Below are 55,551 nucleotides of genomic sequence, written 5' to 3' on the forward strand. Positions count from 1 at the left end.
CGTCGCGCAAGCGGTCCATCTGGCTGATGGGCACACCGTTCATGCGCTGCATGACCATGACCTCCGGGTGACAGAAGTCCCACAGGATCTCCGGGATCAGCACCAGGTCCAGCCCCTGCATGTTGCGGCGCAGTTGGGCGGCGTTGGCAGCCTCGCGCACCAGGTCCAGCTCGTCGTGCAGGTAGTTGTCAAACTCGGCGACCACTTCGCGGGGCTTGAGGCGCTTGCCATCGGCTGACAGGTTCTCCACCCACCCGGCCATCATGCGCATGAGGCCCAGGTCTTTCTCGATCACGGGCAGCATGCCCGGGCGCAGCACCTTGACCGCCACCTCGCGCTCGATGCCGTTGCGGTCGCGCAGCGTGGCGAAATGCACCTGTGCAATCGACGCGCTGGCCACCGGCACGCGTTCAAAGGAAGTGAAGACTTCATCCACCGGACGGCGGAATGCCCGCTCGATGGTGGCCATCGCAATTTCCGGGTCGAACGGGGGCACGCGGTCCTGCAGCCGGGCCAGCTCGTCGGCCACATCTGGTGGAAGGAGGTCGCGGCGCGTCGAAAGCACCTGGCCGAACTTGACGAAGATGGGCCCCAGGCGCTCCAGCGCCAGGCGCAGCCGCTGGCCGCGTGGTGCATCCAGGTTGCGCCCGAACGACAGGACCCGTGATGCCGAGCGCAGCCAGGGTTTCTGGAAGCTGTCCAGCACCATGGCATCCAGGCCGTACCGGAACACCACCCAAAGGATGGCGCCCCCCCGGAGGAACTGCTTCATGCCCCCGCCCGCTCGGATCCGCCGTTCGGCGCAGCTGGCGTGGCAGGCTCGGGGGGCACGGGCACCAAGGCCGACGACGATGGTGCCACGCGTGCGCCCACAAACTGGCGCAGCGCCTGCGCGGCGCGGCGCGCAACCTGCGCCACGGTATGGGCAGGGGCGTCGCCCATCACGCGTGCGAGGTCTTCCTCGACATCCCAACGCACATGGTCGACCAGCCAGTTGATCTCGGCGGCCAACTGCACATCGCCTTCGATGCGGATGGAGGGCTTGTCACCCCGCAGCGCGGTCTGGGCCAGCGCGAAGGGAGAGGTCTCGGTCACTTCCAGCCGCAGATCGGCCACGGCGGCCTCCGGCGCGAGATTGAACAGCCCGGCCGGTGTGATGGCCAGGGCCATCGAATAGGCGCGCCACTGTACGCGGGCGATGCTGCCCTTCTGGCGCACCAGACGGTCCATCGCCTCTTTTTCCTGCATCAGCACGTGGTTGAGGAACAGCACGATCCGCTGCTGCATCTCGTGCACGAGCCATTGGGGGGGCTGGGGGCCGGCGGCCACGCGCTCAAAGAGGCCGTCCAGAAACGAAAAAGGGGACTGTGGTGTTGCCATAGTCCCCGATTATTCCCTGAACTGGGATAGCCCCACTGCGGGGCATTTCCTTTATTACTGCAGGGCCTGCACACCCGCCACCAGCCAGCCGCTGCTGCCGGCCTTGGGTTTGGTCATGTTCCAGACCTCACGGAAGGGGCTCGGGCCCGCCGAAGGCTCTTCGCGGATCATGCCGGAGAACTCGACGCTGGCCATGTAGCCATCACCCAGGTCTTCAATGCCCAGCAACTGGGCTTCGATCATGACCACATCGGTGTGGTTGGGCTGCACGCCACGGTGGTCTTCGCGCTCTGTCAGCTGGGTGCGGATCTCGCCCAACATGCTGTCGGTCATCATGGACCGCAGCGTGTTGATGTCCGAACGGTCCCAGGCGGCTTGCAGAGTGACGAAATTGCGCTTGGCAGCAGACAGGAAGCCCTCGGTATCAAAGCCTTCCGGAATGCCCCAGTTCTGGGAACCCGACAGGCCCGAGCCAATGACCACACCCGTGCCCACCCCGCCCTGCGCAGCTCGCGAGGCGTCGAACGCCATGCTGCTGCGCTCCCAGGGGCGCGCCGAGGCGTCGTTGCCCACGTTGTTCGGGCTGTACTGTGGAGGCACCTGCGCGGCGGCAGGCGTTGCAGCACCCGCCCCCTGGAAAGCGAACGGAGCACCGCCGGCAGCAGCACCGCCATTGCCGCCACCACCACTGCGTGCACGCATCACCATCTTGAAGATGGCAAACGCGGCCAGCGCCAGCAGCGCGATCATCAGAATATTGCCGAACCCTGCGCCCAGCCCCAGGGAGTGGGCCAGCCACGCCAGGCCCAGACCGGCGGCCAGGCCACCCAGCATCGCACCCCAAGGCTTCTTGGCGGCTGCGGCCGCAGGGGCTGCCGCACCCGCAGCGGCGGGCTTGGCAGCCGCATTGGTAGCGCTCTGGGCCGGAGCACCTGGCGTCGCGGGCGGCGTTGCCGACTCGCGTTGCGTTACGTTGTTCGACTGCTGACCCGTCGATTTTCCACCACCCAGTCGCCGGGCGTCGGCATCGGCGTGCGCAAACGCCAGCATCGCGACCAACACCACAGACCACAGTTTCATCATGACTTCTCCGTCTCCGTTAATGACCAAGCGAAACGCTCAGCACTTGATTCCAACATGCAAGGCCACAATGCCCCCTGTCATGTTGTGATAGTCCACATGCCCAAAGCCATTTTTTTGCATGAGGCTTTTGAGTTCTTCCTGGCCCGGATGCATGCGGATCGATTCAGCCAGATACCGGTAACTCGCGTCGTCACCGGCCACCAGCTTGCCCAGCTGGGGCAGCACCTTGAACGAATACCAGTCGTACGCTTTCTCCAGCGGCTTGGCCACCTTGGAAAACTCGAGCACCAGCAGCTTGCCGCCGGGCTTGAGCACACGGCACATCTCGGCAATCGCCTGGTCCTTGTGCGTCATGTTGCGCAGGCCGAAGGCCACGCTCACCACATCGAAATGCCCGTCCGGGAACGGCAGCTTTTCGGCATCGCAAACCGTCGTCGGCAACACCACACCCGCATCGATCAGGCGGTCACGCCCCACGCGCAGCATGGCTTCGTTGATGTCGGTATGCACCACGCGGCCGGTGGCACCCACCTTCTTGGAGAACGCCAGCGCCAGGTCGCCCGTGCCGCCTGCAATGTCCAGCACCTGGCTGCCTTCGCGCAGGTTGGCCACCATCACTGTGTAGGCCTTCCAGGCGCGGTGCAGGCCCGCCGACATGAGGTCGTTCATCACGTCGTACTTGGAGGCCACGGAGTCGAACACACCCCGCACGCGGCGTGCCTTTTCCTGCTCGTCCACCGACTGAAAACCAAAATGCGTGGTACTCATAAGAATCATGCTAGGCGCGTGAACGCCAGAGGTACAGCGACAACCCCGCACTGAAATGGGGCATCTGTCGCAATTTGGACAACACCATTGAAGAAAAATCAGCCGCCAGCGCTTATCTATATTGCGCCAACAGCTATTACTTCAATAGCACCTTGACGGACAAGGGCTTCCGCCGCGTTCTGTGCTCCGCCAGAAAACCACCCGGCTTTGCGCCTCAATGGCTGCCACAGGCATGCCCCCCGGCACCACCTTTGGGCGCCATGGGCGCATCGCGGTCGGCCCCTGCGGCGGCCAGCCGCTCGGTGTATTGGGTCCACAGCGCGTCTTGCTGCTGGCCCAATTCGTAGAGGTAATCCCAGCTAAAGATGCCACTCTCGTGCCCGTCGGAAAACGTGGGCTTGACCGCGTAGTTGCCCACGGGCTCCAGGTGGACCAGCGTGACCTCCCGCTTGCCCGTCTGCAGCACTTCCTGGCCCGGGCCATGGCCCTGCACTTCGGCCGACGGTGAATACACGCGCATCAACTCAAACGGAATGCGGAACGTGGCGCCATCGGAGAACCCCACTTCGAGCACCCGCGATGCCTCGTGCACCGTGATTGCCTGCGGCGTGGGCGCGCCCGCTTTCAAACCTGCCATGGATTCACCTGTGAGAAAACTGTTGTCAGAAACGACGGCGGTGATTGTCCCACCCGCCGCAGACCCCACCACCCAGAGGGCCGGGAGACGCTCCATCACCTGGCAGAGCGCCAGTCACGCAGCAACCAGGGGCGCCAGCTGTAGACGCAAGGCGCTTTCCAGCGCTGGCAGCAGCGCCTGCACTGCAGCCTCTTGCGCCGCAGGGCTGGGCCGCTGCGCAGCCGCCCACACAGGCGAGGGGAAGTGGCTGTCCCAGTCAAACCGCGCAATCACATGCCAGTGCAGGTGCGGCACCATGTTGCCCAGTGCCGCAATGTTGACCTTGGTGGGCGACAGGTGCTGGCGCAGGGCCTGCTCCACCACCGTCACGGCCTCCATGCAGTGGGCGCGTTCGGTAGCAGCCAGGTCCGAGAACTCGGCCACATGCGCATTCCAGACCACGCGGTAGAAGGCAGGAAACCCCGCCTCCTGCGCACGGATGACACGCAGGCGCTCACCGCGCCAGACCAATGCGCCACCGTCTTCGGCGCACAAAGGGCAGACCATCAGACCAGCACCCGCTCAATGCCGCCCTGGTTGGCGCGCTGGACATAGTCGGGCATCCAGTTCTCGCCCAGGATTTCGCGCGCCATCTCGACCACGATGTAGTCGGCTTCGAGCAGACCGTTGTTCAGGTCGCCTTCGTAGCGGTTCAGGCCCTGCAGGCAGCTCGGGCAGCTGGTGAGGATCTTCACGTTGTCCTGCGCGCCCACTGCGCCGCTGGCACGCAGCTGGGCCTCGCCCTTCTTGATTTCTTCTTCCTTGCGAAAGCGCACTTGCGTGGACACATCCGGGCGCGTCACGCCCAGCGTGCCGGACTCTCCGCAGCAGCGTTCGCTCTTCAGGACCTGCTCGCCCACCAGCGCCTTCACGGTCTTCATCGAGTCCTGAAGCTTCATCGGGTTGTGGCAAGGCTCGTGGTACAGGTACGCCCCCTTGCCCTGCAGGCTGACACCCTTCTCCAGCAGGTACTCGTGGATGTCGATGATCCGGCTGCCCGGGAAGATCTTGTCGAATTCGTAGCCCTGCAGCTGGTCGTAGCAGGTGCCACAGCTCACCACCACGGTCTTGATGTCAAGGTAGTTGAGCGTGTTGGCCACGCGGTGGAAGAGCACCCGGTTGTCGGTGATCATCTTCTCGGCCTTGTCGAACTGGCCCGAGCCGCGCTGGGGGTAGCCGCAGCACAGGTAGCCCGGGGGCAGCACGGTTTGCACCCCGGTGTGCCACAGCATGGCCTGCGTGGCCAGGCCGACCTGGCTGAACAGGCGCTCCGAGCCACACCCCGGGAAATAGAACACCGCTTCCGTCTCGGCCGTGGTGGTGGCCGGGTTGCGGATGATGGGCACGTAGTCCTTGTCCTCGATATCGAGCAGTGCGCGCGCCGTCTTCTTGGGCAATCCCCCCGGCAGCTTCTTGTTGATGAAATGGATCACCTGCTCCTTGATCGGAGCGGTGCCCACCGTCGCAGGCGGCTTGGCCGTTTGCTTGCGGCCCACCTTGCGCAGCAGGTCCACGGCCAGGCGCTGAGCCTTGAAGCCCACATCCACCATGGCCGAACGCATGAACTTGATGGTGTCCGGGTTGGTGGCGTTGAGCATGGTCATCGCCAGCGCGTTGCCAGGCCGGAACGTCTTCTTGCCCATCTTGCGCAGCAGGTTGCGCATGTTCATGGTGACGTCGCCGAAGTCGATCTTCACCGGGCAGGGGCTTTCGCACTTGTGGCACACCGTGCAATGGTCGGCCACGTCCTCAAACTCCTGCCAGTGCTTGATGCTCACACCCCGGCGGGTCTGCTCTTCGTACAAAAACGCCTCGACCAGCAGCGAGGTGGCCAGGATCTTGTTGCGCGGGCTGTAGAGCAAATTGGCGCGTGGCACGTGCGTGGAGCACACGGGCTTGCACTTGCCGCAGCGCAGGCAGTCCTTGACGCTGTCGGCAATCGCGCCGATGTCGCTCTGCTGCATGATCAGCGACTCGTGGCCCATCAGCCCGAAGCTGGGCGTGTAGGCATTCGTCAAATCGGCGTGCATCAACGCAGCGTTTGAAGCGCTTTTGGCCTCTAGCGCTTGTCTATCAAGCGCTGGCAGCTCCTGATTTCGGAGCAACTTACCCTTGTTGAAGCGGCCCTCGGGGTCCACCCGCTGCTTGTACTGCGCAAACGGCAGCAGCTCTTCGTCGGTCAAGAACTCCAGCTTGGTGATGCCAATGCCGTGTTCGCCCGAGATCACGCCGTCCAGGCTGCGCGCCAGCACCATGATGCGCGCCACGGCCTCGTGCGCGGTCTGCAGCATCTCATAGTCGTCGCTGTTGACGGGCAGGTTGGTGTGCACATTGCCGTCGCCCGCATGCATGTGCAGCGCCACCCACACCCGGCCCTTGAGCACGCGCTTGTGGATGGCCACAGCCTCGTCCAGGATGGGCTTGAACGCCGCGCCGGTGAAGATGCCTTGCAGCGGCGCCCGCAGCTGGATCTTCCAGCTCGCGCGCAGCGTGTGGTCCTGCAGTTGGGGAAACAGGGTTTCCACACCGTGCAGCCAGCCTTGCCACAGCGCGCGGACCTCCTCCACCAAACCGATGGCCTGGGCCACGCGCTCCTGCAGCAGCTCCGGCGAGGGCACCTCGTCATCGGCGTCGTGTTTGCCCAAGGGCAGGTTGCCCCGCTCGAAGAACTCGGTCAGCGCGTCGCACAGCTTGATCTTGTTGCGCAGGGAGAGCTCGATGTTGATGCGCTCGATGCCGTCGGTGTACTCGGCCATGCGCGGCAGCGGGATCACCACGTCTTCGTTGATCTTGAAGGCGTTGGTGTGGCGGCTGATGGCGGCCGTCTTCTTGCGGTCGGCCCAGAACTTCTTGCGCGCTTCGGCCGTGATGGCCACAAAACCTTCGCCACTGCGGGTGTTGGCCAGGCGCACGACCTCGCTGGTCACGCGGGCCACGTCGTCGGCGTTGTCGCCCGCGATGTCTCCTATCAGCACCATCTTGGGCAGGCCACCGTTGCCCTTCTTGCTCTTGGTGGCGTAGCCCACGGCCTTCAGGTAGCGGTCGTCCAGGTGCTCCAGCCCCGCCAGCAGCACGCCACTGCGCTTTTGCTCGGCGAACATGAAGTCCTTGATCTCGACGATGGAAGGCACGGCGTCCTTGGCGTTGCCGAAGAACTCCATGCACACGGTGCGCGTGTGCTCGGGCATGCGGTGCACCACCCAGCGCGCGCTGGTGATGAGGCCATCGCAACCTTCTTTCTGGATACCGGGCAGGCCCGACAGAAACTTGTCCGTCACGTCCTTGCCCAGGCCTTCCTTGCGGAAGGTGCGACCGGGGATGGCCAGGCGCTCGGTGCGCACGGGCGTCTTGCCGTCGGCCTCGAAATACTGCAGATCGAAGGTGGCCGTCTCCGCGTCATGGATCTTGCCCATGTTGTGGTCCAGCCGCGTCACTTCGAGCCACTGGGCGTCGGGCGTCACCATGCGCCAGCTGGCCAGGTTGTCCAGCGCCGTGCCCCAGAGCACGGCCTTCTTGCCGCCCGCGTTCATGGCGATGTTGCCGCCGATGCAGCTGGCCTCGGCGCTGGTCGGGTCCACGGCAAACACAAAACCCGCACGCTCGGCCGCATCGGCCACGCGCTGGGTGACCACGCCGGCCTCGGTCCACACCGTGCCCACTTCGCGGTCCATGCCCGGCAGGCGGCGCATCTCCACCTCGGTCATGGCTTCGAGCTTTTCGGTGTTGATGACCACGCTCTTCCACGTCAGCGGAATCGCGCCGCCGGTGTAGCCGGTGCCGCCTCCGCGTGGAATGATGGTCAGGCCCAGCTCGATGCAGCCCTTGACCAGGCCTGCCATCTCGGTTTCCGTATCCGGCGTGAGCACCACAAACGGGTATTCAACGCGCCAATCGGTCGCGTCGGTCACATGGCTCACGCGCGAGAGGCCGTCAAACTTGATGTTGTCCTTGGCAGTCAGGCGGCCCAGGGTCTTCTGGATCTGGCGGCGCAGCTGCGCGGCCTGCTCGAAGGTGGCGTTGAATTCGGCCACGGCGCGGCGCGCAGCCACCACCAGTTCACCCACCAGACGGTCGCGCCCGGCGTCGTCGTCGGGTGTGCGGCGTTTTTCGATCTCGCCCAGCCGGTGCTGCAGGGCATCGACCAGGAGCTTGCGGCGGTTGGGGTTGTCCAGCAGGTCGTCCTGCAGGTAGGGGTTGCGCTGCACCACCCAGATATCGCCCAGCACTTCATACAACATGCGGGCAGATCGCCCGGTGCGGCGCTCTTTGCGCAGCTGGTCCAGCACATCCCAGGCCGGAGACCCCAGCAGGCGGATCACGATCTCCCGGTCGGAGAACGAGGTGTAGTTGTAAGGAATTTCGCGCAGACGCACAGGCTCGGCAGCCTGCGTCTGCAAGGCAGCCAACGCAATCGGAACATTCATGGGGTCAACCTGGGGCGGGCGCTGCGCGCCCATGAGCCTTGGGGGCGCGATTTTAAGCCACCGGCCCTCCTCTCGCCGGGCCGGGGCTACACGGATCGGCGCCAGGGACCGATGGACAGCGTCAGAAAAGCACGCGGCTGCGCAGTGTGCCGCCGACCTTGGCCAGCTTGTCCAGCGCCAGGTCGGACGAAGCCGCGTCGATGTCGATCACCACATAGCCGATCTTCTCGTTGGTCTGCAGGTACTGGGCCGAGATGTTGATCTGGTTGTCCGAGAAGATGCGGTTGATCTCCGACAACACGCCCGGCACGTTGCGGTGGATGTGCAGCAGGCGGTGCTTGCCAGGGTGTGCGGGCAGCGCCACCTCGGGGAAGTTGACCGACGAGGTGCTAGTGCCGTTGTCGCTGTACTTCACGAGCTTTTCTGCCACTTCGAGGCCAATGTTGGCTTGCGCTTCCATGGTGGAGCCACCGATGTGGGGGGTCAGGATCACGTTGTCCAGGCCGCGCAGGGGCGACTGGAACTCGTCCTTGTTGGTGCGCGGCTCCACCGGGAACACGTCGATGGCGGCGCCCAGCAGCTGCTTGGCTTTGAGCGCTTCTGCCAGCGCCTCAATATCCACCACCGTGCCACGCGCGGCGTTGATGAGGATGCCGCCGGGTTTCATCGCGGCGATCTCGGCGGCGCCGATCATGCCTTCGGTGGACGGCAGTTCGGGCACGTGCAGGCTCACGATGTCGCACTGCCCCAGCAGGTCGTGCAGATGCTGCACCTGGCGTGCATTGCCCAACGGCAGCTTGTTGACCACATCAAAAAACGCCACCTGCATGCCCAGGGCCTCGGCCAGCACCGACAGCTGTGTGCCGATGGAGCCGTAGCCCACGATGCCCAGGGTCTTGCCCCGGATTTCATAGGCGTTGTCGGCCGACTTGAGCCAGCCCCCCCGGTGCGCCACCGCGTTCTTCTCGGGGATGCCGCGCAGCAGCAGGATGGCCTCGGCCAGCACCAGCTCGGCCACAGAGCGGGTGTTGGAATACGGCGCGTTGAAAACGGCAATGCCGCGTTCGCGCGCGGCGTTCAGGTCCACCTGGTTGGTGCCAATACAAAAGCAGCCCACGGCCACCAGCTTGTGCGCCTGGGCAAACACCTCTTCGGTGAGCTGGGTGCGCGAGCGGATGCCCACGAAGTGCACATCCGCAATCTTGCGCTTGAGTTCCTCGTCCGGCAGCGCACCGGACACCGTCTCGATCTGGGTGTAGCCAGCAGCACGGATCACATCCACGGCGGAAGCGTGGATGCCCTCGAGCAGCAGGAATTTGATCTTGTTCTTGTCCAGCGAATTGGTAGCCATGGCGATAAGAAGAAAGGGTGTGGAGAAAAGAGACTCGGCGCGTTTGCAGCGCGAACGAACCGACGCGGAGGCGACTGGCACGCGACCCGCAGCATGGTGCATTGCACAAAACCTTGCAAGCCTCGGCAAATGCGCCACACCTTGTCACAAAAGAGTCACAATCGCTTCCCTCATGGGGACCCCAAGGGGTTTCCCCGGTTGTTGCAAGCGCAAGGCTCATGCGACAACGACATATCAATGTCACATCGGCTGCATAGCATCCAGCCCTTGTGCTTTTCGTCATCCTCGGAGGAAATATTCATGCAAACGAAGCATCTGGCGGTCTGCGCTGCCATTGCCTTGTCGGTCTGCGCACCAGCGCAGGCACAACAGGTGGAGATTCAGTGGTGGCATTCGATGAGCGCAGCGCTCGGCGACTGGGTCAACGATCTGGCCAAACAATACAACGCCAGCCAGACCAAATACAAGGTCGTGCCCACCTACAAGGGCACGTATGACGAATCGATGACGGGCGCCATCGCCGCCTTCCGTGCTGGCAACGCACCCCACATCCTGCAGGTGTTTGAAGTGGGCACCGCCACCATGATGTCCAGCAAGGGCGCCATCGTCCCCGCGGCCAAGGTGCTCAACGATGCAGGCTTCAAGTTCGACCCCACCCAATACGTGTCCGCTGTCGCCGGCTACTACACCGCGCCCAATGGCCAGATGCTGAGCTACCCACTCAACAGCTCCACCACCATCTTCTATTACAACAAGGACGCCTTCAAGAAGGCCGGCCTGGACGCCGACAAGCCGCCAAAGACCTGGCCCGAAGTGTTCGCAGCCGCCTCCAAGCTCAAGGCCAGCGGCCACAGCTGCCCGTTCACCACCAGCTGGATCAGCTGGACGCAGCTGGAGAGCTTCTCGCTGTGGCACAACACCCTGTTCGCCTCCAAGAACAACGGCTTTGACGGCAACGACGCCCAGCTGCAGGTCAACACCCCCCTGCACGTGCGCCACTTCGAGAACCTGGCCAAGGCCTCCAAGGACGGTAGCTTCGTCTACAAGGGCCGCGGCAATCTGCCGGACGCATCCTTCCCTTCGGGCGAATGCGCCATGATCACCGGCTCTTCCGGTCTGTACGCCCGCGTGGCCAAGGAAGCCAAGTTTGCCTACGGCATCTCTGCCCTGCCCTATTACGACGATGTGAAGGGCGCGCCCCAGAACACCGCGATCGGCGGCGCCAGCCTGTGGGTGATGGCTGGCAAGAAGGCTGAGGAATACAAGGGCGTGGCCGACTTCCTGAACTTCCTGAATGACACCAAGGTGCAGGCCGCCAGCCACCAGCGCACGGGCTACCTGCCCGTGACCATGGGCGCCTACCAGCTGACCGAGGCTTCGGGCTTCTACACCAAGAACCCCGGCACCGACGTGGCCGTGACGCAGATGATCAAGAAGGCCACTGAAAAGTCGCGGGGCATCCGCCTGGGCAACTTCGTGCAGATCCGCTCCATCATCGACGAGGAAACCGAACAGATCTGGTCGGGCAAGAAGTCGCCCAAGGAAGCCCTGGACACGGCCGTGACCCGTGGCAACGAGCAACTGGCCCGTTTCGCGCGCGCCAACAAGTAAGTTCTGACGAGCGTCTATTGATGCCACCGGGCCGTTGAGGCCCGGTGGCATCGAAAGCCCGCCGCCCCCGTAAACCCTGCGGTTTACTGGGCGGCGGGTTGTCTTTTTTTGCCGCCGGGCAGTCCCACGGCAAAAGCGGCCCGATGGCGGGCCCGCGCTCCCGCGCAGCAGCCAGCGCGGGGACATTTTTTGAGAGTCTGGACATGGAAAAACGCGTTCTCTTTCGCTCTGCATGGCTGCCGTGGGTGCTTCTGGCACCCCAGCTGGCCATCATCAGCGTCTTCTTCTTCTGGCCTGCCGGTCAGGCCCTGGTGCAATCGTTCCAGATGCAGGATTCCTTCGGCTTCTCGAAGGAATGGGTGGGTTTTGACAACTTCCGGGACCTGTTCCAGGACCCGGGCTACCTGGCGTCGTTCAAGACCACGGCCTTCTTCTCGATCCTGGTTGCAGTCAGCGGCATCACGCTGTCGCTGATCCTCGCGATCTTTGCCGACCGCATCATCAAGGGCGCGATGGTCTACAAGACCGCGCTGCTGCTGCCCTACGCCGTGGCCCCCGCCGTGGCGGGCGTGCTGTGGATGTTCATGTTTTCGCCCTCGCTGGGGGTGGTGGCCTACATGCTGCGCCAGTCCGGTTTCGACTGGAACCACATGCTCAACGCCGACCACGCCATGGCGCTGATCGTGATCGCGGCGGTGTGGAAGCAGATCTCCTACAACTTCCTGTTCTTCCTGGCAGGCCTGCAGTCCATACCGAAGTCGCTCATCGAGGCCGCCGCCATAGACGGTGCAGGCCCCTGGCGCCGGTTCTGGAGCATCCAGTTCCCGCTGCTGTCGCCCACCACGTTCTTCCTGCTGGTGATCAACGTGGTGTACGCGTTTTTCGACACCTTCGCCATCGTCGATGCCACCACACAAGGCGGCCCGGGCCGAGACACCGCCATCCTGGTCTACAAGGTCTACCACGATGGGTTCAAGGCCATGGACATGGGCGGATCGGCCGCGCAGTCGGTGGTGCTGATGGTGATCGTGGTGGTGCTCACCGTGATCCAGTTCCGCTACGTTGAAAAGAAAGTGCAGTACTAGATGACTCCCCCCCGAAGCGCCTTTGGCGCCTCCCCCTCGAGGGGGCGCCTCCAGCGGCCCGGCAAAGCCGGTTCCGCGGTGGCACGCGCAATGGCGCCCTTTGATTCACGCATGTCTTCTTCATCGCCCCTCTCTCCTGGAGCCCTCGCATGGTAGAGCGCAGTCCTTATTTCACCGCGTTCTCGCACCTCGTCATGGTGCTGGGCGTGGTCATCGTCGGTTTTCCGCTGTACCTGGCCTTTGTGGCCTCCACCCACACGGCGCAGGACATTGTCCAGGTGCCCATGCCCATGGTGCCCGGCGGCAACTTCTGGCAAACCTACCACGACGCCCTGTTCGGCGGCGGCTCCGGCGCGGGCTCCACCGCACCCGTGGCGCGCATGATGTGGGTGAGTTTTGTCACCGCCATCGTCATCACGCTGGGCAAGATCGCGATCTCGCTGCTGTCGGCATTCGCCATCGTGTACTTCCGCTTCCCGTTCAAGGGCATCTGCTTCTGGCTGATCTTCATCACGCTGATGCTGCCGGTGGAAGTGCGCATCGGCCCCACCTACCAGGTGGTGTCGGACCTCGGCATGCTCAACAGCTACGCGGGCCTCACGGTGCCGCTGATTGCCTCGGCCACGGCCACGTTCCTGTTCCGGCAGTTCTTCCTCACGGTGCCGGATGAACTGGTGGAAGCCGCCCGCGTGGACGGCGCCGGCCCGATGCGCTTCTTCAAGGACATCCTGGTGCCGCTGTCGCGCACGTCGATTGCCGCGCTGTTCGTGATCCAGTTCATCTATGGCTGGAACCAGTACCTGTGGCCGCTGCTGGTGACCACGTCCGAAGACATGTACCCCGTGGTGATCGGCATCAAGCGCATGCTGGCCGGCGGCGATGCGGGCAACGAGTGGAACATCGTGATGGCCACGGCCCTGCTGGCCATGCTGCCACCCGCCTTTGTGGTGGTGGTCATGCAGCGCTGGTTCGTCAAGGGCCTGGTGGACACCGAAAAATAAGACAAAACCCCTGCTAGCGCTTATCTATCAAGCACTTGTAGCTATCAAATTTATTGCATCATGGCATCCATATCTCTTCGCAACATCATCAAGCGCTACGGCCACGGCCCCAAGGCCAACCAGGTGATCCACGGCGTCAACGCCGAGGTCAAGGACGGCGAGTTCATCGTCATCGTGGGCCCCTCGGGCTGTGGCAAATCCACCCTGCTGCGCATGGTGGCGGGCCTGGAGGAAATCTCTGGCGGCGAGCTTCGCATCGGCGACCGTGTGGTCAATGACCTGGAACCCGCCCAGCGCGACATCGCGATGGTGTTCCAGAACTACGCGCTGTATCCGCACATGACGAACTTCGACAACATGGCCTATGGCCTGAAGATCGCCAAGGTCCCCAAGGAAGAAATCAAGGCGCGCGTCGACAAGGCCGCCAAGATCCTTGAATTGGGGCACCTGCTTGAGCGCAAGCCGCGCGAGCTGTCCGGCGGCCAGCGCCAGCGCGTGGCCATGGGCCGCGCCATCGTGCGCCAGCCCCAGGTGTTTTTGTTTGACGAGCCGCTGTCCAACCTGGACGCCAAGCTGCGCGCGCAAACCCGCCTCGAAATCCAGAAGCTGCACCGTGAACTCGGTATCACCAGCCTGTTCGTGACCCACGATCAGGTGGAAGCCATGACGCTGGCGCAGCGCATGATCGTGATGAACGCGGGCAACATGGAGCAGTTCGGCACGCCCGAAGAGGTCTACCACACGCCCGCCACCACCTTCGTGGCCAGTTTCATCGGCTCGCCGCCCATGAACCTGCTCAAGAACGCCCCCAGCGCCGCGCCCGGCACCATCCTGGGCATCCGCCCCGAGCACCTGGACGTGCGCAGCGAAGGCTGGGAAATCAAGGTCGAAACGGTCGAACTGCTGGGCGCCGAACGCCTGATCTACGGCCGCATCAATGGCGAGCAGATCATTGTGCGCGTGGAAGAAGGCACCCATGCACCAGCGCCTGACTCGGTGATCCACGTGGTGCCGCGCCCAGACCGCCTGCACGCATTCGACGCCACCACCGGCAAACGCATCGCTGCCTGAGCTGATGTTGCCCAAGCCGGCCGCCAGCAGCGGGAACGGGGTTCAGGCCACCGTTCCTGTGCTGGCGTCTCTGAACCTTGCAGAAACCCTGCGGTTCTACACCGAGCACCTGGGCTTTGCTCCGCTGCTGGAGATGGACAACTACCTGATCCTGCAGCGTGATGGTTGTGAACTGCATTTCTGGCCCTGCAACGAACCCCACATTGCAGAGAACACCTCGTGCTATGTGCGTGCAGACACAGAATCGCTGCACGCGGATTTCACGGCACGGGGCCTGCAAGTGGCACCCCCCATCGTCCAGCCCTGGGGCATGAAGGAGATGTACGTCATCGACCCCCACGGCAACCTGCTGAAGTTTGGTGAACCCGCATGAGCGCTCCCTCGCCCGCCCCTGTATCCACCTTGGCCCCCTGGCCCTACCCCCGCTGGATCGCGCACCGCGGCGCCGGCAAGCTGGCCCCTGAAAACACCCTGGCCGCCTTCCGGCTGGGCGCCCAGCATGGGTACCGCATGTTCGAGTGCGACGCCAAGCTGAGTGCCGACGGCGTGCCGTTTCTGATGCACGACGCCACGCTGGACCGCACCACCAACGCGGCGCAGGTGCTAGGCACCACCGCCAGCAACACCGGGGGCGACCACCCCTGGAGCGCGCTGGCCCAGCTGGACGCCGGCAGCTGGCATTCGCGCACCCATGCGGGCGAGCCGTTGCCCACTCTGGAGAACATGGCACGCTACTGCATCGCCAACGGGTTCTTCCTGAACATCGAAATCAAACCGACACCCGGGGCCGAGGAAAAAACGGGCCGGGTGGTGGGGGAACATGCGGCGCGGCTGTGGCAAGGCCAGGCCGTGCTGCCCCTGTTCTCGTCCTTCCAGCCCGAAGCGCTGGCAGGCGCCCGGGCCACGGCCCCCCACATTCCACGCGCCCTGCTGCTGGACACGTTGCGCAACGGCTGGCTGGACCTGGCACGCCAGCTGGGCTGTGTGGCCATCGTGTGCAACCACGCACTGTGGGATGCGGCACTGGTCGCACAGGTCCACGGCGCAGGCCTGCGTGCGCTGAGCTACACAGTGAACGACGACTGGGCCGCGCAGCGGCTCATTCACCTGGAAACCGACGGCATCATCACCGACCGCGTGGACTTTTTTTCGCCCGCCACGCCCTAGGGCGTGCCGTCACCCGAAGCCCGCTCCAAGGCCAGCGCCACCGCGGAACCGGCTTTGCCGGGCCTCCATTGGCGTCCCTCTCCGCGCGGACTTTTTTTGCCCGCCACGCCCTAGGGCATGCCGTCACCCCAACCCCGCACCAAGGCCAGCGCCACCGTGGAACCGGCTTTGCCGGGCCACCGGTGGCGTCCCCCTTCCAGGGGGAAGGCGCACAGCGCCTCAGGGGGTCAGTCCAATTTAGCGCCCGACTTCTTCACCGCGTCGGCCCAGCGCGGCAGCTCGGCCGCAAGGAATTTCGCAAAATCGTCCGATCCCAGAAACGCCGGGTCGGCCCCCTGGCTCACCATGCGATTGCGCACATCGGGCATCTGCAGCACCTGTCCAAAGGCATCGCTGAGCTTATTGACCACGTCTTTGGGTGTCCCGGCCGGGGCCAGAAAGCCGTAGAAGCCCACCACCTCAAAGCCCTTGATGCCGCTCTCGATCACCGTGGGCACATCGGGCAGCGCGGGGTTGCGCTCCTTGCTGGTCACGGCCAGGGCGCGCACCTTGCCCTGCTTGTGGTAGCTGGCCGCCTGCGGGATGCTCTCGGCCATGAATTGCACCTGCCCGCCCATGAGGTCGGTGAATGCCGGGGCGCTGCCCCGGTAGGGAATGTGCACCATGAACAGGCCCGTGGCGGTCTTGAACATCTCGGGCACCAGGTGGCTGATGCCGCCGTTGCCCGCCGAGCCAAAGTTGACCTGGCCCGGCCGCGACTTGGCATAGGCCATGAACTCCTGCAGGTTCTTGGCGGGCACGCTGGGGTTCACCAAAAGGGCCAGTGGCTGCATGGCGGTGCGCGCAATCGGCACAAAATCCTTGAGGGTCGAATACGGCAACCGGCTGTAGAGCCCCGGGTTGATGACCATCACGCCGGTGTTGGCCAGCATGAGGGTGTGGCCGTCGGGCGGCGCCTTCATCACGTCCTGCGCGCCCACGGTGCCACCCGCGCCAGCCTTGTAATCCACCACCACGGGCTGGCCCAGCACGGCCTGCAGCTTGTCGGTAAGCAAACGGGCATGCTGGTCCAGCGGGCCGCCCGCCGGAAACCCCACCACGATGCGAATGGGTTTGGAAGGGAAGGCCTGGGCCTGCGCGGCGGCAGACAGGGCAAGACCTGCGGCAAGGGCGATCCAGGTACGCATCAGCTTCATGGGGGGTGTCTCCAGCAGTCAGTGTTATGGGTGTGCGTCCTTCAGCGGCGGACCCTGGGGCGACGCCGCTGAAGAGGCACCAAGGCTAGCAGACACCAGGGCGCCAGAGCCCGTCCACCGGCCCTCGCAAACCCTCAGGAGGGCAGGCGCTCAGGCCTTCCAGCCCCGCACCAGAACCCACTGGCAGGTTGCACAGACCACGACCAGGGCAGCGTAGGTCAGCATCTTGCCGTCACGCCCCCACACCACAAGCCCTGCCAGCAGCGTGGCCAGCCCGACCCCAAAAACAACAGCGGCATGCAGCCACCCCGAGAGCGTTGCGGGCGCCTTGGAGTGGATGAAACGCCTTGAAAGCACCAGCAGCAGCGCCATGGCGGCAGCAGGTGCCGCAAAATTGAGCAGGTGGTTGAAAACGTCCAGAGGACCCATGGAATTGACCCAAATCAAGGCTTGAACAAGCAAGGCCGCCTGTTCGGGCCAACAATTTTATAATCGGTGACTATGGCAGTCTGGGCCCTCGGCATCAACCACACCACCGCGCCGCTCGATCTGCGTGGCCGGTTCGCGTTCGCGCTCGACCAGATCGCCCCCACATTACACGGTTTGCGCCAGTCGCTGGGCACCACCAGCCGCCACCCGGGAGTGGAAACCGCCATCATCTCCACCTGCAACCGCACCGAAATCTACTGCGCGGGCGAGCAGGCCGCCATGGACCATACGCTGGGCTGGCTGGCCCAGAGCGGCGGTGTGAGCCCCGCACTGCTGCGCTCGCACTCCTACACGCTCGAAGACAGTCTGGTCGCGCGCCATGCCTTCCGCGTGGCCAGCGGGCTCGACTCGATGGTGCTGGGCGAAGCCCAGATCCTGGGCCAGATGAAGGATGCCGTGCGCGCCGCCGAAACCGCTGGCGCCCTGGGCACCACGCTCAACCAGTTGTTCCAGCGCAGCTTTGCCGTGGCCAAGGAGGTGCGCACCAGCACCGAGATCGGCGCGCACAGCATCAGCATGGCCGCCGCCGCCGTGCGCCTGGCCAGCCAGCTGTTCGAAGACCTCGGCAAGATCCGCGTGCTGTTCGTCGGCGCGGGCGAAATGATCGAGCTGTGCGCCACGCACTTCGCGGCCAAGAACCCCAAGCAGATCGCCATTGCCAACCGCACGCTCGAGCGCGGCGAGAAGCTGGCCACCCGCTTTGGCGGCGAGGTGATGCGCCTGGCCGACCTGCCCGAGCGCCTGCACGAGTTCGACGCGGTGATCAGCTGCACCGCCAGCAGCCTGCCCATCATCGGCCTGGGCGCCGTGGAGCGCGCCCTCAAGAAGCGCCGCCACCGTCCCATGTTCATGGTCGACCTGGCCGTGCCGCGCGACATCGAGCCCGAGGTCAAGGCCCTGGGCGATGTCTACCTGTACACCGTGGACGACCTGGCCAGCGTGGTGCAGACCGCCCAGGCCAACCGCCAGGCCGCCGTGGCCCAGGCCGAGGCCATCATCGACGCCGGCGTACAGAGCTTCATGCACTGGATGGAGCTGCGCAGCCCCGTGGGCGAGACCGGTGGTGTCGTGCCGCTGATCCAGCAGCTCAACGCGCAGACCGACGAGTGGCGCGCGCTGGAGATCGCACGCGCCAAGAAGCTGCTGGCCAAGGGCGAGGATGTGGACGCCGTGCTGGAGGCGCTGTCGCGCGGCCTCACGCAAAAGATGCTGCACGGCACCCTGGCCGAGCTGCGCGCTGGCGATGCCGAAGTGCGCGCCCAGACGGCCCAGACCGTCTCGCGCCTGTTCCTGCGCTCGCAAAGCAAGACCCCCCACAACGGCCTGTAGCGGCGCTCGCCCGCTCCACAGCCCGCCCCGATTTCAATCCAAATCGGCCCCTAGCGCTTTATCCACAAGCGCCACAAGCTACAAAATCAGTAGCCCCTCCTTTTCCAGAATTCCATGAAACCATTTCTCCGAAGCCAGCTGGAGCGCTATGCGCAGCGCCTGGGCGAACTCGACTTTCTGCTCTCGCGCGAAGACATCATGAGCGACATGGCGCAGTACCGGCGCATCTCCGTCGAACATGCCGAGGTCACACAGGTGGCAGGGCGCTACGCCCGCTACCAGCAGCGCGAAGCCGACCTGGCCGGCGCCCGCGAAATGCTGGGCGACCCCGACATGGCCGAGATGGCGCAGGAAGAAATCACCAGTGCCGAAGCCGAACTGCTGCAGCTCGCAGACGAACTGCAGCGCCTGCTGTTGCCGAAGGACCCCGACGATGCGCGCAACGCGTTCGTCGAAATCCGCGCCGGCACGGGCGGCGACGAATCGGCCCTGTTCGCGGGCGATCTCACGCGCATGTACACCCGCTACGCCGACCGCGTGGGCTGGAAGGTGGAGATCGTGAGCGAGAACGCGGCCGAACTGGGCGGCTACAAGGAAATCGTGCTGCGCGTCGAAGGCCAGCCCGGAACGGGCCCCTCCGGTAGCGGTGTCTACGGCACCCTCAAGTTCGAATCCGGCGGCCACCGCGTGCAGCGCGTGCCCGCCACCGAAACACAAGGCCGCATCCACACCAGCGCCTGCACCGTGGCCGTGATGCCCGAGCCCGACGAGCACGAGGCCATCAAGCTCAACCCGGCCGACCTGCGCATCGACACCTTCCGCGCATCGGGCGCGGGCGGCCAGCACATCAACAAGACCGACTCCGCCGTGCGCGTGGTGCACTTGCCCACCGGCATCGTGGCCGAATGCCAGGACGGCCGCAGCCAGCACGCCAACAAGGCCAAGGCGCTACAGGTGCTGCAGGCGCGCATCCAGGAAAAGGACCGCAGCGAGCGCGCCGCCAAAGAGGCCGCGCTGCGCAAGGGCCTGATCGGCAGCGGCGACCGCAGCGACCGCATCCGCACGTACAACTTCCCGCAGGGCCGCTTGACGGACCACCGCATCAACCTCACCTTGTACAAGCTGCTGTATGTGATGGAAGGCGACCTGGCCGATGTGCTGCAGGCTTTGGCCCACGCGCGCGAAGCCGAGCAACTGGAAGAGCTGGAGATGGGCACCACGGGCTGATTTCTACCCAAAATTTGAACAAAATTGGCCTCTGGCGCTTGATGAGAAAGCGCCAGAAGCTATCAAAATAGTAGTGAACAACACCTCCCCCACCCTGGCCCAGGCACTGAACCAGGCCCGCACCCTGGGCCTGGACCGCATCGATGCGCAACTGCTGCTGCTGCACGCCCTGGCCCGCCCGGATGCAGGCCGCGCCTGGCTGCTGGCGCACGACACCGACACGATGGATGCGGTCGTGCACAGCCAGTTCATTGCGTTGTGCCAGCGCCGCGTGGCGGGCGAACCCGTGGCCTACCTCACCGGGCGCAAGGAGTTCTATGGCCTGCCGTTGCAGGTGGATGCACGCGTGCTGGACCCGCGCCCGGACACCGAGACGCTGGTGGACTGGGCGCTGGAGGTGATCGCCCCCCTGCCCGCACCGCAGGTGGTGGACCTGGGCACCGGCAGCGGCGCGATTGCGCTGGCCCTGCAGAGCCAGCGCCCCACCGCGCAGGTGATGGCCGTGGACGCCAGCGCCGATGCCCTGGCCGTGGCCCGGGCCAATGCCGACCGGCTGGGCCTGCCCGTTCGGTTTGCACAGGGCAACTGGCTCACCGAGGTGCCTGGGCGCTTCGACGCCATCGTCTCCAACCCGCCCTACATCGCCAGTGCCGACCCGCACCTGGCCGCTCTCACGCACGAACCGTTGCAGGCCCTTGCCAGTGGCGCCGATGGGCTCGACGACATCCGCACCATCGTCGCGCAGGCGCCCAGCTGCCTTGCGCCGGGCGGCTGGTTGCTGCTGGAACACGGCCATGACCAGGCACAGGCGGTGCGCGATCTGCTGCAGCGTGCAGGCTTCAGCACAGTGGCCAGCAGGCGCGATCTGGCAGGCATCGAGCGCTGCACAGGTGGTTGCTGGGCCTAGCAGGCTGCCGGACTTGGGAGTCGTCGGCTGCAAATCGGCCGCAGCGGAATGACTCTCTTCCCACCAACTGTTACAAACAAAGCCCGACGCAGCGGTGTGGGGAATTCAATAATCACCGGCACCCGCTGCGGGGCAACACCTTGCCGCCACCGCTTCGGACGGCGCCCGTGTGATCGATCGGTGCCGTGCCATCCGCACCAGGCACCATCAGACGCTCCAGCCGCCCGCACATTTCTTCCCCGTGGCCTGCGGCTTTGGACTGCCGCCATTTTTTTGCGAGACACCATGCTTCACATTGCTTCGCGCCGCACGGCGTTGACCCGCCTGAGCGCGCTTTCTCTGGGCGCCGCCCTGACCCTGAGTGGCTGCGGCTCGGAGCCCGGCGAGCGCAAGGCGTTCATCGAGTTCCTGCAGACCCGTGTGCTCAACACCCCGCGTGCCGCCGTGCCCAAGCTGAACGAGCAGCAGCGCAAGGCGTTCGGCGCGTATGCAGCGCACTACGACATCATTACGGGCTTCAACCAGGAAATGACCGATGCGCCCCTGACCCGCATGATGGCCGCCATGCAGAACATGCGCTCGCTGCCTCAGCTGCTGGCCAAGCGCACCGAGGTGGGCGAACTGCTGGCCCACGTGCCCCAGGCCCAGCAGGACGTGAAAGCGCGCATCGACCGTGCCACGGCCGCCAAGAACGCTTTGAGCCAACCCGCTGACCTGAAGACGGTCTACGACGCCGCCTTCGACAAACTGGTGACCCAGCTCGGCGGGATGATGCTGCAGTTGCTACCGCCCATGCAAGGCATGCTCGCAGCCGCCATGGACCTCGCGACCTACGTGGAGCAAAACCCCAAGGAGGTGCAGATCGTGGGTTCCAGCGTGCAGGCGACCACGCAGGCCAGCCTGGACAAGGTCAGTGTCCTGCTCAAGAAGCTGGAGACCGAAGCGGCTTCGGTCGCCAAGATGGAAACCGCACTGCGAAAGTTGACAGGCTGATATGCACACGCCAGCCCACTTGAAACAGGGATAATGCAGCCCCATCTGCGCACAAAACCCCTACGGAAGTCCCCATGAGCGATACCCAACAACGCATCGACGCCCTCGTGAAATCCAGCGAGATCCTGCTGTTCATGAAGGGCAACGCCAGTTTCCCCATGTGCGGCTTTTCGGGCCGCGCCATCCAGATCCTGAAGGCCTGCGGCGTGGACCCTAAGAGCGTGGTCACCGTGAACGTGCTGGAAGACGAAGAAATCCGCCAGGGCATCAAGGAATACAGCAACTGGCCCACGATTCCCCAGCTCTACGTGAAGGGCGAGTTCATTGGCGGCTCGGACATCATGATGGAGATGTACGAGTCGGGCGAACTCAAGCAGGTGCTGGGCACCGAGGCCTGATCTCTCCCGGAGACATCCCCTCAAAAAAAGGCCGCCATCGGGCGGCCTTTTTGCTTTTGGGCATTTGATTTTTGGGTGTTCCTGCAACAGGGGCACCAATCGGGGGCTTATCCGATATTGCCGCAGGCATGTTGTGTGCTTGAATGATTGCGTGACCTCACATCACAAAGGAGCATGCAATGACCAGCCATAGCCTTGTTCCCCAGCCCCCGGCCCTGCGCCTGCCGGTGGCCCAGATGCGCAATGTGTTCCACCCCGGCGATGTCGAGCGCAAGCTCGCACGGCTGCAGGAGTCCGGCAACCAGCGCGAATACGAAACCCTGCGCACCGTCTACGAACGCATGCTGGAGCGTGGCCCGGAGCGCTTTCAGGTCAAGCCCTCGGGCATCCCCGACATGGCCAGCCTGTACGAGCAGTTGCCCAACTTCACCGAGGTGTTGGACGACGTGAAGCGCCATGTGGCACTGGCACAAGACAGCAGCGACGGCCTGGAGGTCACGCCCATGCTGCTGCTGGGCCCGCCCGGCATCGGCAAGACCCACTTTGCGCGCCACCTGGCCGAGCTGCTGGGCACGGGCATGAACCTCTTGCCCATGAGCTCCATGACCGCGGGCTGGCTGCTGTCGGGCTCGTCCGCGCAGTGGAAGGGCGCCCGCCCCGGCAAGGTGTTCGAAGCGCTGGTGGAGGGCGAATACGCCAATCCTGTCATCGTGGTGGACGAAATTGACAAGGCCAGCACCGACGCCCAGTACGACCCGCTGGGCGCGCTGTACAGCCTGCTCGAACACGACACGGCGCAAAGCTTCACCGACGAATTTGCCGAGGTAGCCATCGATGCCAGCCAGGTGATCTGGATCACCACGGCCAATGACACACGCGGCATCCCCGACCCCATCCTGAACCGCATGAACGTCTTCGAGGTAGAGGCCCCCACGCTGGAGCAGGCGCGCACCATCGCCCGTATCTTGTACCAGGGCATCCGCGCGGGGCACGACTGGGGCCGCCTGCTGGACCCCGAGCCACTCGATGATGTGCTGGACCACCTCGCACAGATGCCCCCGCGCGAAATGCGGCGTGCACTGATGACGGGCTTTGGCAATGCGCGGCTGGACCGCCGGTCCACCGTGGAGATCACCGACCTGCCCAAGGCGGCGTCAGGGCGCGGCCGCATCGGCTTCGTGCAGTAGCCGCCACAAGGTGCGTGGGGGCCCGCTGCGCATGCGCGGCCCCGGTATCCGGGCGCGGGGCGCCCAGATACACTCAAGAGGCCGGTGAGCCACGGCCTGTGCTCTGTCGTCACCTTCCCATGACCCTGTCCCAAAGCCTCTTCGTCATCGGGCTGCTGATTGCAGCCAGCGCCTTCTTTTCCATGGCCGAGATATCACTCGCCGCAGCGCGCCGCCTGCGCCTGCGGCAGATGGCCGACGAAGGGGATGCCCGGGCGGACCAGGTGCTGCGCATGCAGGAGCAGCCAGGCGACTACTTCACGGTGGTGCAGGTGGGGCAGAATGCCGTCGCCATCCTGGGCGGTATCGTGGGCGAAGGCGCCCTGAGCCCGCACTTCAGCGCACTGTTCGGCCTGTGGCTGTCCGAGTCGAGTGCGCAGAAGGTGGGCTTTCTCGCCTCGTTCCTGGTCATCACCTCCCTGTTCATCCTGTTTGCGGACCTGTTCCCCAAGCGCCTGGGCATGGCCGAGCCCGAGCGGCTGGTGGTGCGGCTGGCACAGCCCATGGCCTGGTGCATGGCCTTGCTGCGCCCCGTGGTGTGGTTCTACAGCCGGGGGGCAGATGCGCTGTTCCGGGTGTTGGGCATGTCGTCGCTGCGAGACGACCGCATCACCTCGGACGACATCCTGGCGATGATGGAAGCAGGTGCGCGTGCCGGAGTGCTGGCCGCCCGCGAGCAGCAGGTCATCACCAACGTGTTTGAGCTGGACACGCGCATGGTGTCCAGCGCCATGTCGCCACGCGACCGCATTGCCTTCTTTCTGCGCGACGAGCCGGACTCCGTCATCCGCCTGCGCATCGCCGCCGAGCCGTTTTCAACCTACCCCGTGTGCGAGCGCGACATCGACCACGTGGTGGGCTACGTGGACGCAAAAGACCTGTTCCAGCGGGTGCTGAACAACCAGCCGATCTCGCTGGCCGACGACAGCCTGGTGCGCAAGGTGCTCATCGTGCCGGACCGGCTGACCCTCTCAGAGGTGCTGGAGCAGTTCCGCCAGGTGCACGAAGACTTTGCCGTGATCGTGAACGAGTACAGCCTGGTGGTGGGGGTGGTGACGCTGAACGACGTGATGAGCACCGTGATGGGCGACCTGGTGGGCCCGGCAGACGAAGAGCAGATCGTGCGGCGCGATGAAAACTCGTGGCTCATTGACGGCGTGACGCCGGTGGAGGACGTGCTGCACGCACTGTCGCTGGACGAACTGCCCCACGCCGAGGAATACGAAACCCTCGCGGGCTTCCTGATGGTGATGCTGCGCCGCGTGCCACGGCGCACCGACAGCGTGAGCTGGGGCGGCTACAAGTTCGAGGTGCTGGACGTGGACAGCTACCGCATCGACCAGGTGATGGTGTCCCGCCTGGGCGCCCCCCAATCAGAGGGCTCTACCCCGGTCATCCAGGTAGACAGCACCACGCCCGCTTCGAAATAGGCGTGCCTGCGAATTGGCCCCGCAGGCCCGGCGGAAGCTGATTGCCTCTGTTACCCGCTGAATACAAGCCAAATTGGCCCCTGGCGCTTGATAGATAAGCGCTGACAGCTATATAAATAGTAGCAATTCAAGCGGCAGGCAGTTGTGGTTTTTCGCCAAACAGCCAGTTGCGCTGTGCGCCAAACACGGCGTCCGGATAGGGCGAACGGCCTCGGCTGCCGTTGTAGCGACCCAGCGCCATGAACAGGTCGCCCCGCTCCCGGTCGATGTAGTGCCGCAGGATCACGCAGCCAAAGCGCAGATTGGTCTGCATCTGGAACAGCTTGCCGGCATCTCCGTCTCCGATCACCCGTGTCCAGAACGGCATGACCTGCATGTAGCCGCGCGCACCCACGCTGGAGACCGCGTATTTTCGGAATGCACTCTCCACCTGGATCAGGCCCAGCACCAGGGACACATCGAGCCCGGCGCGCTTGGACTCGTACCACGCGGTTTGCAGGAAATCGCGGCGGACCTCCCACTCGGGCTTGCGGCGGCGCAGGCGGTCGCTCATCGCGGCCAGCCAGCGCACATAGTGAATGCGGGCCTCGGTGGTAAAAAAATGCGGCTCCGGCGGGGCCTGGTTGGCGATGGCCGAACTCAGTGCCGTGCGCACGGAATCCATCAAGGGTTCCTCCAGTTGCCCGCCCGCATGCGCCAGCGAAGGCGCCGCCAGCCACGCCGCTGGCGCCGACAGGGCAGCCAGGCATGCGCGCCGGGACACGCCGCCCCCGTCCTCGAGGGGCGTACCTGCCGCAGAAACCAGCCGCGCCCCGTTCATACCGCCATGCGGCCCTTCACGTGGGCCAGGATGTCTGCCGTGGCCACCTTGGTGGCCGCTGAATCACGGCGGTGCTGGTACTCGACCACGCCGTCTTTGAGGCTCTTGTCGCCAATGGTCACGCGGTGCGGCACACCGATCAGCTCCCAATCGGCAAACATGGCACCGGGGCGCTCGCCCCGGTCGTCCAGGATCACGTCCACGCCCGCTGCCAGCAGGTCAACGTAGAGCTGCTCGGCCGTGGCCTTGACGGCCTCGCTGCGGTCCATGCCCACGGGGCAGACCACCACGGTGAATGGGGCAATGGCGTCGGGCCAGATGATGCCGCGCTCGTCGTGGTTTTGCTCGATGGCCGCAGCGGGCAGGCGCGTGACGCCAATGCCGTAGCAGCCCATTTCGAAAAATGCGGGCCGGCCATCGTCGCCGAGGAAGGTCGCGTTCATGTCCTTGCTGTACTTGGTGCCCAGGTAGAACACGTGGCCCACTTCGATGCCACGCTCGATCGCCAGTTCGCCCTTGCCGTCGGGCGAGCGGTCGCCCGCCACCACGTTGCGCAGGTCTGCCACCGCATCGGGCTCGGGCAGGTCGCGACCCCAGTTGACGCCCGTGATGTGGAAATCGACCTCATTGGCCCCACAGATCCAGTCGGCCATCAAGGCCACCTCGCGGTCCACCACGATCTTCAAAGGCTTCTTCAAACCGATCGGCCCCAGATAACCCGGCTTGCAGCCAAAGTGCTCCTCGATTTCGCCCAGCGTGGCAAAACGGAAACCCGCCAGGCCCGGTACCTTGGCCACCTTGATCTCGTTCATATCGTGGTCGCCACGCAGCAGCAGCAGCCACACCTGGGTCTTGACGATCTCGCCCGCCTCGTTGGTTTCGTCCGTGGCGAGCACCAGCGACTTCACGGTGGTCGCGAGCGGCACGCTGAGCAGCGCTGCAACGTCGGCACAGGTGCTCTTGCCCGGCGTGGCTGTCTTGGTCAGCGCCTGCGTGGCAGCGCCGCGTGGACCGGCGGGGGCCAGGGCTTCGGCCTTTTCCATGTTGGCGGCGTAATCGCTCTCTGGGCAATAGACGATGGCGTCCTCGCCCGTGGCGGCGATCACCTGGAACTCTTCGGAGAGGTCACCACCGATGGCACCGCTGTCGGCCGCCACGGCGCGGTAGGTCAGGCCAAAGCGGTCAAAAATGCGGCGATAGGCTTGCGCCATGACCTGGTAGCTGGCCTTGGCCGCCGCCTGGTCGCGGTCAAAGCTGTAGGCGTCCTTCATGATGAACTCGCGGCCACGCATCAGGCCAAAACGCGGACGGCGCTCGTCGCGGAACTTGGTCTGGATCTGGTAGAAATTCTTGGGCAGCTGCTTATAGCTCTTGAGCTCCTGGCGCGCGATGTCAGTGATCACTTCTTCGCTGGTGGGCTGCACCACGAAGTCGCGTCCGTGGCGGTCCTGGATGCGCAGCAACTCGGGGCCCATCTTGTCGAAACGGCCCGTTTCCTGCCACAGCTCAGCGGGTTGCACCACGGGCATGGTGAGCTCCACGGCACCTGCACGGTTCATTTCCTCACGCACGATGGCTTCCACCTTGCGGATCACCCGCAGCCCCATGGGCATGTAGTTATAGATGCCAGCGCCCAGCTTCTTGATCAGCCCCGCCCGCGTCATGAGTTTGTGACTGACCACTTCGGCATCCGCCGGAGCTTCCTTGAGGGTGGAAATAAAGAATTGGGAGGCTTTCATCGGAATCGATTGCAGGCAGAACGGGGCCGTCCACTTGCTGCGTGCTAGGCGCCGTGCATAATGGACACAGTTTAAAAATTTGGGGTTTGATTATGCTTGACCGGGACGGCTTTCGGCCGAACGTCGGCATCATCCTGCTCAACCAGAAAAACCAGGTGTTCTGGGGCAAACGCATACGCACCCACAGCTGGCAGTTTCCGCAGGGTGGCATTGACCGGGGCGAGACCCCCGAGCAGGCCATGTTCCGGGAATTGCATGAGGAAGTGGGCTTATTGCCCAACCACGTACGCGTGGTGGCCCGCACCCGGGACTGGTTGCGCTATGAGGTGCCTGACCGGTACATCCGCCGCGATGCACGCGGACACTACAAGGGCCAGAAACAAATCTGGTATCTGCTTCAACTGGTGGGCCACGACTGGGACCTGAACCTTCGTGCCACCAACCATCCAGAATTTGACGCGTGGCGCTGGAACGACTACTGGGTTCCGCTGGACGTGGTGGTCGAGTTCAAACGTGGCGTGTATGAAATGGCGCTGACGGAACTGGCCCGCTTTCTGCCTCGGCACGAACAGCGCAACCGCTATCTGCGCAGTGGCATGCGCACGCGCGAGGGTGAACACGCGGGCACCATGTTCCGGACGGGGTCCATGCTGATCAATCCGGGCATGGAGCTTCCCCCAGGGGCCAGTTTCGATCCCGACCCGCAGAACAGTGTGCCCGGGGAACTGGATGGCCTGCCCACGGTCACTACGCCGCGTTAAGCCAGTTAGCCAGTGAAGTTCTTCAGTTAACTTCGAAGCTCCATGAAAAACGCCTGCAAATAGCAGGCGTTTTGCTGTGCAGAGGCTGTTCGTGCTTCGCGCTCAGCTTGTGGTCAGCACCATGTTGTCGCGATGCACCATCTCGGGCTCTGCCACGTAACCGAGCAACTTCTCAAATTCAGTCGAAGGCTTGCGACACAACATCCGGGCCTCCGCCGCTGCATAGTTGGCCAGGCCACGGGCAATTTCGGTACCTGATGCATCTCGCACTGCAATCACTTCCCCGCGGGAAAAGTCGCCCTCGACCGCTGTCATTCCGATGGGGAGCAGGCTCTTGCCTTCATCACGCACCTTGGCGGCAGCCCCGGCGTCCACCACCACCGAACCCCGCAGCTGTAGGTGGTCGGCCATCCACTGTTTGCGGGCCTGCTTCTTCTGCGTCTGGGCCACGAGCAAAGTGCCCAGCGCCTCGCCACGCACAAGGCGGACCAGTACTTCGGGTTCACGCCCCCAGGCAATCACGGTGGACGCACCCGAGCCAGCAGCCCGCTTGGCTGCCAGGATCTTGGTGATCATGCCGCCCTTGCCGATGCTGGAACCCGCGCCGCCGGCCATGGCCTCCAGTACCGGGTCGCCCGCCTTGGCTTCGTGGACAAACTGCGCCGATGCATCACGGCGCGGATCGGCCGTGTACAGCCCCTTCTGGTCGGTCAGGATGATCAGCGCATCGGCCTCCACCAGATTGGCCACCAGGGCACCCAGCGTATCGTTGTCGCCGAACTTGATTTCGTCGTTGACGACGGTGTCGTTCTCATTGATCACCGGCACCACGCCCAGGCGCAGCAGCGTGAGCAGTGTCGAACGGGCGTTCAGGTAGCGCTCGCGGTCAGCCAGGTCCGCATGGGTGAGCAACACCTGCGCGCTGCCCATGCCCTGCTCGCGCAGCTTGGTTTCGTACATCTGCGCCAGCCCCATCTGCCCGACGGCCGCGGCGGCCTGCAGCTCGTGGACTTCGTGCGGCCGCGTGGTCCAGCCCAGGCGCTTCATGCCTTCGGCAATGGCACCGCTGGACACCATCACAACCTCGCGCGGCGCGCCGCCGTCGCCACGCACCAGAGCCGCCAGCTGGCGGCTCCATTCACCAATGGCGGTTTCGTCCAGGCCACGCCCCTCATTGGTCACAAGACTGGAACCCACCTTGACCACGATGCGGCGGGCATCTCGCAATACGCTGGAAACCATTTTTTTAGTGCTTTTGGCCACTAGCGCTTGTTTATCAAGCGTCAACAGCTATTAAAAATATAGCAATCAAATCCGATTAGCCCTGTGCCGAATCAGGCAGGAGCATCTCCGGCAAAACGAGGATCAATTTCTACCGGCTCGTTCTCCACCCGCTGCTCAGACTGCACGTGGCGGAAGATGGCATGGATCAGCGGCTCGCAGCCTTCGCGCGTGAGGGCAGAAATCTCGAAGACGGGCCCTTTCCACTTGAAGCGCTTAACGAAGTCCTTCACCCGCGCTTCCCGCTCATCGGTGGGCACCATGTCCAGCTTGTTCAGGACCAGCCAACGCGGCTTGTTGTACAGCTGCTGGTCATATTTTTTGAGCTCGTTCACGATGGCCTTGGCCTGGGCCACGGGGTCCACCGCGTCATCGAAGGGCGCCAGATCGATAATGTGCAGCAGCAGGCGGGTGCGCTGCAGGTGGCGCAAGAACTGGTGTCCGAGACCCGCGCCCTCCGAAGCACCTTCGATCAGCCCCGGAATATCAGCCACCACAAAACTCTGCTCGGGACCCACGCGCACGACACCCAGGTTGGGATGCAACGTGGTGAACGGGTAGTCCGCAATCTTGGGGCGAGCGTTGGACACCGCCGTGATGAAGGTCGATTTTCCCGCATTGGGCATACCCAGCAGGCCCACGTCGGCCAGCACCTTCAACTCCAGCTTCAGGTTCTTCTTCTCGCCAGGCCAGCCCGGCGTCTTCTGGCGCGGGGCACGGTTGATGGCGCTCTTGAAGCGCATGTTGCCAAAACCGCCATCCCCACCCTTGGCGATGGTGATGACTTCGCCCGGGTTGAGCAATTCGTACAGCACTTCGCCGGTTTCAGCGTCGGTGATGATGGTGCCCACGGGCATCTTGAGGGTGATGTCGGTGCCGGCAGCACCGAACATGTCCGATCCCATGCCATGCTCGCCACGCTTGGCTTCATGCCGTCGCGAATAGCGAAAATCCACCAGAGTGTTCAGATTAGGATCAGCCACCGCAAACACATGCCCGCCGCGCCCACCGTCTCCCCCGTTGGGACCGCCGAACTCCTTGTACTTTTCATGCCGGAAAGACACGCAGCCATTGCCACCATCGCCTGCGGCAATGTCAATAAAGGCTTCATCGACGAACTTCATGGAATATCCAGTTTACAAAAGGGCGCAGCACCCACGTCAGACTGCCAAATTCAGTTGGGACTGCTGAACGCCTTAAAGGCGCTGTCTGCACGCACGTGGCCGCGCCACATCGTACAGACCAAACAACAAAGCCCCGGCAAAGCGGGGCTTCGATGGCTACCAGAGGGGTGAACCTCAGGCAGGAGTCACATTGACCGTGGACTTGGACAACGCACCCTTGGTACCGAACGACACATGACCGTCCACCAGGGCGAACAAGGTGTGATCCTTGCCCACACCGACATTGTTGCCGGGGTGGAAACGCGTGCCACGTTGACGCACGATGATCGAGCCAGCGCTGATCAGTTCACCACCGAACGCCTTGACACCAAGCATCTTTGGCTTGGAATCGCGCCCGTTTCGCGTAGAGCCGCCGCCTTTTTTCTGTGCCATGACTCAGCTCCTTCGATTAAGCAGCAATCGCACCGATTTGCAGCTCAGTGAACTGCTGGCGATGGCCTTGGCGTTTTTGATAGTGCTTGCGACGGCGCATCTTGAAGATGTGCACTTTGTCGTGCTTGCCGTGGGCCACAACAGTGGCTTTCACGGTTGCGCCGGACACCAGGGGCGTACCGATCTTGAGTTCAGCGCCGTTGCCGACTGCCAAAACCTGATCGATCACAATTTCCTGGCCTACGTCCGCAGCAATCTGTTCTACTTTAATTTTTTCGCCGGAAGCAACGCGATACTGCTTGCCGCCGGTTTTTATGACCGCGTACATGTTGACCTCTTGATATGAGTTCTGCAGACGAATTTCTGCAGAGCCCAAGAGTATAACGCATAGCTCGCCAAAGCGCCAATCCCTTCGCGCCCGCAGCGCGACACCCTTGCACGTCGTCGCAGGGCACCTTCGGGGGTTCCTATAATCCGGGCTCTTTCTGTGACCACCATCTTGACTGACCACACCGCCCCCGCAGCATCTCCCATCCTGCTCGTTGCACAAGACATGCACGAGGTCGACAAGGTCATTGGTCAGCGCCTGACATCCAGCGTTCCCCTGGTGGCCCAGATATCGCAGTACATCATTGCTGCGGGCGGCAAACGCCTGCGACCCGCCCTGCTGCTGATGGTGTGTGGCGCCTTGGGCTATCGAGGGGCACATCGGCACAGCCTTGCGGCCGTCGTAGAGTTGATCCACACCGCCACGCTGCTGCACGACGATGTCGTTGACGCATCCACCCTGCGCCGGGGCCGCCCTACCGCCAACGAAACTTTTGGCAACCCTGCCAGCGTGCTTGTCGGCGATTTTTTGCACACCCGTTCCTTCCAGATGATGGTCGAGACAGGCAGCATGCGAATCATGGAAATACTTTCGGAGGCCACCAACGTGATCGCCGAGGGGGAGGTTCTGCAGCTGATGAACATGCACGACGCCTCGCTCGACGAAGCGGGCTACCTGCGCGTCATTCGCTCCAAGACTGCCAAACTTTTTGAAGCGAGTGCGCGCCTTGGTGCAGTACTCGCCGAAAGCCCACCCGAGGTTGAAGAAGCATCTGCAATCTACGGGCAAGCACTAGGCACAGCTTTCCAGATCATTGACGACGTCCTTGACTACGACGGAGACGCGACAGAGATGGGGAAAAACCTGGGCGACGATCTGCGCGAAGGCAAGTCCACCCTCCCCCTGATCGCGGCTATGGAACGCGGCACGGCGAGCCAGGCGCGCGTGGTGCGCGAAGCCATTGAACAAGGCTCCACCGATCAATTGACGGACATCGTCCAGATCGTTCGCGAGACCGGCGCCCTGGAAGTCACCCGGGCAGCCGCGTCCGCGGAAGCCCGCCGGGCCATGGCTGCTGCAGAGCAATTACCGGCGAATGAATATTCAGCAGGTTTGCTAGAATTGGCAGCACAGTTGCTCATACGACGCAACTGAAACACTCATTGCATCGACTCTTGAGTGCAATCTAGTGGGCACGCGGGGTGTAGCTTAGCCTGGTAGAGCGCTACGTTCGGGACGTAGAGGCCGGAGGTTCGAATCCTCTCACCCCGACCATAAATACAAGCGGATTTCTAACAATAGCACTGCTTCTGTGGTGCTGTTGCCAATATCGGTCACTGTACAGCCTGCAGATGATCGGTGATGATAGGATGGTTTCTTTTCCACACCTAACACATTACCGGTTACATGGCCGCTGTCGATACTGTCCCCAAAGAAGCCTCCGCAGTAGCCCTTCCCGGACTGGGCAGAGCCCTGATGTCGGCTGGCAAGCTGACCCAAAAGGCAGCAGAGGACATTTACAAAAAATCACAACTTAGTCGGACCAGCTTTATTGCCGAGTTGACTGGCTCTGGAGCGGTATCTGCGGCCGACTTGGCCCACACCGTATCGGCCGTTTTTGGCGCACCCCTGCTGGATTTGGAAGCGATTGATCCGCTGCGACTCCCCAAAGAACTCCTGGACGGCAAGATATGCCAAGCATATCGGGTTGTTGTTCTGAGCAAGCGCAATAATCGCCTGATTGTCGCTACAGCAGATCCTACCGATCAGGAAGCTGCCGAGAAAATAAAATTCACCACCCAAATGGGGGTGGATTGGATTATTGCTGAGTACGACAAGCTTAGCCGATTGGTAGAGGTAACCACCAAATCCACCAGCGAGTCTATGGAGACCCTGACGAGTGGTGGTGGTGATTTTGAATTTGACGATGCACCCATCGAAGAGGCACCAGACAATAATGACACCGGTGCCGCTGACGTAGAAGATGCTCCCATCGTCAAGTTCTTGCACAAGATGCTGTTGGACGCATTCAATATGCGTGCATCGGATCTGCACTTTGAACCTTACGAGCACCAATACCGCGTGAGATTCCGGATTGATGGAGAACTTCGCGAAATCGCGTCTCCTCCGATAGCCATTAAAGACAAACTCGCCTCGCGTATCAAGGTGATCTCCCGGCTGGATATTTCTGAAAAACGCGTTCCACAAGATGGGCGCATGAAATTGAAAGTGGGCCCGGACAGAGTGATTGATTTTCGGGTCAGCACCCTCCCCACGCTGTTTGGCGAAAAGATCGTTATCCGTATTCTGGACCCCAGCAGTGCGAAGCTGGGGATCGACGCGTTGGGCTATGAACCCCAGGAAAAGGAGCGGTTGCTCGAAGCCATTGGGCGCCCCTACGGCATGATCTTGGTCACCGGGCCCACGGGCTCTGGCAAAACCGTCTCCTTATATACCTGCTTGAATCTTCTGAATAAGCCGGGAGTCAACATCGCCACGGCTGAGGACCCCTCAGAAATTAATCTCCCGGGAGTCAACCAGGTCAATGTCAACGAGAAGGCTGGCATGACCTTTGCCGTGGCTCTCAAATCCTTCCTGCGGCAAGATCCCGATATTATCATGGTCGGCGAAATTCGCGACCTGGAAACTGCTGATATTTCTATCAAGGCGGCACAGACGGGCCACTTGGTGTTATCGACACTTCACACCAATGATGCTCCCACAACGTTGACACGTATGCGCAATATGGGTATTGCCCCTTTTAATATTGCCTCCAGCGTCATCCTTATTACAGCGCAGCGCTTGGCGCGCCGATTGTGCCCAGTCTGCAAAACACCAGCCGACATACCGCACGAATCACTTCTTGAAGCAGGATACAAGGAAGAAGAAATTGACGGAAGTTGGGTAACTTACCGTCCTGTGGGTTGCTCTGCATGCAACAACGGATACAAGGGACGGGTTGGCATATACCAAGTCATGCCGATCTCCGAGGACATCCAACGGATCATATTGCGCGACGGCAGTGCACTGGAAATCGCCGAGCAAGCCAGGGCGGAAGGCGTTCGCTCGCTTCGCGAATCGGGACTACACAAGGCAAGGCTGGGCTTCACTTCGCTGGAAGAAGTGCTCGCCGTCACCAACGAATAACAAGCTAGAGGGACCAGCATGGCAACCGCTGCATCAAGGGATATCAAGGAATTTGTTTTTGAATGGGAAGGCAAGGATCGCCATGGCAAGGTGGTGCGCGGAGAAGTGCGTGCATCTGGCGAAAACCAAGTGCAAGCCACCCTGCGCCGCCAGGGCGTTTTCCCCACAAAGATCAAGAAGCGCCGGATGCGTTCTGGCAAGAAAATAAAACCCAAAGACATTGCGTTGTTTACCCGACAACTCGCCACAATGATGAAAGCGGGGGTTCCTCTCTTGCAGTCGTTTGATATTGTGGGACGCGGTAACACCAACGCCAGCGTTACCAAACTTCTGAATGACATCCGCTCCGACGTTGAAACAGGTACTTCGCTGAATGCTGCATTCCGCAAGCATCCCATGTACTTTGACAGCCTCTACTGCAACCTTGTAGAAGCCGGCGAGGCGGCCGGTATTTTGGAAGCTCTGCTCGACCGGTTGGCCACCTACATGGAAAAAACGGAGGCCATCAAGTCGAAAATCAAATCAGCTTTGATGTATCCGATATCGGTGGTGATTGTGGCCTTCGTAGTCGTCACAGTAATCATGATTTTTGTAATTCCCGCATTTAAAGAGGTTTTCAAGTCATTCGGCGCCGACCTTCCGGCTCCCACATTGTTCGTGATGGGAATCAGTGATGTTTTTGTTAAATGGTGGTGGCTAATATTTGGAGTAATTGGAGGTGGATTCTATTTTTTTATGCAAGCATGGCGACGCAATGAAAAAATGCAGATGTTTATGGATCGCGTGCTGCTACGTATCCCTATTTTCGGCGCGTTGATTGAAAAATCATGCATTGCACGATGGACACGCACCCTTGCAACCATGTTTGCCGCAGGCGTTCCTTTGGTTGAAGCCCTTGACTCGGTGGGGGGAGCCTCCGGAAACTCTGTGTACTCGATGGCGACAGAAAAGATCCAACAGGAAGTTTCCACTGGCACCAGTCTCACCGCAGCCATGGGCAATGCAAATATTTTCCCATCCATGGTCCTTCAGATGTGCGCCATTGGGGAAGAATCCGGCTCCATTGACCACATGCTGGGCAAGGCCGCCGATTTTTATGAGGCTGAAGTGGATGAAATGGTGGCGGGCTTATCGAGCCTGATGGAGCCCATCATCATTGTGTTCCTGGGTACGCTGATCGGCGGCATCGTCGTCTCCATGTACCTTCCTATCTTCAAACTTGGTCAAGTTGTGTAATGGAGATGGCGGCTTGGTGGGACGCAAGTCTGGGTGGGGTATTGGGACTTCTGATCGGTAGTTTTCTCAATGTGGTCATTTACCGGCTTCCCAAAATAATGGAACGCCAGTGGGCTGAGGAAGTGCGGGCAGCGCAGGTGCAGAGCGGGCAAGAAGATGTGCATCTATCTGCCCCCTCTGACCATGAGCGGTTCAACCTCATGGTTCCCCGCTCCCGCTGCCCGTCGTGCGGGCACATAGTGCAGTGGTACGAGAACATCCCCATCCTGAGCTACCTTTTTCTGCGCGGCCGCTGTTCGGCGTGCAAGACACGGATATCGGTACGCTACCCGTTGGTCGAGATGGCGACCGGGGCCCTGTTCTTCCTTTGTATTCAGCGTTGGGGCATGACGCCTACGGGTTTTGTCTGGTGCGGCTTCTCGGCAGCGCTGATTGCCTTGGCATTCATTGACTGGGATACCACCCTGCTCCCTGACGACATCACCCTTCCCCTGCTTTGGGCCGGACTGCTCGCTTCTGCCCTGCAATGGATTGAGGTGCCCTTGTACGCCTCGGTGCTCGGAGCAGCCTCGGGGTACCTTTCACTCTGGCTGGTTTACTGGGGATTCAAGCTGGCCACGGGGAAGGAAGGCATGGGTTATGGGGACTTCAAGCTGTTTGCGGCGCTGGGGGCCTGGTTTGGCTGGCAAGCACTGGTGCCTATCATCCTGATGTCGTCGGTCATCGGTGCAATCATCGGCATTGCGATGAAAGTCTTCAGCAGCCTGCGTGAAGGCGGCTACATTCCTTTTGGACCCTTCCTCGTCGGCGCGGGATTTACGGCCATGGTGTTTGGGCCCAATGCCATCCTTGACGCCGTGCTGAATCTTTTGGGACTGTGAACGATGAACCCGCGCAAGCGCCCCTTGCGCCTTGGCTTGACCGGAGGCATTGGCAGCGGCAAGAGCACGGTGGGCAGCATGCTGACCTCACTGGGTGCCAGCCTGATTGATGCAGACCAACTGGCCCGGGACGTCACCGGTCCACACGGCGCGGCCATGGATGCAATCCGGGAGACTTTCGGGGCTGACTTCGTGGATGCCACCGGGGCACTCGACCGCGCACGCATGCGCGTTCTGGCCTTCAGCCGCCCCGAGGCCCGGGCCCAGCTCGAAGGCATCGTGCACCCCCTGGTCACCCTCCACAGCAATACCCTGGCCCAGCAGGCCATGGACCAAGGCCATGCCTTGATCGTGTTTGACATCCCGCTGCTGGCGGAATCAAGCCGATGGGCCCGCAGGCTGGATGCGGTCGTGGTGGTGGATTGTTCTGCGGAAACCCAGATTGAGCGTGTCATGCAGCGCAACGGCCTCACGCGGGAGGTGGTGCAGGGCATCATCGCCTCACAGGCCAGCCGCGCGGCACGGCGGGCGGTGGCGGACGCCGTGATTGCCAATGACAAGGATTGCTCGATGGAGGACCTGCACGCGCAGACGCGGCAGGTGGCTGCGCTGTTCGGGCTATGATGCGAGCGAAACCGTTTGTGCTTTCACTCCATGCCGTGCGCCACCGGCGTCAGAATACTCCCTGAGCCCCCAGGAACCCGCCAGCGTGATCCTTTACGAATATCCCTTTAACGAGCGTCTCAGAACCTATCTGCGGCTTGAGCAGTTGTTTCGCCGGTTGGGAGAATTGATCCCCCGCTCCCACGCGCTCGACCACCACTTTGCGCTGGTCACGATCTTCGAGATCATGGATGTGGCCGCACGGGCCGACCTCAAGTCAGATGTGCTCAAGGACATCGAGAAACACAAACATCAACTCGACAGCTATCGTGGCAACCCCTCGATTTCTGAGGCGGCACTGGACGCCGTCATCGCCCAGCTGGACCGCTGCTTCACGGCGCTCAACACCCAGTCGGGCAAGTCGGGCCACTCGCTCACGGAAAACGACTGGCTGATGAGCATTCGCAGCCGGGTGGGCATTCCAGGCGGCACCTGCGGGTTTGATCTACCGGCTTACTATGCGTGGCAACACCACGCACCGGATGTCCGCCAGCAGGCCCTCGAAGAGTGGGCATCGACTCTCGCACCGATGGCTGAATCCATCTATGTGCTGCTCAAGCTGCTGCGCGACTCGGGTGTGCCGCAAAAGGTGGCCGCCGAGCGCGGCCAGTTCCAGCAGAACCTGCCGCAGGGCCGCACGTTTCAGTTGCTGCGCCTGCGCATTGACCCGGCCCTCAACCTGATTCCCGAGATCAGCGGCAACCGCCTGATCGTCTCGGTGCGGCTCATGCGGCTGGAGGATGACGGCCGACTGCATGCCTGCAATGAAGACGCGGCCTTCGAGCTGACCCTGTGCGCATAAGCTGCGGCGGGTAGGTAGACGGCAGGCAAAAACATTGAGGATGACGACGAGCATGGCCCACTCCACGCACACCAAACCACCAGCACGCACCGTCACCTGCCCCAGTTGTGGCGGTGACAGCGTCTACAGCCCCACCAACGTGTACCGCCCGTTCTGCAGCGAGCGTTGCAAGCAGATTGACCTCGGCGCCTGGGCCAGCGAGGATTTCCGCATGCCTGCCGAGGCCCCGCCCGCCGACGAACCGTATGGCGATCCTCGCCTGCAGCACTGATCCTGGTGGGCGGCGCAACGGGATTTCAAGAAAAACTGGGCCCTAGCGCTTATCGGTCAAGCGCGCATAGCTATTAAGTCAATAGCAAACCACATTCACTCTGGCGAAGACTCCAGGCCACGCTCCTCAGCGAGCCACTGCAGCACCGGGTAGGCACCAGGCAACACCGGCGCCACTGTCAGCGGCATCTGCTGCCACTCCATGGCCTGCCCTTCGCGCATTTCAAACTCACCCGACCACTCCCAGACCTTGCACCAGTGCAGGCGCACCAGGGCATGCGGGTAGTCGTGCTCCGTGATTTTCCAGACGCTCGCAGCACCGATAGTCACCCCCAGCTCTTCAACCAGCTCGCGGCGCAGCGCCTGCTCCACGGTCTCGCCCGCTTCGAGCTTGCCGCCCGGAAACTCCCAGTACCCGGCATAGGGCTTGCCGGGTGGGCGTGTGGAAAGCAGCATGGCGCCATCGGCCCGCAGCAGGATACCCACGGCCACTTCGGTGTGCTTGCGCTCCGTAGCTGCAGCGATTGAAGCTGGCGTCGCGGAGATGGTCGCGGAATCAACCATCGTGGCGCCCCGCATAGTCACGTGCAAACTGGTAGGCCACACGGCCACTGCGCGAGCCACGCTCCAGTGCCCAGACCAGCGCCTCGGCCCGGGCCGCTGCAATCGCAGCTTGGGACACCCCAAAGGAGGCCAGCCACTGGGCGACGATGGTCAGGTACTCCTCCTGGCTGAAGGGGTAGAAGCTCACCCACAGGCCAAACCGCTCCGACAGTGAAATTTTTTCTTCCACCACTTCGCCGGGGTGCACTTCGCCATCTTCGGTATGGGTGTAGGTGAGGTTTTCGGCCATGTATTCCGGCAACAGGTGGCGCCGGTTGCTGGTGGCGTAGATCAGCACATTCGGCGTGGCGGCGGCCACCGACCCATCCAGGATCGACTTGAGCGCCTTGTAGCCGGGCTCGCCATCTTCAAAGCTCAAGTCATCGCAGAAGACGATGAATTTCTCAGGCCGGTCGGCCACCACATCCACGATGTCTGGCAGATCCACAAGGTCCGCCTTGTCCACCTCGATCAGGCGCAGGCCCTGCCCCGCGTACGCATTGAGGCAGGCCTTGATGAGCGACGACTTGCCGGTGCCGCGCGCCCCCGTCAGCAGCACGTTGTTCGCGGGCTTGCCCTGCACAAACTGCTCGGTGTTGCGCTGGATCTTTTCCTTTTGCCCGTCGATCTCCTTGAGATCGGCCAGCTGCATCGCAGCCACATGGCGCACGGGCTCCAGGGAGCCATGGCCGCTGCTGCGCTTGCGGTAGCGCCAGGCAATGGACGAGGACCAATCCGGCGCTCCGAGGGGCTGGGGCAGCACAGACTCGATGCGGGCGATCAATTGCTCGGCCCGTTCGATCAGATGTTCGAATTTTTGATTCATTTTGGGGCCTGGCGCTTATTCATCATGCGCCAATAGCTATCAAAATAAGAGCGCCGCTCACGAACGGTAGTCCGCGTTGATGGTGACGTATTCGTGGCTGAAATCGCAGGTCCACACCGTGTCGGACGCATCGCCCCGGCCTAGCAGCACGCGCACCGTGATCTCGCTTTGCTTCATCACGCGCTGACCGTCCTCCTCACGGTAGGCAGGGTTGCGGCCGCCCTGGATGGCCACATGCACGTCGTCCAGGTACAGGTCGATGCCCGTCTGGTCGAGGTCGTCGATGCCTGCGTAACCCACCGCCGCCAGGATACGGCCCAGGTTCGGGTCGCTGGCATAGAACGCGGTCTTGACCAGCGGCGAGTGGGCAATGGCGTAGGCCACCTTGCGGCACTCTTCACCGGTCTTGCCACCTTCTACCTGAACGGTGATGAACTTGGTCGCGCCCTCACCGTCGCGCACGATGGCCTGGGCGAGCTTTTGCGATACCGCCAGCATGGCGGCCTTGAGGGCCTGGCCCTCGGCGCTGTTCAGCGAGGTGATGGGGGCATGCGTGGCTTTGTTGGTGGCCACCACCACAAACGAGTCGTTGGTGGAGGTGTCGCCATCGATGGTGACGCGGTTGAACGAACCATCGGCCAGCTCGCGGGCCAGCTGCTGCATCACTCCAGGGGCCACGCAGGCATCCGTCGCCATAAAGCCCAGCATGGTGGCCATGTTGGGCCGGATCATGCCCGCGCCTTTGCTGATGCCGGTGATGGACACGGTGGCACCACCAATCTGCGCCTGTGCCGAGAAAGCCTTGGGCAGGGTGTCGGTGGTCATGATGCCCTCGGCGGCGCGTGCCCAGTGGCCCGTCTGCGCGTCAGCGATGGCAGCGGGCAGGCCAGCCTCAATGCGGTCGTTGGGCAACGGCTCCATGATCACGCCGGTGGAAAAAGGCAGGATCTGCTCGGGTGCCACGCTGAGCTGGCGCGCGAGGGCAACGCAGGTGGCGCGCGCACGCACCAGGCCATCCGCACCCGTACCCGCGTTCGCGTTGCCAGTGTTGATCAGCATGGCGCGAATGGGCTGCCCACTGGCAAGGTGGTCGCGGCTGATCTGCACCGGCGCGGCGCAAAAGCGGTTCTGCGTGAACACACCCGCCACGCTGGCGCCCTCGTCCAGCAGGAACACGGTAAGGTCCTTGCGGTTGGCTTTGCGGACACCGGCTTCGGCAACACCGATGCGGACGCCAGCTATCGGGTGCAGATCGGCGGCAACGGGGGCGACTAGATTGACGGGCATGGAGGTCCTTCTCAAAAAACTGCGGCCGATTATCCGGAAAACCGTGGCACGCCAATGAAAACACGGGCCGAAGCCCGTGTTGTGTGGATCAGGAAATCAGGCGAGTTTGCCGTGGCACTGCTTGTACTTCATGCCGCTGCCACAAGGGCAGGGATCGTTGCGGCCCACGCGCACGCCCTCTGGCAGCGCCAGACCCTGTGTCTGAGCGTCCACCGTGGTTTCGACCTCCCCGGTTTCCGTGGGCGCTGTGTAGGTCACGTTGGCAATGCTTTCGCCGCGGTTTTCCATCTCTTGCGCTGCCTGGTCCAGCTGCTCCTGCGACTGCACCTGCACAGTCATGAGGATCTTGGTCACTTCGTTCTTGACCTGGTCGATCAACTGGCGGAACAGCTCGAAGGCCTCGCGCTTGTATTCCTGCTTGGGCTGCTTTTGCGCATAGCCGCGCAGGTGGATTCCCTGGCGCAGGTAATCCAGCGCAGAGAGGTGGTCACGCCAGTTGGAGTCGAAGCTCTGCAACAGCACCATGCGTTCAAACTGCGTGAAGTTCTCCCGCCCGACCTGCTCCACTTTGGAGTCAAAGGAGGCATGGGCCGCGGCCAGCACCTTCTCCAGGATCTCGTCGTCGGTGATGGCACTGGCGCCCTGCACCACCTGCTGCAAGGCAATCGATACCTGCCACTCCTCGGCCAGCACCTTCTCCAGAGCGGGGAGATCCCACTGCTCTTCCACCGACTCGGAGGGCACATACTGGCGCACCAGATCGGTCATGCAATCTTCGCGCATGGCGGCGATCACGTCCGACAGGTCGGCTGCATCCAGAATGTCGTTGCGCTGCTGGTAGATCACCTTGCGCTGGTCGTTGGACACATCGTCGTACTCCAGCAACTGCTTGCGGATGTCGAAGTTGCGGGCCTCCACCTTGCGCTGTGCCGACTCGATGCTGCGCGTCACGATGCCGGCTTCGATGGCCTCGCCATCGGGCATCTTCAGGCGGTCCATGATCGCCTTGACGCGGTCGCCCGCGAAGATGCGCATCAGCGAATCGTCCAGGCTCAGGTAAAAACGTGAGGAACCGGGGTCGCCCTGGCGGCCCGAGCGGCCGCGCAGCTGGTTGTCGATGCGGCGCGACTCATGACGTTCGGTCGCAATGATGCGCAGGCCACCGAGCTCCTTGACCTTCTCGTGGTCGATCTTCCACTGCTCGCGCAACGCAGCCACCTTGTCGGCGCGTTCGGCTTCTGACAGAGCTTCATCGGCTTCGATGGCCGCCACATCTTTTTCAATGTTGCCGCCGAGCACAATGTCGGTCCCACGACCGGCCATGTTGGTGGCAATGGTGATCATGCCGGCACGGCCGGCCTGGGCCACGATGTCCGCCTCGCGGGCATGCTGCTTGGCGTTGAGCACCTGGTGCGGCAGGCCTTCCTTGTTCAGGAGCTGGTCGATGATTTCAGAATTCTCGATCGACGTCGTGCCCACCAGCACGGGCTGGCCGCGCTCATGGCATTCACGGATGTCCTTGATGGCCGCTTCGTACTTCTCGCGCGTGGTCTTGTAGACGCGGTCAAGCTGGTCGTCCCGGCGGCTGGGGCGATTGGGCGGTATCACCGTGGTTTCCAGGCCGTAGATTTCCTGGAACTCGTAGGCTTCCGTATCGGCCGTACCGGTCATGCCGGCGAGTTTGTTGTACAGGCGGAAGTAGTTCTGGAACGTGATCGATGCCAGCGTCTGGTTCTCGGCCTGAATGTTCACGCCTTCCTTGGCTTCCACGGCCTGGTGCAGGCCTTCGCTCCAGCGGCGACCCGACATCAGGCGGCCGGTGAACTCGTCCACGATCACGATCTCACCGTTTTGCACCACGTAGTGCTGGTCGCGGTGGTAGAGGTGGTTGGCACGCAGCGCGGCATACAGGTGGTGCATCAGCGTGATGTTGGCCGGGTCGTACACCGAGGCGCCCTCGGCGATCAGTCCCTGGCTGGCCAGGATGCGCTCGGCACTCTCATGGCCCTGTTCGGTCAGGAACACCTGGTGCGTCTTCTCATCCAGCGTGAAGTCACCCGGCTTGGTCACACCCTCACCCGTGCGGGGGTCGGCTTCGCCTTCCTGGCGCACCAGCAGCGGCACGACCTTGTTCATGGCGATGTACATCGCCGTGTGGTCTTCGGCCTGACCACTGATGATCAGCGGCGTGCGGGCCTCGTCGATCAGGATCGAGTCCACCTCATCGACGATGGCGAAGTTCAGGCCCTGCTGCACGCGGTCCCGCGCTTCGTAGACCATGTTGTCGCGCAGGTAGTCGAAGCCGTATTCGTTGTTGGTGCCGTAGGTGATGTCGGCACGGTAGGCTTCCTGCTTTTGCTCGCGCGGCATGTTGGGCAGGTTGATACCCACCGTCAGGCCCAGGAAGTTGTACAGCCGGCCCATCCACTGCGCATCGCGGTTGGCGAGGTAGTCGTTGACGGTCACCACATGCACGCCCTTGCCCGACAGGGCATTCAGGTACACGGGCAAGGTGGCGGTGAGGGTCTTGCCCTCGCCCGTCCGCATTTCGGAGATCTTGCCAAAGTGCAATGCCATGCCCCCCAGCAGCTGCACATCAAAGTGCCGCATCTTCATGATGCGCTTGGAGCCCTCTCGCACCACGGCAAAGGCTTCGGGCAGGATGTCATCCAGCGATTCGCCCTTGGCCACACGCTCCTTGAACTCCTGCGTTTTGGCCTTGAGCTGCTCGTCCGACAGCTTCTCGTAGTCGGGCTCCATCGCATTGATGCGGGTCACCGTCTTGCGGTACTGCTTGAGGAGCCGGTCATTGCGGCTGCCGAATAGTTTGGTGAGGAAGTTGGTGGCCATGCGAACAGGACCGCCGGGCCGCTGCAAATCAGCGCGCCAAGCGACCGAAATCCCTAAGATGAATTGAGTTCAGGTGGGTGCATCGCCAAGGATTGCAAGCACTGCAATCCCGGGCTGTGAACACCGGACCCGCGATTTTACCTGCCCGCTGCGGGCGTGGACGACTGGCTGGGCGATGCGCGCGGCTGGACCGAGGCGACCTGCGCCCCCGCAGCCGTGCCACCAGCACTCAGAAACTTCTGCGGGTCTTGGAAAACACCTTGTACCAGCACCTCAAAATGAAGGTGGGCCCCAGTGGAGCGCCCCGTGGTGCCCACCTCGGCAATCTTCTGTCCTCGCCGCACGATGTCGCCCTGCTTGACCAGCGTCCGGGACGCGTGGGCATAGCGTGTGACCAATTGATTGCCATGGTCCACCTCGATCATGTTTCCATAGGCGGGGTGATACTCCTGCGTCATCACCACCCCACCGGCAGCAGCCAGGATGGGTGTGCCCGTATCTGCCTGAAAGTCCAGGCCCGTGTGCAAGGCCGATTGGCCGGTGATAGGGTCTACACGCCAGCCAAAGGCCGAACCAGGCGCCCGCCCCGTGACAGGTGCGTGGGTGGGGATCATCTTCTTGCGGATATGCTGATCGAAGAGGCGCGATTCGAGCACGGTCATCAGATCTACGCGCTGGTTGGTCAGGCGCTCCAGCTCATCGAGCGTGGACTGCAACTCCTCCATGGACAGGTTCCGTGCGCTCACCAGCACACCTCCCCGGGCATCGGACTTCTGGATATCGGCGGGGGCCATGCCTGCAAGGCCCAGCACGCGGTCACCGAGCGACTCCAGCTGCACCATGCGCGCCTGCATTTCACCCACGCGGCGGGCCATCGCATCCAGGTTGGCCCGCATGAAGCGGTCTCGCTCGGCAAACTCGTCCTTGACGACCAGCCGCACCAGCGAGCCGACAATGGGCCAGCCCTCGCGCGCGCCTTTGAGAAAGACCCAGTGGTAAAGCGTCGCAGCGACCAGCATGAGGCACAGTGACAGTCCCAGCCCCGCCAGAACCAGGCGCGTACCCGACAAGTGAATGGCCCGGCTGCGGGCCAGACGGGCGTCCGTGATAATCAGATGCACTACGAATTCTCCACGCCCGAAGACGCACACCATGAACCGCCGCCACTACGCCGTCAGCCTGCAGCAGGCCAGCGAGGACTCTCCCACGCTGGCGAAGCTCACAGCGCTGACACGCGACTCCAGTGATCGGCTCAAGGCCATTGAAATGCTGATTCCCGCAGCGCTGCGACCAGCGATCCAGGCAGGTCCCATCGATGGGGACTCCTGGTGCCTGCTGGTCAAAAGCAATGCCGCAGCGGCAAAAATACGCCAGTTGCTGCCTGCTTTGCAGGCGCATTTGCGCAGCCGGGGGTGGGAGGTTAACGCGATTCGCCTGAAAGTTCAAACCTGACGGCCTACGCCAGGGGCAGGGAATGCGAGAGAGACCAGGAAAACTGGTGCCGGTTGTCGGAATCGAACTGACGACCTACCGCTTACAAGGCGGGTGCTCTACCAACTGAGCTAAACCGGCGAAGGCTGCATTTTATCGCGGAAAAAGCAGCCTCAAAAAATACCAGAGCCGTTATTTGACCCGCTTGAGGGACGGCCGCACTCCGCCTGCAGCAGGGGGCGGCCGAGGCGCATCGCCGCCCTCCTCGCCATCCTTCTTGCCATCATCGGTGGGTACCAACTGAACCACGCGGTCCTCCGGGACCGACGGCGCCATACTCGCCGCCACGGATTCGGAAGAAGCCAAGGTATCGGCCAGCACAGGTGCCATGCCCCCAGCCCCCCCACTACCGGCCAACACATCCACCGGTGGCGGGAACGCCATGCCCTGGCCGTTCTCACGGGCATAGATAGCAATCACACGCCCCACCGGCACGAGAATCTCTCGCGGCTTGCCACCAAACCGCGCCTTGAATTCGATGAAATCGTTGCCCAACTGCAAGGCGCTCGTCGCATCAAAACTGATGTTCAGGACAATCTCACCATCCTTCACATACTCACGCGGCACCTGAACGGAATCATCGACACGCACCGCCACATAGGGCGTGAGCCCATTGTCGGTGCACCACTCGTACAAGGCACGAATGAGGTACGGGCGCGTGGACGTTGATTCCTGTGCGGTCATGGAGGTGAAAGGCAACGGCTGTGAATAGGGGAATGGGGCAGGCCGCAAGTTACTTGCGCATGACCTTCTCGGACGGGGTCAACGCCTCAATGTAGGCAGGGCGCGAGAAGATGCGCTCGGCGTACTTGAGCAGCGGGGCAGCGTTCTTCGACAGATCGATGCCGTAGTAGTCGAGGCGCCACAGCAACGGGGCAATCGCCACGTCGAGCATGGAGAAGTTGTCGCCCAGCATGTACTTGTTCTTGAGGAACACGGGAGCCAGTTGCGTCAGGCGGTCACGGATGTGCGCTCGTGCCTTCTCCAACGCCTTTTCGTTGCCCTTGGTGGCCCGCGATTCGAGGATATTCACATGCACGAACAGTTCCTTCTCGAAGTTGAGCAGGAACAGACGCACGCGCGCGCGGTCCACCGGGTCGCCAGGCATGAGTTGCGGGTGGGGGAAGCGCTCGTCGATGTACTCGTTGATGATGTTCGACTCGTACAGGATCAGGTCGCGTTCGACCAGGATAGGCACCTGACCGTACGGGTTCATCACACTGATGTCTTCGGGCTTGTTGTACAGGTCCACATCGCGGATTTCAAAGTCCATGCCCTTTTCGAACAGGACAAAACGGCAGCGGTGGGAGAAGGGACAGGTCGTACCCGAGTAAAGCACCATCATGGTGGGAGGCTCCTAAAAATCAAAAGAGTGGGAGCCCAAAGCGCCCACTCTACAAACAATCCGGCGGCACCCCGAAGGGCGCCTTCTCATGGATCGACGGCTTGTGCTGCTTACTTCACATCCTTCCAGAAGGCTGCGTTCAGCCTCCAGGCGATGACGGTGAAAACACCGAGGAAGATCAGCACCCACACGCCAACTCGGACGCGGGTGTTCTGGGCAGGTTCACCCATCCATTGCAGGTAGTTCACAAGATCGCCCACGGTCTGGTCAAACTGCAGCGGGGTCATCGAGCCTGGCTTGACCTGCTCCCAGCCCTTGAAGACCTGGGTCTTGTGGCCGTGGCTTTCGTGCTCTTCGAACACAGGGCGGCGGTCGCCCTGCATTTCCCACAGCACATGGGGCATGCCCACGCTTGGGAAGGCAAGGTTGTTCCAGCCCGTGGCCTTGGTCTCGTCACGGTAGAACGTGCGCAGGAAGGTGTAGAGGTAGTCGGCACCCGTGCCACCGTGGCCGGCGCGCGAGCGTGCGATCACGGTCAGGTCGGGCGGGTTGGCGCCGAACCATTCTTTGGCCTGCTTGGGATCGATGGAGGCCTTCATGGTCTCGCCGACCTTGTCGGTCGTGAACAGCAGGTTGTCCTTGATCTGCTGCTCGGTCAGACCGATATCGCGCAGGCGGTTGAAGCGCATGAACGCAGCCGAATGGCAACTCAGGCAATAGTTGACGAACACCTTGGCACCGTTTTGCAGGGAAGCCAGGTCGTTGGTCTTGTTGGGTGCCTTATCCCAGGCGATGGTGTCACCACCCGAGGCGTGTGCAGCACCTGCCACGAGACCCACTGCGGCGATCAGCGTGAGGATGAGTTTCTTCATTGTTGTTGTCTCCAGGCTCAGTGCGCCACAAAGGTCACGCGGTCGGGCACGGGCTTGGTCTTGCCGATGCGGCTCCACCAAGGCATCAGCAGGAAGAAGCCGAAGTAGAACAGCGTACCCACCTGCGATACACGCTCGCCGATAGCTGACGGAGGCTGCACGCCCAGGTAGCCCAGGATGAGGAAGATGATCACGAAGATGCCGTACAAGTACTTGTGCCAGTCAGGGCGATAGCGAATCGACTTGACGGGGCTGTAGTCCAGCCAGGGCAGGAAGAACAGAATAATCACGGCACCACCCATCACCACCACGCCCCAGAATTTGGCGTCGATGGACAGCATCATCGCGATCACCGCGATGGCCGCAACGGCAATGCCCGCCTTGACGAAGCTGGGCAACTTGGCCTTGAGGATGCCAAAGCCTGCGCCGGCCACCACGCACAGCACCAGCACGTACATCATCTCGGTGGTGATGGCACGCAGCATCGAATAGAACGGCGTGAAGTACCAGACCGGTGCGATGTGCGCAGGCGTCTTGAGCGGATCGGCAGGGATGAAGTTGTTGTATTCGAGGAAGTAGCCACCGAACTCAGGGGCGAAGAACACCACCGCCGTGAACGCCATCAGGAACATGCTCAGCGCAAAGATGTCATGCACCGTGTAGTAGGGGTGGAACGGCACGCCATCCAGGGGCTTGCCATTGGCATCCTTGGGGGCTTGCGGGCCCTTGATTTCCACGCCGTCGGGGTTGTTGGAACCGACATCGTGCAGCGCCAGCAAGTGGGCCACCACCAGGCCCAGCAGCACTAGCGGCACGGCGATCACGTGGAAGCTGAAGAAGCGGTTCAGCGTGGCATCGCCCACCACGTAGTCGCCACGGATCAGCAGCGCCAGGTCAGGGCCGATGAACGGGATGGCAGCGAACAGGTTCACGATCACCTGGGCGCCCCAGTAGGACATCTGGCCCCAGGGCAGCAGGTAGCCCATGAAGGCCTCGGCCATCAGGCACAGGAAGATCGCGCAACCAAAGATCCAGACCAGCTCGCGCGGCTTGCGGTAGCTGCCGTAGATGAGGCCCCGGAACATGTGCAGGTACACCACCACGAAGAACGCGGAAGCGCCCGTGGAGTGCATGTACCGGATCAGCCAGCCCCAGGGCACATCGCGCATGATGTACTCGACCGAAGCGAACGCCAGACTGGCGTCGGGCTTGTAGTGCATGACCAGGAAGATGCCGGTCACGATCTGGATCACCAGCACCACGAGGGCCAGCGAGCCGAAGATGTACCAGAAGTTGAAATTCTTCGGAGCGTAATACTCCGACATGTGCACCTTGTAGGCGTCAAAGGCCGTGGGGAACCGGTTTTCGAACCAGTTCGTGACCTGGGCGCTGATCGGGGCGTTGGGAGAGATTTCTTTGAATTCGTGGGCCATGTCGTTCTCCGTCAAGCCTTCTTGTCTTCACCGATCACGAGGCGCGTGTCGGACAGGTACATGTGCGGAGGGACTTCAAGGTTGTCAGGCGCGGGCTTGTTCTTGAACACGCGGCCAGCCATGTCGAACGTGGAGCCGTGGCAAGGGCACAGGAAACCGCCCTTCCAGTCGTCGGGCAGCGAAGGCTGAGCACCGGTCTGGAACTTGTCGGAGGGCGAGCAACCCAAGTGCGAACAGATGCCCACACCCACAAAAATCTCTGGCTTGATCGAACGCGCTTCGTTGCGCGCGTACTCGGGGGTCAACTCGGAGGGCTTGCGCTCCGACTTGGGGTCCGCCAACTGGCCGTCGAGCTTGGGCAGTTCGGCAAGCTGCTCGGGGGTGCGCTTGATGATCCAGACGGGCTTGCCGCGCCACTCCACGGTGAGCTTCTCGCCCGGCTTGAGGGCGGAAATATCGACCTCGACGGCAGCCCCGGCGGCTTTGGCGCGCTCGGAGGGCTGAAAAGTACTCACGAAAGGTACGGCGGTTGCCACGCCGCCCACCGCACCAGCACAGCCGGACGCGATCAGCCACGTCCGTTTGCTGGAGTCGATTGGAGTGTCACTCATGGGGATCCTCGATGAACATCGCTAGATTGGGGTCAACCGCGAATTGTAGCGGAGTGAAAATGGTTATTTCAAAGTGAGGGACTGTCTTGACAGGGCACCGCGCCGGGCAATACTCCGGCATCACCATTCAAACAAGGAGCACACCATGGGGATGATGCAAGAGTTCAGGGAATTCGCGGTCAAGGGCAATGTGATTGATCTCGCCGTGGGCGTGATCATTGGGGGGGCATTTGGCAAGATCGTGGATTCGGTGGTGTCCGACCTGATCATGCCGGTGGTGGGACTGGTGTTCGGCAAGCTCGACTTCTCCAACCTTTTTGTGGTGCTGGGCACGGCGCCGCCAGGCACGGCCATGACACTGGATGCGCTCAAAAAAGCAGGCGTGCCGGTGTTTGCCTACGGCAACTTCCTGACCGTAGCCGTGAACTTCATCATTCTGGCGTTCATCATCTTCATGATGATCAAGCAGATCAACCGCCTCAAGCGCGAAGCCCCCGCGCCCGCCCCTGAAGCCCCGGCCGCACCCGCCGAGGACATCGTGCTGTTGCGCGAGATCAGGGACAGCTTAAGGAAGTAAACACCCCCTGAGTCGCTTCGCGCCTTCCCCCTCTCTCGCATGGCGGCGCCATGCGGGAGGGGGACGCCCCCAGCGCGGCGGGGCGGCCCTTGCGCGGGGGCGCTGGCCCAGGGCGCGCCAATGGCACAGGCTGCGCGCATCCCGTAACCGGGGTGACGTGCAGCAGAAACACCGACCCGCTACGCGGACAGCTGGCGCGCCATGCGCACCGCCTCGATGAGGCTGGCCGCATCGGCCACACCCTGCCCCGCAATGTCAAAGGCCGTGCCGTGGTCAGGGCTGGTGCGCACCAAGGGCAGGCCCAGCGTCACATTCACCCCCTTGTCCACGCCCAGGTACTTCACCGGGATCAGCCCCTGGTCGTGGTACATGGCAATCACCACATCGAATTCGCCCACACGCTGCGGCGTGCTGCGCGCGCGCATGAACACCGTGTCGGGCGCAAAAGGGCCGTGCACATCCAGCCCCTGCGCGCGCGCGGCGACCATCGCCGGCGCAATCACCTCGGCCTCCTCGCCGCCAAACAGCCCGCCCTCGCCCGCGTGGGGATTGAGCCCCGCCACCGCGATGCGCGGCGCCCGGCCCAAACTGCGCACCAGGGCGGCGTGCGTGATCAGCAGCGTCTGCAGGACGTTGTCCGTGGTGACCGCGGCAATGGCCTCACGCAGCGACATGTGGATACTGACCAACACGGTGCGCAGCTCGTCGCTGGCGAGCATCATGCGCACAGGCATTTGCGCCAACGCGACCCCCTGGTGTGCGGCGGCCTCAGCCTGCAGCAGCTCGGTGTGGCCCGGAAACGCCACGCCCGCGGCCGACAAGGCCTCCTTGTGCAACGGCGCTGTGACCAGCCCCGCCACCTCGCCCCGCAGCGCTGCCCGCGCGGCCCAGACCACACTGTCAGCGGCGGCGCGGCCCGCAGCGGCACTGACCAGACCCCAGGGTTGCGGGCCAGGAATGCCCGGCAGCTGCAGCACCGGAACACAGCGGGGCGGCACCTCCAGCACATCGGTGGGCGCGGTGATCTGCGCCACGGGCACCATCGGCACCCCGGGGCGCACGATGGCCTGCGCCGCGCGCCGCAGAGTGGCGACATCGCCGACCACGAAGCAGCCCGCCAAATCGGCCGGTGCATCGCGAAATGCCTTGGCCACAATTTCGGGGCCGATGCCTGCAGGGTCACCCTGGGTGATGGCGAAGGACTTCATGGCAGTTTTATTTCAGAGAAAAAGGCTTCAGCGCTTTACCAACATGCATTGCAAGCTATTGTTTTAATAGCAAATAAGAAAACACCACCCACCATCAGGCAGGATTGTCGATCTCGATGAACTGGTGGCTCAGCCCGAACTGCCCTGCAACCTGCGCCGCCACCGCAGGCGCGCCATAGCGCTCGGTCGCGTGGTGCCCCGCGGCAATGAAGCCCACCCCCATCTCCCGGGCCAGATGCGCCTGGGGCTCTGAAATCTCGCCCGTGATGAACACGTCCGCCCCGGCCGCAATCGCCGCCTCGAAGTAGCCCTGCGCACCACCCGTGCACCAGGCCACGCGGCGGACAGCCCGCTGTGCGGCGGCGCCTTCTGGCGGCACCCAGGTGACGGCACGGCCCAGGACCTGCGAGGCATGGTCTGCCAGTGCCTGCCCATGGGCAAACGCGGCAGGCCCGGCAAAGCCCAGATCGTTCTCGCCAAACCGCGCGTCGGCCACCAGGCCCAGCACACGGCCCAGCTGGGCGTTGTTGCCCAGTTCAGGGTGCGCGTCCAGGGGCAGGTGGTAGGCAAACAGGTTGATGTCATGCGCCAGCAGCAGTTGCAGCCGCTGCTTCATCCAGCCCGTCACGCGGCCGTCCTGCCCGCGCCAGAACAGGCCGTGGTGCACGAAGATCGCGTCGGCGCGGGCAGCGATGGCCGCCTCGATCAGGGCGCGGCTGGCCGTCACACCACTGACGATGCGCGTGATCTCGGCCTTGCCCTCCACTTGCAGGCCATTGGGGCCATAGTCCTTGAAGCGCTCGGGTTGCAGCAGGCTGTCAAACGCCTGCAGAAGTTCGGGGCGGGAAATGCTCATGCAGCTATTGTCGCGCGTGGCCCGCACCCACACATTGGGAGACAATGCTTTTCTCCGGAAGGCAACCATGGCGCGGGCACCGACGCGCCCCCCTTCTTCAGCCCACCACCTGTACAGAATTTCATGAAACGCATCTGGCTGTTGTTCTCCCAGGCCGTGACGGTGTTCGTTGCGGCCTACTTCGTTGTCGCCACCCTTCAGCCCAGCTGGCTGGGCCGGGGAGCCACCACACGTTCCGGCGCAGGCATTGCGCTGCGGGAAGCCCCGGCCACCACCACCAGCCCGCAACCGGCGGCGGGCAGCTTCAGCGGTGCGGCGCGCCAGGCAGCGCCTGCGGTGGTGAGCATCAATACCAGCAAGGCCGTGCGCCATCCGCGCAGCAACGACCCCTGGTTCCAGTTCTTCTTTGGCGACCAGGGTGCCCAGGCACAGGCCGGGCTGGGCAGCGGGGTGATCGTGAGCCCCGATGGCTACATCCTGACCAATAACCATGTGGTGGAAGGCGCCGACGAAATCGAAGTGACGCTGACCGACAGCCGCCGCGCCCGCGCCCGCGTGATCGGCACCGACCCAGACACCGATCTGGCCATCCTCAAGATCGAGCTCGACAAGCTTCCCGTCATCGTGCTGGGCAACTCGGATGTGCTCGCCGTGGGCGACCAGGTACTGGCCATCGGCAACCCGTTCGGTGTGGGCCAGACGGTGACCAGCGGCATCGTGAGCGCACTGGGCCGCACGCAGTTGGGGATCAACACCTTCGAGAACTTCATCCAGACCGATGCGGCCATCAACCCTGGCAACTCGGGCGGCGCGCTGGTGGATGTGAACGGCAACCTCATGGGCATCAACACCGCCATCTACTCGCGCTCGGGCGGCAGCATGGGCATCGGCTTTGCAATCCCCGTGTCCACGGCCCGCATGGTGCTGGACGGCATCGTGAAGGATGGACAGGTCACGCGCGGCTGGATCGGCGTGGAGCCCAACGAACTCTCGCCCGAACTGGCCGAGACCTTCGGCGTAAAAGCCACAGAGGGCGTGATCATCACCGGCGTGCTGCAGGACGGCCCTGCAGCCCAGGCCGGCATGCGGCCCGGCGATGTGATCGTGCGCGTGGAAGGCAGGAACGTGGGCAATGTGTCCGAGCTGCTGACCGCCGTGGCCGCGCTGAAACCCGGCACTGCGGCGCCGTTCAACGTGCAGCGTGGCGAAAAGATCGTGGAGCTGAGCATCAACCCCGGGGTGCGCCCCCGGCCCCAGCGCAATGTGAAACGGTAAGCCCCCTGAGCCGCTGCGTGTCCTCCCCCAAAGGAGGACGCCTCCAGCGGCCCGGCGAAGCCGGTTCCGTGGTGGCACTGGTATTGGGCACGCGCCAGTTTCCAGGGGCTGCGCGCAGAACATGGCGGCACGGTTGCTGATGCAACCCGTCAGCTATTAAAAATATAGCTGCTAGCGCTTATCCAGAAAGCGCCAGAGTCCATTAAGATCCAAAATTTTCACATTCAGGGGTTGGAAGCCACTTCATCGGCATCTTCCGGCGCCTTGGTGTGCTTGATGAAGATCTGCGCTGCCCAGATGCCCACCTCGTACAGCAGACACATGGGCACGGCCAGCGACAGCTGCGAAACCACATCGGGCGGCGTGACGACGGCGGCGATCACAAACGCGATCACGATGAAATAGCCACGGAATTCACGCAGCTTCTGCACGCTCACGATGCCCATGCGCGCCAGCACCACCACGGCAATCGGCACCTCAAAAGACAGGCCAAACGCAAGGAACATCGACAGCACGAAACTCAGGTAAGCCTCGATGTCTGGCGCGGCCGTGATGCTCTTGGGGGCAAAGCTCTGGATAAAGGCAAACACCTGGCCGAACACCAGGTAGTAGCAAAACGCCACCCCGATGAAGAACAGCAGCGTGCTGGAGACCACCAGCGGCAGCACCAGCTTCTTCTCGTGCGAATACAGGCCTGGTGCCACGAAGGCCCACACCTGCCACAGCACGAAGGGCAGCGCCAGCAAAAAGGCCGACATCAGCAAAATCTTGAGCGGCACCATGAACGGCGAGATCACCGATGTGGCGATCAGCGTGGCGCCCTTGGGCAGGTGCGCCACCAGCGGCGCCGCCAAAAAGTCATACAGCGCGCCTGGGCCGGGGAAGAAAAACAGGATCGCCGCCGCGATGGCGATGGCAATGATGGCCTTGACCAGCCGGTCGCGCAGTTCCATCAGGTGCTGCACAAACGGCTGCTCGGTACCGGCCAGCTCGTCTTCTTGGGAAGGGGTTTCGGACATGTTGGGTTTTCGTGGGCGTCAGGGCCGCCCATGCAGCGCGCGGGGCGCTGGTGGCTGCTGCATCAGTGGAATTTACGGGGACGGAAACGTGCCACACGGGCCGCACCGGACTGGGCCTTAGTGCGCACACCGCTTCGGGCCTTGTACCACTGGGGCACCGCGCCCCGCTTGAGGCGCCAGTTCTTGCCGGGGTGCTTGTAGGCGGGCACCACGGCAGCCTGCGACCCATGCAGGTCGCTGTTGCTGGTGTCCGTGGCGGCAGCCCAGTCTTTCTCGAACTCGCTGGCGCTGGTCTGGATGGAGTTCTGCACATCGCGTGCGGCGCTCTCCACCGTGTCCTTCATCTTCTTGAGCTCATCGAGCTCCATGGACCGGTTGACCTCGGCTTTCACGTCGGACACGTAGCGCTGGGCCTTGCCCAGCAGCGTGCCCACCGTGCGGGCCACGCGGGGGAGCTTCTCGGGCCCGATGACAATGAGTGCCACCGCGCCGATCAGCGCCATCTTGGACAGGCCAATATCAATCATGGGTCAAGCGCAAAGCGTGCGGGTGCCAGCCGGAACGGCCCGCTCAGCTCTTTTGCTTGGCTTCGACATCGATGGTGGTCTTGTCAGCCGCCGGGTTGTTGGCAACCTGGCCTGCGGGTGGTGTGGTGGTGGCTGCCGCATCGGCCGAACCGTCCTTCATGCCGTCCTTGAAGCCCTTGACGGCGCCTCCGAGATCAGAACCCATGTTCTTGAGCTTCTTGGTGCCGAACACCATGACGACGATCAGCAGCACGATCAGCCAGTGCCAGATGGAAAAAGAGCCCATGAAAAATCTCCTAACGAATTGCAATCATTTTAGACGGGGGGCAAGGCAGGAGTTCACGGCGGCGGCATGCCTTCGTACAACTATCTGCGGCGCCTGTCAGCCTGGTTCAGCCTTTGAGCCACGGGCGGGGGCCACCCATCACGTGGACATGCAGGTGGTGGATTTCCTGCCCACCTTCAAGCCCCGTGT

General features: G+C 62.8%; 56 protein-coding genes and 2 tRNA genes (2 of these 58 running past the window's edge). 25 read left to right on the forward strand and 33 right to left on the reverse strand.

Annotation, left to right across the window (positions count from 1 at the left end):
• The 8 genes from ubiB to serA all read right to left on the reverse strand — a co-directional run.
• Nucleotides 1–772, reverse strand: partial view of a ubiquinone biosynthesis regulatory protein kinase UbiB gene (gene ubiB / locus ASE52_RS20440; protein ID WP_010461949.1) — the start only. Its footprint begins 794 nt before the window's first position; only the first 772 of its 1,566 coding nucleotides appear in the window; the start codon lies at nt 770–772; the stop codon falls past the left edge of the window.
• A complete protein-coding gene (locus ASE52_RS20445) occupies nt 769–1,380 on the reverse strand; it encodes a hypothetical protein (RefSeq protein WP_057228833.1) in 612 nt (203 codons plus the stop codon). Before ASE52_RS20445 ends, ubiB begins: the two co-directional genes overlap by 4 nt.
• A gap of 54 nt (nt 1,381–1,434) precedes the next feature.
• Nucleotides 1,435–2,463, reverse strand: coding sequence for a TIM44-like domain-containing protein (locus ASE52_RS20450; RefSeq protein WP_029413889.1), 1,029 nt, complete (start codon nt 2,461–2,463; stop codon nt 1,435–1,437).
• A 36-nt stretch (nt 2,464–2,499) separates the two neighbouring features.
• Nucleotides 2,500–3,231 carry a bifunctional demethylmenaquinone methyltransferase/2-methoxy-6-polyprenyl-1,4-benzoquinol methylase UbiE gene (ubiE, locus tag ASE52_RS20455; RefSeq protein ID WP_010461955.1) on the reverse strand — a complete coding sequence of 244 codons (732 nt, stop codon included), beginning with the start codon at nt 3,229–3,231 and terminating at the stop codon, nt 2,500–2,502.
• A gap of 214 nt (nt 3,232–3,445) precedes the next feature.
• Nucleotides 3,446–3,868: a DUF971 domain-containing protein gene (locus tag ASE52_RS20460; RefSeq protein WP_057228835.1), complete on the reverse strand. Its 423-nt coding sequence runs from the start codon at nt 3,866–3,868 to the stop codon at nt 3,446–3,448.
• A gap of 114 nt (nt 3,869–3,982) precedes the next feature.
• Nucleotides 3,983–4,414, reverse strand: coding sequence for an HIT family protein (locus ASE52_RS20465; protein WP_057228837.1), 432 nt, complete (start codon nt 4,412–4,414; stop codon nt 3,983–3,985).
• Nucleotides 4,414–8,331: an FAD/FMN-binding oxidoreductase gene (locus tag ASE52_RS20470; protein WP_057229637.1), complete on the reverse strand. Its 3,918-nt coding sequence runs from the start codon at nt 8,329–8,331 to the stop codon at nt 4,414–4,416. Before ASE52_RS20470 ends, ASE52_RS20465 begins: the two co-directional genes overlap by 1 nt.
• Nucleotides 8,332–8,452: 121 nt before the next feature.
• The gene (serA, locus tag ASE52_RS20475; RefSeq protein ID WP_057228839.1) at nt 8,453–9,682 is read right to left on the reverse strand and encodes a phosphoglycerate dehydrogenase; all 1,230 of its coding nucleotides are present in this window, start codon (nt 9,680–9,682) and stop codon (nt 8,453–8,455) included.
• Nucleotides 9,683–9,982: 300 nt separating this feature from the next.
• Between serA and ugpB the strand changes: the two genes are divergently transcribed.
• The 6 genes from ugpB (at nt 9,983) to ugpQ (ending at nt 15,617) form a co-directional block, all read left to right on the forward strand.
• Nucleotides 9,983–11,293: a sn-glycerol-3-phosphate ABC transporter substrate-binding protein UgpB gene (gene ugpB / locus ASE52_RS20480; protein ID WP_010461964.1), complete on the forward strand. Its 1,311-nt coding sequence runs from the start codon at nt 9,983–9,985 to the stop codon at nt 11,291–11,293.
• 203 nt (nt 11,294–11,496) lie between these two features.
• Entirely contained in the window at nt 11,497–12,378 is an 882-nt protein-coding gene (ugpA, locus tag ASE52_RS20485; protein ID WP_010461967.1) for a sn-glycerol-3-phosphate ABC transporter permease UgpA, read from the forward strand.
• Between the two features lie 149 nt (nt 12,379–12,527).
• Complete coding sequence (gene ugpE, locus ASE52_RS20490) at nt 12,528–13,379, forward strand: sn-glycerol-3-phosphate ABC transporter permease UgpE (protein ID WP_010461970.1); 852 nt, start codon at nt 12,528–12,530, stop codon at nt 13,377–13,379.
• A gap of 60 nt (nt 13,380–13,439) precedes the next feature.
• Complete coding sequence (locus ASE52_RS20495) at nt 13,440–14,450, forward strand: sn-glycerol-3-phosphate import ATP-binding protein UgpC (protein ID WP_010461971.1); 1,011 nt, start codon at nt 13,440–13,442, stop codon at nt 14,448–14,450.
• Nucleotides 14,451–14,454: 4 nt separating this feature from the next.
• The gene (locus ASE52_RS20500) at nt 14,455–14,823 is read left to right on the forward strand and encodes a VOC family protein (protein WP_057228841.1); all 369 of its coding nucleotides are present in this window, start codon (nt 14,455–14,457) and stop codon (nt 14,821–14,823) included.
• Entirely contained in the window at nt 14,820–15,617 is a 798-nt protein-coding gene (ugpQ, locus tag ASE52_RS20505) for a glycerophosphodiester phosphodiesterase (RefSeq protein ID WP_057228845.1), read from the forward strand. The genes ASE52_RS20500 and ugpQ overlap by 4 nt, the downstream gene beginning before the upstream one ends.
• A gap of 227 nt (nt 15,618–15,844) precedes the next feature.
• Here the strand turns inward: ugpQ and ASE52_RS20510 are convergent, their stop codons facing one another.
• The gene (locus ASE52_RS20510; RefSeq protein ID WP_057228847.1) at nt 15,845–16,813 is read right to left on the reverse strand and encodes a tripartite tricarboxylate transporter substrate binding protein; all 969 of its coding nucleotides are present in this window, start codon (nt 16,811–16,813) and stop codon (nt 15,845–15,847) included.
• 150 nt (nt 16,814–16,963) lie between these two features.
• Nucleotides 16,964–17,242, reverse strand: coding sequence for a hypothetical protein (locus ASE52_RS20515; protein WP_057228849.1), 279 nt, complete (start codon nt 17,240–17,242; stop codon nt 16,964–16,966).
• Between the two features lie 72 nt (nt 17,243–17,314).
• Here ASE52_RS20515 and hemA point away from each other — a divergent pair, with 72 nt between their 5' ends.
• The 7 genes from hemA to ASE52_RS20550 all read left to right on the forward strand — a co-directional run bounded on the left by hemA (nt 17,315) and on the right by ASE52_RS20550 (nt 24,812).
• Nucleotides 17,315–18,631 (forward strand): glutamyl-tRNA reductase, encoded by a 1,317-nt coding sequence (gene hemA, locus ASE52_RS20520; protein ID WP_010461984.1) that lies wholly within the window; start codon nt 17,315–17,317, stop codon nt 18,629–18,631.
• A gap of 114 nt (nt 18,632–18,745) precedes the next feature.
• The gene (prfA, locus tag ASE52_RS20525; protein ID WP_057228851.1) at nt 18,746–19,858 is read left to right on the forward strand and encodes a peptide chain release factor 1; all 1,113 of its coding nucleotides are present in this window, start codon (nt 18,746–18,748) and stop codon (nt 19,856–19,858) included.
• 73 nt (nt 19,859–19,931) lie between these two features.
• Complete coding sequence (gene prmC / locus ASE52_RS20530) at nt 19,932–20,765, forward strand: peptide chain release factor N(5)-glutamine methyltransferase (protein WP_057228853.1); 834 nt, start codon at nt 19,932–19,934, stop codon at nt 20,763–20,765.
• A 285-nt stretch (nt 20,766–21,050) separates the two neighbouring features.
• Nucleotides 21,051–21,758, forward strand: coding sequence for a DUF3053 family protein (locus tag ASE52_RS20535; RefSeq protein WP_057228855.1), 708 nt, complete (start codon nt 21,051–21,053; stop codon nt 21,756–21,758).
• A 74-nt stretch (nt 21,759–21,832) separates the two neighbouring features.
• The gene (gene grxD, locus ASE52_RS20540) at nt 21,833–22,156 is read left to right on the forward strand and encodes a Grx4 family monothiol glutaredoxin (RefSeq protein ID WP_010461991.1); all 324 of its coding nucleotides are present in this window, start codon (nt 21,833–21,835) and stop codon (nt 22,154–22,156) included.
• A gap of 179 nt (nt 22,157–22,335) precedes the next feature.
• Nucleotides 22,336–23,343, forward strand: a complete 1,008-nt coding sequence (locus ASE52_RS20545; RefSeq protein ID WP_057228857.1) for an AAA family ATPase — start codon at nt 22,336–22,338, stop codon at nt 23,341–23,343.
• A 119-nt stretch (nt 23,344–23,462) separates the two neighbouring features.
• Entirely contained in the window at nt 23,463–24,812 is a 1,350-nt protein-coding gene (locus tag ASE52_RS20550) for a hemolysin family protein (RefSeq protein WP_010461995.1), read from the forward strand.
• Between the two features lie 127 nt (nt 24,813–24,939).
• Here ASE52_RS20550 and ASE52_RS20555 read toward each other — a convergent pair whose 3' ends face one another.
• Both ASE52_RS20555 and ASE52_RS20560 read right to left on the reverse strand, forming a co-directional pair.
• Nucleotides 24,940–25,632 carry a lytic transglycosylase domain-containing protein gene (locus ASE52_RS20555; protein ID WP_057228859.1) on the reverse strand — a complete coding sequence of 231 codons (693 nt, stop codon included), beginning with the start codon at nt 25,630–25,632 and terminating at the stop codon, nt 24,940–24,942.
• On the reverse strand, nt 25,629–27,371 hold the full coding sequence (locus tag ASE52_RS20560) for a proline--tRNA ligase (RefSeq protein WP_057228861.1): 1,743 nt from the start codon (nt 27,369–27,371) through the stop codon (nt 25,629–25,631). The genes ASE52_RS20555 and ASE52_RS20560 overlap by 4 nt, the downstream gene beginning before the upstream one ends.
• A gap of 92 nt (nt 27,372–27,463) precedes the next feature.
• Here ASE52_RS20560 and ASE52_RS20565 point away from each other — a divergent pair, with 92 nt between their 5' ends.
• Nucleotides 27,464–28,132 (forward strand): RNA pyrophosphohydrolase, encoded by a 669-nt coding sequence (locus ASE52_RS20565; protein WP_057228863.1) that lies wholly within the window; start codon nt 27,464–27,466, stop codon nt 28,130–28,132.
• A gap of 102 nt (nt 28,133–28,234) precedes the next feature.
• On the opposite strand, the gene proB is transcribed toward ASE52_RS20565, so the two are convergent.
• From proB to rplU, 4 genes are all read right to left on the reverse strand, one after another.
• Nucleotides 28,235–29,374, reverse strand: coding sequence for a glutamate 5-kinase (gene proB, locus ASE52_RS20570; protein WP_057228864.1), 1,140 nt, complete (start codon nt 29,372–29,374; stop codon nt 28,235–28,237).
• Nucleotides 29,375–29,466: 92 nt separating this feature from the next.
• Complete coding sequence (gene cgtA, locus ASE52_RS20575) at nt 29,467–30,537, reverse strand: Obg family GTPase CgtA (RefSeq protein WP_010462007.1); 1,071 nt, start codon at nt 30,535–30,537, stop codon at nt 29,467–29,469.
• Between the two features lie 174 nt (nt 30,538–30,711).
• Nucleotides 30,712–30,969 (reverse strand): 50S ribosomal protein L27, encoded by a 258-nt coding sequence (gene rpmA, locus ASE52_RS20580; RefSeq protein ID WP_008905145.1) that lies wholly within the window; start codon nt 30,967–30,969, stop codon nt 30,712–30,714.
• A gap of 16 nt (nt 30,970–30,985) precedes the next feature.
• Complete coding sequence (gene rplU / locus ASE52_RS20585) at nt 30,986–31,297, reverse strand: 50S ribosomal protein L21 (RefSeq protein WP_010462012.1); 312 nt, start codon at nt 31,295–31,297, stop codon at nt 30,986–30,988.
• Nucleotides 31,298–31,522: 225 nt separating this feature from the next.
• Here rplU and ASE52_RS20590 point away from each other — a divergent pair, with 225 nt between their 5' ends.
• The 8 genes from ASE52_RS20590 (at nt 31,523) to ASE52_RS20625 (ending at nt 38,297) form a co-directional block, all read left to right on the forward strand.
• A complete protein-coding gene (locus tag ASE52_RS20590; protein WP_057229639.1) occupies nt 31,523–32,452 on the forward strand; it encodes a polyprenyl synthetase family protein in 930 nt (309 codons plus the stop codon).
• A 43-nt stretch (nt 32,453–32,495) separates the two neighbouring features.
• A tRNA-Pro gene (locus ASE52_RS20595) sits at nt 32,496–32,572 on the forward strand.
• A 132-nt stretch (nt 32,573–32,704) separates the two neighbouring features.
• A complete protein-coding gene (gene pilB / locus ASE52_RS20600; protein ID WP_057228866.1) occupies nt 32,705–34,444 on the forward strand; it encodes a type IV-A pilus assembly ATPase PilB in 1,740 nt (579 codons plus the stop codon).
• Nucleotides 34,445–34,462: 18 nt separating this feature from the next.
• Entirely contained in the window at nt 34,463–35,680 is a 1,218-nt protein-coding gene (locus ASE52_RS20605) for a type II secretion system F family protein (RefSeq protein ID WP_057228868.1), read from the forward strand.
• Nucleotides 35,680–36,561: an A24 family peptidase gene (locus ASE52_RS20610; RefSeq protein ID WP_057228869.1), complete on the forward strand. Its 882-nt coding sequence runs from the start codon at nt 35,680–35,682 to the stop codon at nt 36,559–36,561. The genes ASE52_RS20605 and ASE52_RS20610 overlap by 1 nt, the downstream gene beginning before the upstream one ends.
• A gap of 3 nt (nt 36,562–36,564) precedes the next feature.
• The gene (gene coaE / locus ASE52_RS20615) at nt 36,565–37,185 is read left to right on the forward strand and encodes a dephospho-CoA kinase (RefSeq protein ID WP_057228872.1); all 621 of its coding nucleotides are present in this window, start codon (nt 36,565–36,567) and stop codon (nt 37,183–37,185) included.
• A gap of 85 nt (nt 37,186–37,270) precedes the next feature.
• Nucleotides 37,271–38,026, forward strand: coding sequence for a cell division protein ZapD (gene zapD / locus ASE52_RS20620; RefSeq protein ID WP_057228874.1), 756 nt, complete (start codon nt 37,271–37,273; stop codon nt 38,024–38,026).
• Nucleotides 38,027–38,078: 52 nt separating this feature from the next.
• Nucleotides 38,079–38,297, forward strand: coding sequence for a DNA gyrase inhibitor YacG (locus ASE52_RS20625; protein ID WP_010462022.1), 219 nt, complete (start codon nt 38,079–38,081; stop codon nt 38,295–38,297).
• 95 nt (nt 38,298–38,392) lie between these two features.
• Here the strand turns inward: ASE52_RS20625 and ASE52_RS20630 are convergent, their stop codons facing one another.
• The 5 genes from ASE52_RS20630 to ASE52_RS20650 form a co-directional block, all read right to left on the reverse strand.
• The gene (locus ASE52_RS20630) at nt 38,393–38,860 is read right to left on the reverse strand and encodes an NUDIX domain-containing protein (protein ID WP_057229641.1); all 468 of its coding nucleotides are present in this window, start codon (nt 38,858–38,860) and stop codon (nt 38,393–38,395) included.
• Nucleotides 38,853–39,725, reverse strand: coding sequence for an ATP-binding protein (locus tag ASE52_RS20635; RefSeq protein ID WP_057228875.1), 873 nt, complete (start codon nt 39,723–39,725; stop codon nt 38,853–38,855). The genes ASE52_RS20630 and ASE52_RS20635 overlap by 8 nt, the downstream gene beginning before the upstream one ends.
• A gap of 57 nt (nt 39,726–39,782) precedes the next feature.
• Nucleotides 39,783–41,012 (reverse strand): bifunctional glutamate N-acetyltransferase/amino-acid acetyltransferase ArgJ, encoded by a 1,230-nt coding sequence (gene argJ, locus ASE52_RS20640; RefSeq protein ID WP_057228877.1) that lies wholly within the window; start codon nt 41,010–41,012, stop codon nt 39,783–39,785.
• Nucleotides 41,013–41,108: 96 nt separating this feature from the next.
• Nucleotides 41,109–43,862: a preprotein translocase subunit SecA gene (secA, locus tag ASE52_RS20645; protein ID WP_057228879.1), complete on the reverse strand. Its 2,754-nt coding sequence runs from the start codon at nt 43,860–43,862 to the stop codon at nt 41,109–41,111.
• A gap of 137 nt (nt 43,863–43,999) precedes the next feature.
• Nucleotides 44,000–44,983 carry a M23 family metallopeptidase gene (locus ASE52_RS20650; RefSeq protein WP_010462031.1) on the reverse strand — a complete coding sequence of 328 codons (984 nt, stop codon included), beginning with the start codon at nt 44,981–44,983 and terminating at the stop codon, nt 44,000–44,002.
• 31 nt (nt 44,984–45,014) lie between these two features.
• Between ASE52_RS20650 and ASE52_RS20655 the strand changes: the two genes are divergently transcribed.
• Nucleotides 45,015–45,314, forward strand: coding sequence for a hypothetical protein (locus ASE52_RS20655; protein WP_057228881.1), 300 nt, complete (start codon nt 45,015–45,017; stop codon nt 45,312–45,314).
• Nucleotides 45,315–45,358: 44 nt separating this feature from the next.
• Here the strand turns inward: ASE52_RS20655 and ASE52_RS20660 are convergent.
• From ASE52_RS20660 to petA, 6 genes are all read right to left on the reverse strand, one after another.
• Nucleotides 45,359–45,434: transfer RNA gene (locus ASE52_RS20660), tRNA-Thr, on the reverse strand.
• Between the two features lie 51 nt (nt 45,435–45,485).
• Nucleotides 45,486–46,037: a ClpXP protease specificity-enhancing factor gene (locus ASE52_RS20665; protein ID WP_057228883.1), complete on the reverse strand. Its 552-nt coding sequence runs from the start codon at nt 46,035–46,037 to the stop codon at nt 45,486–45,488.
• Between the two features lie 49 nt (nt 46,038–46,086).
• Entirely contained in the window at nt 46,087–46,698 is a 612-nt protein-coding gene (locus ASE52_RS20670; RefSeq protein ID WP_007854512.1) for a glutathione S-transferase N-terminal domain-containing protein, read from the reverse strand.
• A 110-nt stretch (nt 46,699–46,808) separates the two neighbouring features.
• Nucleotides 46,809–47,570, reverse strand: coding sequence for a cytochrome c1 (locus tag ASE52_RS20675; protein ID WP_010462043.1), 762 nt, complete (start codon nt 47,568–47,570; stop codon nt 46,809–46,811).
• Between the two features lie 17 nt (nt 47,571–47,587).
• A complete protein-coding gene (locus ASE52_RS20680; protein ID WP_010462045.1) occupies nt 47,588–49,003 on the reverse strand; it encodes a cytochrome bc complex cytochrome b subunit in 1,416 nt (471 codons plus the stop codon).
• 11 nt (nt 49,004–49,014) lie between these two features.
• Nucleotides 49,015–49,614, reverse strand: coding sequence for a ubiquinol-cytochrome c reductase iron-sulfur subunit (gene petA, locus ASE52_RS20685; RefSeq protein WP_035197058.1), 600 nt, complete (start codon nt 49,612–49,614; stop codon nt 49,015–49,017).
• A gap of 145 nt (nt 49,615–49,759) precedes the next feature.
• Here petA and mscL point away from each other — a divergent pair, with 145 nt between their 5' ends.
• On the forward strand, nt 49,760–50,191 hold the full coding sequence (gene mscL, locus ASE52_RS20690; RefSeq protein ID WP_057228885.1) for a large conductance mechanosensitive channel protein MscL: 432 nt from the start codon (nt 49,760–49,762) through the stop codon (nt 50,189–50,191).
• A 179-nt stretch (nt 50,192–50,370) separates the two neighbouring features.
• Here mscL and pdxA read toward each other — a convergent pair whose 3' ends face one another.
• Both pdxA and ASE52_RS20700 read right to left on the reverse strand, forming a co-directional pair.
• A complete protein-coding gene (gene pdxA, locus ASE52_RS20695) occupies nt 50,371–51,399 on the reverse strand; it encodes a 4-hydroxythreonine-4-phosphate dehydrogenase PdxA (protein WP_057228887.1) in 1,029 nt (342 codons plus the stop codon).
• A gap of 94 nt (nt 51,400–51,493) precedes the next feature.
• Nucleotides 51,494–52,255, reverse strand: a complete 762-nt coding sequence (locus ASE52_RS20700; RefSeq protein ID WP_057228889.1) for a Nif3-like dinuclear metal center hexameric protein — start codon at nt 52,253–52,255, stop codon at nt 51,494–51,496.
• A gap of 123 nt (nt 52,256–52,378) precedes the next feature.
• On the opposite strand from ASE52_RS20700, the gene ASE52_RS20705 reads away from it, so the two are divergent.
• Nucleotides 52,379–53,530 (forward strand): trypsin-like peptidase domain-containing protein, encoded by a 1,152-nt coding sequence (locus tag ASE52_RS20705; RefSeq protein ID WP_057228891.1) that lies wholly within the window; start codon nt 52,379–52,381, stop codon nt 53,528–53,530.
• A gap of 224 nt (nt 53,531–53,754) precedes the next feature.
• Here the strand turns inward: ASE52_RS20705 and tatC are convergent, their stop codons facing one another.
• The 4 genes from tatC to ASE52_RS20725 all read right to left on the reverse strand — a co-directional run.
• Entirely contained in the window at nt 53,755–54,549 is a 795-nt protein-coding gene (tatC, locus tag ASE52_RS20710; RefSeq protein WP_010462055.1) for a twin-arginine translocase subunit TatC, read from the reverse strand.
• Between the two features lie 62 nt (nt 54,550–54,611).
• A complete protein-coding gene (gene tatB, locus ASE52_RS20715) occupies nt 54,612–55,076 on the reverse strand; it encodes a Sec-independent protein translocase protein TatB (protein WP_010462057.1) in 465 nt (154 codons plus the stop codon).
• A gap of 43 nt (nt 55,077–55,119) precedes the next feature.
• Nucleotides 55,120–55,362 (reverse strand): Sec-independent protein translocase subunit TatA, encoded by a 243-nt coding sequence (tatA, locus tag ASE52_RS20720; protein ID WP_010462059.1) that lies wholly within the window; start codon nt 55,360–55,362, stop codon nt 55,120–55,122.
• Nucleotides 55,363–55,468: 106 nt separating this feature from the next.
• Nucleotides 55,469–55,551 carry the 3' portion of a histidine triad nucleotide-binding protein gene (locus ASE52_RS20725; protein WP_057228893.1) on the reverse strand. Its footprint extends 274 nt past the window's final position, so the window shows 83 of its 357 coding nt (coding positions 275–357); the start codon falls outside the window, past its right edge — the gene reads right to left on this strand; its stop codon occupies nt 55,469–55,471.

Source organism: Acidovorax sp. Root275 (genome assembly GCF_001428965.1).
In the GTDB taxonomy this organism is placed as follows: domain Bacteria; phylum Pseudomonadota; class Gammaproteobacteria; order Burkholderiales; family Burkholderiaceae_C; genus Acidovorax; species Acidovorax radicis.

Coding starts and splice junctions, on each gene's coding strand:
- ASE52_RS20550 (WP_010461995.1), top strand. CDS start 23,463: ATGACCCTGTCCCAAAGCCTCTTCGTCATCGGGCTGCTGATTGCAGCC.
- hemA (WP_010461984.1), top strand. CDS start 17,315: ATGGCAGTCTGGGCCCTCGGCATCAACCACACCACCGCGCCGCTCGAT.
- pilB (WP_057228866.1), top strand. CDS start 32,705: ATGGCCGCTGTCGATACTGTCCCCAAAGAAGCCTCCGCAGTAGCCCTT.
- tatC (WP_010462055.1), bottom strand. CDS start 54,549: ATGTCCGAAACCCCTTCCCAAGAAGACGAGCTGGCCGGTACCGAGCAG.
- ASE52_RS20465 (WP_057228837.1), bottom strand. CDS start 4,414: ATGGTCTGCCCTTTGTGCGCCGAAGACGGTGGCGCATTGGTCTGGCGC.
- tatA (WP_010462059.1), bottom strand. CDS start 55,362: ATGGGCTCTTTTTCCATCTGGCACTGGCTGATCGTGCTGCTGATCGTC.
- ASE52_RS20565 (WP_057228863.1), top strand. CDS start 27,464: ATGCTTGACCGGGACGGCTTTCGGCCGAACGTCGGCATCATCCTGCTC.
- ASE52_RS20470 (WP_057229637.1), bottom strand. CDS start 8,331: ATGAATGTTCCGATTGCGTTGGCTGCCTTGCAGACGCAGGCTGCCGAG.
- ASE52_RS20560 (WP_057228861.1), bottom strand. CDS start 27,371: ATGAAAGCCTCCCAATTCTTTATTTCCACCCTCAAGGAAGCTCCGGCG.
- coaE (WP_057228872.1), top strand. CDS start 36,565: ATGAACCCGCGCAAGCGCCCCTTGCGCCTTGGCTTGACCGGAGGCATT.
- prfA (WP_057228851.1), top strand. CDS start 18,746: ATGAAACCATTTCTCCGAAGCCAGCTGGAGCGCTATGCGCAGCGCCTG.
- ASE52_RS20635 (WP_057228875.1), bottom strand. CDS start 39,725: ATGAATCAAAAATTCGAACATCTGATCGAACGGGCCGAGCAATTGATC.
- grxD (WP_010461991.1), top strand. CDS start 21,833: ATGAGCGATACCCAACAACGCATCGACGCCCTCGTGAAATCCAGCGAG.
- ugpE (WP_010461970.1), top strand. CDS start 12,528: ATGGTAGAGCGCAGTCCTTATTTCACCGCGTTCTCGCACCTCGTCATG.
- ASE52_RS20630 (WP_057229641.1), bottom strand. CDS start 38,860: ATGGTTGATTCCGCGACCATCTCCGCGACGCCAGCTTCAATCGCTGCA.
- serA (WP_057228839.1), bottom strand. CDS start 9,682: ATGGCTACCAATTCGCTGGACAAGAACAAGATCAAATTCCTGCTGCTC.
- ASE52_RS20680 (WP_010462045.1), bottom strand. CDS start 49,003: ATGGCCCACGAATTCAAAGAAATCTCTCCCAACGCCCCGATCAGCGCC.
- ASE52_RS20500 (WP_057228841.1), top strand. CDS start 14,455: ATGTTGCCCAAGCCGGCCGCCAGCAGCGGGAACGGGGTTCAGGCCACC.
- tatB (WP_010462057.1), bottom strand. CDS start 55,076: ATGATTGATATTGGCCTGTCCAAGATGGCGCTGATCGGCGCGGTGGCA.
- ASE52_RS20460 (WP_057228835.1), bottom strand. CDS start 3,868: ATGGCAGGTTTGAAAGCGGGCGCGCCCACGCCGCAGGCAATCACGGTG.
- ASE52_RS20510 (WP_057228847.1), bottom strand. CDS start 16,813: ATGAAGCTGATGCGTACCTGGATCGCCCTTGCCGCAGGTCTTGCCCTG.
- ASE52_RS20545 (WP_057228857.1), top strand. CDS start 22,336: ATGACCAGCCATAGCCTTGTTCCCCAGCCCCCGGCCCTGCGCCTGCCG.
- argJ (WP_057228877.1), bottom strand. CDS start 41,012: ATGCCCGTCAATCTAGTCGCCCCCGTTGCCGCCGATCTGCACCCGATA.
- ASE52_RS20665 (WP_057228883.1), bottom strand. CDS start 46,037: ATGACCGCACAGGAATCAACGTCCACGCGCCCGTACCTCATTCGTGCC.
- pdxA (WP_057228887.1), bottom strand. CDS start 51,399: ATGAAGTCCTTCGCCATCACCCAGGGTGACCCTGCAGGCATCGGCCCC.
- ubiE (WP_010461955.1), bottom strand. CDS start 3,231: ATGAGTACCACGCATTTTGGTTTTCAGTCGGTGGACGAGCAGGAAAAG.
- ASE52_RS20535 (WP_057228855.1), top strand. CDS start 21,051: ATGCTTCACATTGCTTCGCGCCGCACGGCGTTGACCCGCCTGAGCGCG.
- ASE52_RS20700 (WP_057228889.1), bottom strand. CDS start 52,255: ATGAGCATTTCCCGCCCCGAACTTCTGCAGGCGTTTGACAGCCTGCTG.
- ASE52_RS20555 (WP_057228859.1), bottom strand. CDS start 25,632: ATGAACGGGGCGCGGCTGGTTTCTGCGGCAGGTACGCCCCTCGAGGAC.
- ASE52_RS20515 (WP_057228849.1), bottom strand. CDS start 17,242: ATGGGTCCTCTGGACGTTTTCAACCACCTGCTCAATTTTGCGGCACCT.
- ugpB (WP_010461964.1), top strand. CDS start 9,983: ATGCAAACGAAGCATCTGGCGGTCTGCGCTGCCATTGCCTTGTCGGTC.
- rpmA (WP_008905145.1), bottom strand. CDS start 30,969: ATGGCACAGAAAAAAGGCGGCGGCTCTACGCGAAACGGGCGCGATTCC.
- ASE52_RS20610 (WP_057228869.1), top strand. CDS start 35,680: ATGGAGATGGCGGCTTGGTGGGACGCAAGTCTGGGTGGGGTATTGGGA.
- petA (WP_035197058.1), bottom strand. CDS start 49,614: ATGAGTGACACTCCAATCGACTCCAGCAAACGGACGTGGCTGATCGCG.
- mscL (WP_057228885.1), top strand. CDS start 49,760: ATGGGGATGATGCAAGAGTTCAGGGAATTCGCGGTCAAGGGCAATGTG.
- ASE52_RS20625 (WP_010462022.1), top strand. CDS start 38,079: ATGGCCCACTCCACGCACACCAAACCACCAGCACGCACCGTCACCTGC.
- ASE52_RS20675 (WP_010462043.1), bottom strand. CDS start 47,570: ATGAAGAAACTCATCCTCACGCTGATCGCCGCAGTGGGTCTCGTGGCA.
- rplU (WP_010462012.1), bottom strand. CDS start 31,297: ATGTACGCGGTCATAAAAACCGGCGGCAAGCAGTATCGCGTTGCTTCC.
- proB (WP_057228864.1), bottom strand. CDS start 29,374: ATGGTTTCCAGCGTATTGCGAGATGCCCGCCGCATCGTGGTCAAGGTG.
- ASE52_RS20670 (WP_007854512.1), bottom strand. CDS start 46,698: ATGATGGTGCTTTACTCGGGTACGACCTGTCCCTTCTCCCACCGCTGC.
- ASE52_RS20450 (WP_029413889.1), bottom strand. CDS start 2,463: ATGATGAAACTGTGGTCTGTGGTGTTGGTCGCGATGCTGGCGTTTGCG.
- ASE52_RS20590 (WP_057229639.1), top strand. CDS start 31,523: ATGCACGAGGTCGACAAGGTCATTGGTCAGCGCCTGACATCCAGCGTT.
- ASE52_RS20495 (WP_010461971.1), top strand. CDS start 13,440: ATGGCATCCATATCTCTTCGCAACATCATCAAGCGCTACGGCCACGGC.
- ASE52_RS20605 (WP_057228868.1), top strand. CDS start 34,463: ATGGCAACCGCTGCATCAAGGGATATCAAGGAATTTGTTTTTGAATGG.
- ASE52_RS20445 (WP_057228833.1), bottom strand. CDS start 1,380: ATGGCAACACCACAGTCCCCTTTTTCGTTTCTGGACGGCCTCTTTGAG.
- ASE52_RS20655 (WP_057228881.1), top strand. CDS start 45,015: ATGAACCGCCGCCACTACGCCGTCAGCCTGCAGCAGGCCAGCGAGGAC.
- ugpQ (WP_057228845.1), top strand. CDS start 14,820: ATGAGCGCTCCCTCGCCCGCCCCTGTATCCACCTTGGCCCCCTGGCCC.
- ugpA (WP_010461967.1), top strand. CDS start 11,497: ATGGAAAAACGCGTTCTCTTTCGCTCTGCATGGCTGCCGTGGGTGCTT.
- cgtA (WP_010462007.1), bottom strand. CDS start 30,537: ATGAAGTTCGTCGATGAAGCCTTTATTGACATTGCCGCAGGCGATGGT.
- secA (WP_057228879.1), bottom strand. CDS start 43,862: ATGGCCACCAACTTCCTCACCAAACTATTCGGCAGCCGCAATGACCGG.
- ASE52_RS20705 (WP_057228891.1), top strand. CDS start 52,379: ATGAAACGCATCTGGCTGTTGTTCTCCCAGGCCGTGACGGTGTTCGTT.